Origin of the sequence: Pseudorhodoferax soli (assembly GCF_003337555.1) — a bacterium.
Classification (GTDB): domain Bacteria; phylum Pseudomonadota; class Gammaproteobacteria; order Burkholderiales; family Burkholderiaceae_C; genus Pseudorhodoferax; species Pseudorhodoferax soli.
On the sequence record NZ_QPJK01000010.1, the window covers coordinates 54060 to 108766 of the forward strand.

Annotated in this window: 57 protein-coding genes and 1 tRNA gene (2 of these 58 cut by a window edge); 21 read left to right on the top strand and 37 right to left on the bottom strand. The window is 68.2% G+C overall.

Translation table 11 applies throughout. The annotated features are described in order from the left end of the window. From DES41_RS29540 to DES41_RS29565, 6 genes are all read right to left on the bottom strand, one after another. Nucleotides 1-1305, bottom strand: partial view of a hybrid sensor histidine kinase/response regulator gene (locus DES41_RS29540; protein ID WP_114471213.1) — the 5' portion only. It extends 633 nt beyond the left edge of the window; only the first 1305 of its 1938 coding nucleotides appear in the window; its start codon is at nt 1303-1305; its stop codon lies off the left edge, out of view. A gap of 185 nt (nt 1306-1490) precedes the next feature. Then, a complete protein-coding gene (locus DES41_RS29545) occupies nt 1491-2435 on the bottom strand; it encodes a 2-hydroxyacid dehydrogenase (protein ID WP_114471214.1) in 945 nt (314 codons plus the stop codon). A 2-nt stretch (nt 2436-2437) separates the two neighbouring features. Next, nucleotides 2438-2911, bottom strand: coding sequence for a type II 3-dehydroquinate dehydratase (locus tag DES41_RS29550; protein WP_114471215.1), 474 nt, complete (start codon nt 2909-2911; stop codon nt 2438-2440). Between the two features lie 8 nt (nt 2912-2919). Beyond that, nucleotides 2920-3546 (bottom strand): glutathione S-transferase, encoded by a 627-nt coding sequence (locus tag DES41_RS29555; protein ID WP_114471216.1) that lies wholly within the window; start codon nt 3544-3546, stop codon nt 2920-2922. 2 nt (nt 3547-3548) lie between these two features. After that, the gene (locus DES41_RS29560; RefSeq protein WP_245965923.1) at nt 3549-4559 is read right to left on the bottom strand and encodes an NAD(P)H-quinone oxidoreductase; all 1011 of its coding nucleotides are present in this window, start codon (nt 4557-4559) and stop codon (nt 3549-3551) included. Nucleotides 4560-4573: 14 nt separating this feature from the next. Then, nucleotides 4574-5704, bottom strand: a complete 1131-nt coding sequence (locus tag DES41_RS29565) for an ABC transporter ATP-binding protein (RefSeq protein WP_114471217.1) — start codon at nt 5702-5704, stop codon at nt 4574-4576. A gap of 267 nt (nt 5705-5971) precedes the next feature. On the opposite strand from DES41_RS29565, the gene DES41_RS29570 reads away from it, so the two are divergent. Further along, nucleotides 5972-7222, top strand: coding sequence for a flavin-containing monooxygenase (locus tag DES41_RS29570; protein WP_114471218.1), 1251 nt, complete (start codon nt 5972-5974; stop codon nt 7220-7222). Between the two features lie 77 nt (nt 7223-7299). Further along, nucleotides 7300-8442 carry an alpha-hydroxy acid oxidase gene (locus tag DES41_RS29575; RefSeq protein ID WP_114471219.1) on the top strand — a complete coding sequence of 381 codons (1143 nt, stop codon included), beginning with the start codon at nt 7300-7302 and terminating at the stop codon, nt 8440-8442. Here the strand turns inward: DES41_RS29575 and argE are convergent, their stop codons facing one another. From argE to DES41_RS29595, 4 genes are all read right to left on the bottom strand, one after another. Beyond that, a complete protein-coding gene (gene argE / locus DES41_RS29580) occupies nt 8443-9615 on the bottom strand; it encodes an acetylornithine deacetylase (RefSeq protein ID WP_114471220.1) in 1173 nt (390 codons plus the stop codon). Then, nucleotides 9612-10595, bottom strand: a complete 984-nt coding sequence (locus DES41_RS29585; protein ID WP_114471221.1) for a LysR substrate-binding domain-containing protein — start codon at nt 10593-10595, stop codon at nt 9612-9614. Before DES41_RS29585 ends, argE begins: the two co-directional genes overlap by 4 nt. A 66-nt stretch (nt 10596-10661) precedes the next feature. Further along, complete coding sequence (locus tag DES41_RS29590) at nt 10662-11333, bottom strand: DUF1028 domain-containing protein (RefSeq protein ID WP_114471222.1); 672 nt, start codon at nt 11331-11333, stop codon at nt 10662-10664. Between the two features lie 5 nt (nt 11334-11338). Beyond that, the gene (locus DES41_RS29595) at nt 11339-11752 is read right to left on the bottom strand and encodes a RidA family protein (RefSeq protein WP_056665074.1); all 414 of its coding nucleotides are present in this window, start codon (nt 11750-11752) and stop codon (nt 11339-11341) included. Nucleotides 11753-12038: 286 nt separating this feature from the next. Between DES41_RS29595 and DES41_RS29600 the strand changes: the two genes are divergently transcribed. The 5 genes from DES41_RS29600 to DES41_RS29620 all read left to right on the top strand — a co-directional run bounded on the left by DES41_RS29600 (nt 12039) and on the right by DES41_RS29620 (nt 16549). Next, complete coding sequence (locus DES41_RS29600) at nt 12039-13067, top strand: ABC transporter substrate-binding protein (protein WP_114471223.1); 1029 nt, start codon at nt 12039-12041, stop codon at nt 13065-13067. 98 nt (nt 13068-13165) lie between these two features. Further along, a complete protein-coding gene (locus DES41_RS29605) occupies nt 13166-14014 on the top strand; it encodes an ABC transporter permease (protein WP_114471224.1) in 849 nt (282 codons plus the stop codon). A 4-nt stretch (nt 14015-14018) separates the two neighbouring features. Beyond that, nucleotides 14019-14840, top strand: coding sequence for an ABC transporter permease (locus DES41_RS29610; protein WP_114471225.1), 822 nt, complete (start codon nt 14019-14021; stop codon nt 14838-14840). 87 nt (nt 14841-14927) lie between these two features. Beyond that, nucleotides 14928-15722, top strand: a complete 795-nt coding sequence (locus DES41_RS29615; protein ID WP_114471226.1) for a maleate cis-trans isomerase family protein — start codon at nt 14928-14930, stop codon at nt 15720-15722. A gap of 41 nt (nt 15723-15763) precedes the next feature. Then, entirely contained in the window at nt 15764-16549 is a 786-nt protein-coding gene (locus DES41_RS29620) for a transporter substrate-binding domain-containing protein (RefSeq protein WP_114471227.1), read from the top strand. A 10-nt stretch (nt 16550-16559) separates the two neighbouring features. Here DES41_RS29620 and DES41_RS29625 read toward each other — a convergent pair whose 3' ends face one another. From DES41_RS29625 to DES41_RS29635, 3 genes are all read right to left on the bottom strand, one after another. Continuing rightward, complete coding sequence (locus DES41_RS29625; RefSeq protein WP_114471228.1) at nt 16560-16976, bottom strand: hypothetical protein; 417 nt, start codon at nt 16974-16976, stop codon at nt 16560-16562. Nucleotides 16977-16980: 4 nt separating this feature from the next. After that, nucleotides 16981-17997 (bottom strand): 1-aminocyclopropane-1-carboxylate deaminase, encoded by a 1017-nt coding sequence (locus tag DES41_RS29630; protein WP_114471229.1) that lies wholly within the window; start codon nt 17995-17997, stop codon nt 16981-16983. Nucleotides 17998-18239: 242 nt separating this feature from the next. Further along, complete coding sequence (locus DES41_RS29635; protein ID WP_114471230.1) at nt 18240-19133, bottom strand: LysR family transcriptional regulator; 894 nt, start codon at nt 19131-19133, stop codon at nt 18240-18242. Nucleotides 19134-19277: 144 nt separating this feature from the next. Between DES41_RS29635 and DES41_RS29640 the strand changes: the two genes are divergently transcribed. From DES41_RS29640 to DES41_RS29650, 3 genes are all read left to right on the top strand, one after another. Continuing rightward, nucleotides 19278-20702, top strand: a complete 1425-nt coding sequence (locus DES41_RS29640; protein ID WP_114471231.1) for a M20 family metallopeptidase — start codon at nt 19278-19280, stop codon at nt 20700-20702. After that, nucleotides 20699-21211 carry an Lrp/AsnC family transcriptional regulator gene (locus tag DES41_RS29645; protein ID WP_114471232.1) on the top strand — a complete coding sequence of 171 codons (513 nt, stop codon included), beginning with the start codon at nt 20699-20701 and terminating at the stop codon, nt 21209-21211. Before DES41_RS29640 ends, DES41_RS29645 begins: the two co-directional genes overlap by 4 nt. 173 nt (nt 21212-21384) lie before the next feature. After that, nucleotides 21385-22359, top strand: a complete 975-nt coding sequence (locus tag DES41_RS29650) for a Bug family tripartite tricarboxylate transporter substrate binding protein (RefSeq protein WP_114471233.1) — start codon at nt 21385-21387, stop codon at nt 22357-22359. A 41-nt stretch (nt 22360-22400) separates the two neighbouring features. Here DES41_RS29650 and DES41_RS29655 read toward each other — a convergent pair. Continuing rightward, nucleotides 22401-22476: transfer RNA gene (locus DES41_RS29655), tRNA-Ala, on the bottom strand. A gap of 61 nt (nt 22477-22537) precedes the next feature. Between DES41_RS29655 and DES41_RS29660 the strand changes: the two genes are divergently transcribed. Next, complete coding sequence (locus DES41_RS29660) at nt 22538-22756, top strand: SlyX family protein (protein ID WP_114471406.1); 219 nt, start codon at nt 22538-22540, stop codon at nt 22754-22756. Here DES41_RS29660 and DES41_RS29665 read toward each other — a convergent pair. Continuing rightward, complete coding sequence (locus tag DES41_RS29665; protein ID WP_114471234.1) at nt 22750-23682, bottom strand: LysR family transcriptional regulator; 933 nt, start codon at nt 23680-23682, stop codon at nt 22750-22752. The genes DES41_RS29660 and DES41_RS29665 overlap by 7 nt on opposite strands. A 90-nt stretch (nt 23683-23772) precedes the next feature. Here DES41_RS29665 and aptA point away from each other — a divergent pair, with 90 nt between their 5' ends. After that, complete coding sequence (gene aptA / locus DES41_RS29670) at nt 23773-25122, top strand: omega-aminotransferase AptA (RefSeq protein ID WP_114471407.1); 1350 nt, start codon at nt 23773-23775, stop codon at nt 25120-25122. A gap of 46 nt (nt 25123-25168) precedes the next feature. Here aptA and metW read toward each other — a convergent pair whose 3' ends face one another. The 3 genes from metW to DES41_RS29685 all read right to left on the bottom strand — a co-directional run bounded on the left by metW (nt 25169) and on the right by DES41_RS29685 (nt 27582). Continuing rightward, nucleotides 25169-25753 (bottom strand): methionine biosynthesis protein MetW, encoded by a 585-nt coding sequence (metW, locus tag DES41_RS29675; RefSeq protein WP_114471235.1) that lies wholly within the window; start codon nt 25751-25753, stop codon nt 25169-25171. Continuing rightward, nucleotides 25750-26883 carry a homoserine O-succinyltransferase MetX gene (gene metX, locus DES41_RS29680; RefSeq protein ID WP_114471236.1) on the bottom strand — a complete coding sequence of 378 codons (1134 nt, stop codon included), beginning with the start codon at nt 26881-26883 and terminating at the stop codon, nt 25750-25752. Before metX ends, metW begins: the two co-directional genes overlap by 4 nt. 135 nt (nt 26884-27018) lie before the next feature. After that, nucleotides 27019-27582 (bottom strand): TMEM165/GDT1 family protein, encoded by a 564-nt coding sequence (locus tag DES41_RS29685; RefSeq protein WP_114471237.1) that lies wholly within the window; start codon nt 27580-27582, stop codon nt 27019-27021. A gap of 445 nt (nt 27583-28027) precedes the next feature. Between DES41_RS29685 and DES41_RS29690 the strand changes: the two genes are divergently transcribed. Continuing rightward, nucleotides 28028-28327 carry an RNA recognition motif domain-containing protein gene (locus DES41_RS29690; RefSeq protein ID WP_114471238.1) on the top strand — a complete coding sequence of 100 codons (300 nt, stop codon included), beginning with the start codon at nt 28028-28030 and terminating at the stop codon, nt 28325-28327. A gap of 216 nt (nt 28328-28543) precedes the next feature. Further along, nucleotides 28544-29098 (top strand): RNA recognition motif domain-containing protein, encoded by a 555-nt coding sequence (locus DES41_RS29695; protein ID WP_114471239.1) that lies wholly within the window; start codon nt 28544-28546, stop codon nt 29096-29098. 66 nt (nt 29099-29164) lie between these two features. On the opposite strand, the gene DES41_RS29700 is transcribed toward DES41_RS29695, so the two are convergent. From DES41_RS29700 to DES41_RS29715, 4 genes are read right to left on the bottom strand one after another with little or no spacing between them, the layout of a single operon-like run. After that, complete coding sequence (locus tag DES41_RS29700) at nt 29165-29950, bottom strand: SDR family oxidoreductase (RefSeq protein ID WP_114471240.1); 786 nt, start codon at nt 29948-29950, stop codon at nt 29165-29167. 4 nt (nt 29951-29954) lie between these two features. Next, nucleotides 29955-30569, bottom strand: a complete 615-nt coding sequence (gene lptC / locus DES41_RS29705; RefSeq protein ID WP_114471241.1) for an LPS export ABC transporter periplasmic protein LptC — start codon at nt 30567-30569, stop codon at nt 29955-29957. A gap of 2 nt (nt 30570-30571) precedes the next feature. Further along, on the bottom strand, nt 30572-31147 hold the full coding sequence (locus DES41_RS29710; RefSeq protein WP_114471242.1) for a KdsC family phosphatase: 576 nt from the start codon (nt 31145-31147) through the stop codon (nt 30572-30574). After that, entirely contained in the window at nt 31147-32145 is a 999-nt protein-coding gene (locus DES41_RS29715) for a KpsF/GutQ family sugar-phosphate isomerase (RefSeq protein WP_114471243.1), read from the bottom strand. Before DES41_RS29715 ends, DES41_RS29710 begins: the two co-directional genes overlap by 1 nt. 95 nt (nt 32146-32240) lie before the next feature. Between DES41_RS29715 and DES41_RS29720 the strand changes: the two genes are divergently transcribed. Beyond that, nucleotides 32241-34226, top strand: coding sequence for a monovalent cation:proton antiporter family protein (locus DES41_RS29720; protein ID WP_114471244.1), 1986 nt, complete (start codon nt 32241-32243; stop codon nt 34224-34226). On the opposite strand, the gene DES41_RS29725 is transcribed toward DES41_RS29720, so the two are convergent. From DES41_RS29725 to rpmH, 7 genes are all read right to left on the bottom strand, one after another. Then, complete coding sequence (locus DES41_RS29725) at nt 34227-34583, bottom strand: hypothetical protein (protein ID WP_114471245.1); 357 nt, start codon at nt 34581-34583, stop codon at nt 34227-34229. A gap of 1 nt (nt 34584) precedes the next feature. After that, nucleotides 34585-35073 (bottom strand): Crp/Fnr family transcriptional regulator, encoded by a 489-nt coding sequence (locus DES41_RS29730; protein WP_056665185.1) that lies wholly within the window; start codon nt 35071-35073, stop codon nt 34585-34587. A 23-nt stretch (nt 35074-35096) separates the two neighbouring features. Next, on the bottom strand, nt 35097-36458 hold the full coding sequence (gene mnmE / locus DES41_RS29735) for a tRNA uridine-5-carboxymethylaminomethyl(34) synthesis GTPase MnmE (protein WP_114471246.1): 1362 nt from the start codon (nt 36456-36458) through the stop codon (nt 35097-35099). Between the two features lie 64 nt (nt 36459-36522). Beyond that, nucleotides 36523-38235 carry a membrane protein insertase YidC gene (gene yidC / locus DES41_RS29740; RefSeq protein ID WP_114471247.1) on the bottom strand — a complete coding sequence of 571 codons (1713 nt, stop codon included), beginning with the start codon at nt 38233-38235 and terminating at the stop codon, nt 36523-36525. A 6-nt stretch (nt 38236-38241) separates the two neighbouring features. After that, nucleotides 38242-38505, bottom strand: coding sequence for a membrane protein insertion efficiency factor YidD (gene yidD / locus DES41_RS29745; RefSeq protein ID WP_114471248.1), 264 nt, complete (start codon nt 38503-38505; stop codon nt 38242-38244). Next, nucleotides 38502-38894 carry a ribonuclease P protein component gene (locus DES41_RS29750; protein WP_114471249.1) on the bottom strand — a complete coding sequence of 131 codons (393 nt, stop codon included), beginning with the start codon at nt 38892-38894 and terminating at the stop codon, nt 38502-38504. Before DES41_RS29750 ends, yidD begins: the two co-directional genes overlap by 4 nt. A gap of 67 nt (nt 38895-38961) precedes the next feature. Then, entirely contained in the window at nt 38962-39096 is a 135-nt protein-coding gene (gene rpmH, locus DES41_RS29755) for a 50S ribosomal protein L34 (RefSeq protein ID WP_056665202.1), read from the bottom strand. A gap of 365 nt (nt 39097-39461) precedes the next feature. Here rpmH and dnaA point away from each other — a divergent pair, with 365 nt between their 5' ends. From dnaA to gyrB, 3 genes are all read left to right on the top strand, one after another. Continuing rightward, nucleotides 39462-40856 (top strand): chromosomal replication initiator protein DnaA, encoded by a 1395-nt coding sequence (gene dnaA / locus DES41_RS29760; protein WP_114471250.1) that lies wholly within the window; start codon nt 39462-39464, stop codon nt 40854-40856. 121 nt (nt 40857-40977) lie between these two features. Next, nucleotides 40978-42096, top strand: coding sequence for a DNA polymerase III subunit beta (dnaN, locus tag DES41_RS29765; RefSeq protein ID WP_114471251.1), 1119 nt, complete (start codon nt 40978-40980; stop codon nt 42094-42096). A gap of 78 nt (nt 42097-42174) precedes the next feature. Next, nucleotides 42175-44805 carry a DNA topoisomerase (ATP-hydrolyzing) subunit B gene (gene gyrB, locus DES41_RS29770; protein WP_425466405.1) on the top strand — a complete coding sequence of 877 codons (2631 nt, stop codon included), beginning with the start codon at nt 42175-42177 and terminating at the stop codon, nt 44803-44805. A gap of 289 nt (nt 44806-45094) precedes the next feature. On the opposite strand, the gene DES41_RS29775 is transcribed toward gyrB, so the two are convergent. The 3 genes from DES41_RS29775 to DES41_RS39370 all read right to left on the bottom strand — a co-directional run bounded on the left by DES41_RS29775 (nt 45095) and on the right by DES41_RS39370 (nt 48384). Then, nucleotides 45095-46036 (bottom strand): homocysteine S-methyltransferase family protein, encoded by a 942-nt coding sequence (locus DES41_RS29775; protein ID WP_114471252.1) that lies wholly within the window; start codon nt 46034-46036, stop codon nt 45095-45097. Nucleotides 46037-46203: 167 nt separating this feature from the next. After that, a complete protein-coding gene (locus DES41_RS29780; protein ID WP_114471253.1) occupies nt 46204-46920 on the bottom strand; it encodes a hypothetical protein in 717 nt (238 codons plus the stop codon). 306 nt (nt 46921-47226) lie between these two features. Further along, entirely contained in the window at nt 47227-48384 is a 1158-nt protein-coding gene (locus DES41_RS39370) for a GGDEF domain-containing protein (protein WP_281277242.1), read from the bottom strand. A 217-nt stretch (nt 48385-48601) separates the two neighbouring features. Here DES41_RS39370 and DES41_RS29790 point away from each other — a divergent pair, with 217 nt between their 5' ends. Then, nucleotides 48602-48892 carry a DUF1330 domain-containing protein gene (locus tag DES41_RS29790; RefSeq protein ID WP_114471254.1) on the top strand — a complete coding sequence of 97 codons (291 nt, stop codon included), beginning with the start codon at nt 48602-48604 and terminating at the stop codon, nt 48890-48892. A gap of 60 nt (nt 48893-48952) precedes the next feature. Here DES41_RS29790 and DES41_RS29795 read toward each other — a convergent pair whose 3' ends face one another. Together DES41_RS29795 and DES41_RS29800 are read right to left on the bottom strand one after the other, a co-directional pair. Further along, nucleotides 48953-49612 carry a peroxiredoxin gene (locus DES41_RS29795; protein WP_114471255.1) on the bottom strand — a complete coding sequence of 220 codons (660 nt, stop codon included), beginning with the start codon at nt 49610-49612 and terminating at the stop codon, nt 48953-48955. Nucleotides 49613-49692: 80 nt separating this feature from the next. Beyond that, on the bottom strand, nt 49693-50358 hold the full coding sequence (locus DES41_RS29800; protein ID WP_114471256.1) for a Crp/Fnr family transcriptional regulator: 666 nt from the start codon (nt 50356-50358) through the stop codon (nt 49693-49695). A gap of 181 nt (nt 50359-50539) precedes the next feature. Between DES41_RS29800 and DES41_RS29805 the strand changes: the two genes are divergently transcribed. Further along, nucleotides 50540-52006 carry a sensor domain-containing diguanylate cyclase gene (locus DES41_RS29805; RefSeq protein WP_245965924.1) on the top strand — a complete coding sequence of 489 codons (1467 nt, stop codon included), beginning with the start codon at nt 50540-50542 and terminating at the stop codon, nt 52004-52006. A gap of 26 nt (nt 52007-52032) precedes the next feature. On the opposite strand, the gene DES41_RS29810 is transcribed toward DES41_RS29805, so the two are convergent. Genes DES41_RS29810 through DES41_RS29820 form a run of 3 tightly spaced genes read right to left on the bottom strand, consistent with a single transcriptional unit; the run spans nt 52033 to nt 54493 of the window. Next, the gene (locus DES41_RS29810; RefSeq protein WP_114471257.1) at nt 52033-52581 is read right to left on the bottom strand and encodes a carboxymuconolactone decarboxylase family protein; all 549 of its coding nucleotides are present in this window, start codon (nt 52579-52581) and stop codon (nt 52033-52035) included. A 26-nt stretch (nt 52582-52607) separates the two neighbouring features. Next, nucleotides 52608-53606 (bottom strand): Bug family tripartite tricarboxylate transporter substrate binding protein, encoded by a 999-nt coding sequence (locus tag DES41_RS29815; RefSeq protein ID WP_114471258.1) that lies wholly within the window; start codon nt 53604-53606, stop codon nt 52608-52610. A gap of 23 nt (nt 53607-53629) precedes the next feature. After that, nucleotides 53630-54493: an SDR family NAD(P)-dependent oxidoreductase gene (locus tag DES41_RS29820; RefSeq protein WP_114471259.1), complete on the bottom strand. Its 864-nt coding sequence runs from the start codon at nt 54491-54493 to the stop codon at nt 53630-53632. 124 nt (nt 54494-54617) lie between these two features. On the opposite strand from DES41_RS29820, the gene DES41_RS29825 reads away from it, so the two are divergent. Next, nucleotides 54618-54707, top strand: partial view of a LacI family DNA-binding transcriptional regulator gene (locus DES41_RS29825; protein ID WP_114471260.1) — the 5' portion only. It continues 930 nt past the right edge of the window; 90 of the gene's 1020 nt are visible here — the first part of the coding sequence; its start codon is at nt 54618-54620; the stop codon falls past the right edge of the window.

Consider the following 54707-nt stretch of genomic DNA (forward strand, 5'->3'; position numbering starts at 1 on the left):
GCCAGGCGCGATGGCACCGGACTGCGCCAGCGTCTCTTCCTGTGCGCTCAACGTCAGCTGCCCGCCCTCGGGCATGGCGTCGCGCGCATTCACGGCCAGGTTCAGCAGCGCCAGCTCGAGCTGGTTGGCATCCACCAGCACCGGGGGCAGGGCCGGCGCAAAGGCCGTCTGCACCTGCACCGTGCTGCCCAGCGTGCGCGTGAGCAGCTCGGCCATGCCCTCGACCAGCGCCGGCAGGCGCACCACCGTGGGCTTGAGGTCCTGGCGCCGCGCGAAGGCCAGCATGCGCTGCGTCAGGGCCGCCCCGCGGCGCGCACCGTTGAGCGCGTTGTCGATGAGCTGGACCAGCTTGGGATCGTCCGGCAGCCGCCGCCGCACCAGGCTCAGGCTGGACATCACCACCATCAGCAGGTTGTTGAAATCGTGCGCCACGCCGCCGGTGAGCTGGCCGATGGCGTCCAGCTTCTGCGACTGGAACAAGGCCTCGCGGGCCCGCTCCAGCGCCTGTTGGGCAGCGCGCTGGGCGGTCACGTCCCGCGTGATCTTGGCGAAACCGACGATGCGGCCGTCGTCGTCGCGGATGGCGTCGATCACCACGTTGGCGCGGAATTCGCTGCCGTCCTTGCGCACACGCCAGCCCTCGGCCTCGAAGCGGCCCTCGCGCGCGGCGGTGGCCAGGGCGTGGCCGGGCTCGTCGCGGGCCCGGTCCTCGGCGCGGTAGAAGCGTGAGAAATGCGTGCCCACAACCTCCGCCGCGGCGTAGCCCTTGATGCGTTGCGCGCCGGCATTCCAGTTGGCGACCAGACCCTGCGGGTCGAGCATGTAGATGGCGTAGTCGGTCACGCCCTGCACCAGCACGCGGAACTGCTCCTCGCTGCGGCGCAGGCTTTCCTCGGCGGCGCGGCGCTCGGTCAGGTCGCGCGTGACCTTGGCATAGCCGACGATGCCACCGTCATCGCCGCGGATCGGCTCGATCACCACCAAGGCCCAGAAACGGCTGCCATCCTTGCGCACGCGCCACCCCTCGGCCTCGAATCGCCCCTGCGTGGCCGCCGTCACCAGCGCGCGCGCCGGCAGGCCGGCGAGCCGGTCGTCCTCGGTGTAGAAGCTGGAGAAGCTCTGCCCCAGGATCTGCGCAGGCGTGTAGCCCTTGAGCCGCTGTGCCCCAGGGTTCCAGCTGACCACCCGACCCTCCGGATCCAGCATGTAGATCGCGTAGTCGGTGACAGCGTCCACCAGCAAGCGGTAGCGCATGTCCTCGCCGAGTTCGGACAATTGCAGGGAAGGGGCAGCCAGGGAGTTCATGGGGAAAAAGCTGCAGCGGACTATAGCCACAGCAGTGCGGCAACCGCCCCCGACCGCTGCCAAACGCGGCGTTGTCCGACAGACGCAGTACACCGCCACAGGTGATGGAAGAACCCCCGCTCCACCATGGCGCCCGCGCTCTGGAACGCACAGGCGCACTGGACTGCGCGCAGACGCCGCCGGCCTCAGTACCCGCGTGCCGGATCGATGCGGTGGTCGGGCGGCTCGCCCGCCGCGACGCGCAGGATGTTGGCCGCGATCTGCCGGGCCGACGATGACGGGATGGCCACCGAGGCCAGGTGCGGCGTGATCAGCACGTTGGGCATGCCCCACAGCGCATCGTCGGCCGGCAGCGGTTCGCGCGCGAAGACGTCCAGCGTCGCACTGCCGATGTGGCCGCTTTGCAGCAGTGCCGTCAGCGCAGCCTGGTCGACCAGGGCGCCCCGGGCCACATTGACGAAGGCGGCGCCGGGCCGCATGCGCTGCAGCCGCGCGCGGTCGAACAGATTCTGCGTCTGCGGCGTGAGCGGCAGCATCAGCACCACGATGTCGGCCTGGCCGAGCACGGTGTCCAGCGTCTCCATGCCCGAGAAGCACGCCACGCCCTCGATCTGGCGCGGGCTGCGCGACCAGCCCAGTGTCCGAAAGCCCTGGCGCTGCACTTCATGGGCCGCCGTGGCACCGAGCTGGCCCAGGCCGAGCACCGCCACACTGATTTCACCGGGCGAGCGCGGGTGGCGGTAGGCCCATTCGCCGCGCCGCTGCGCCTGCTCGAAGTGCGGGATGTCGCGCGCATGCCGCAGCACGGCGAACAGCACATAGCCGGCCATCATGCGCGACATCTGTGGGTCGGTGATCCGCGTGATGGGGATGCCGGCCGGCAGGTCGCTGCGCCCGACCAGCGCGTCGACGCCAGCCCCCAGGTTGACGATCAGCCGCAGCTTGGGCATCTGCCGGAAGAAGCCCGCGGGCGGCTTCCAGGCCATCGCGTAGTGCACGTCCTCGGGCCGCTCGATGGCGCCGGCGTCGACCACCTGCAGCTGCGGCAGCTGCGCCTGCAGCGCCTGCTTCCAGGTGCCGAAATCGTCGAACGCGCTGTAGAACACCAGCGTGCCCAGGCTTGCCGCCATCGTCACGCGCCCTGCAGGCTCTTGCGCACCAGGCGCGCCACCGCCTCGATGGCGAACTCGTAGCCGTCGCCGCCCAGGCCCGCGATCACGCCATCGGCCGCCTTGGAGATGAAGGAGTGGTGGCGGAAGGGCTCGCGCTTCCAGATGTTGCTCATGTGGGCTTCGATGATCTTGCCCGGGAAGGCCAGTAGCGCGTCGAGGATGGCGATGGAGGTGTAGGTCAGGCCGGCGGCGTTGATGACGATGCCGTCGGCCACGCCGCGCGCCTCCTGCAGCCAGTCGATCAGCTGGCCTTCGTGGTTGGACTGCAGGAAGCGCAGCTGCACCCCCAACGCGGCGGCCTTCTGCTCGCAGCGCGACTGCAGCACCGGGAAGCTGTCGCTGCCATAGGTCTTGTTGGCATCCAGGCCGTAGAGGTTGGCGTTGGGCCCGTTCAGGAACCAGACCGTGATGGGGGGCGTGGCGGTGTCGCTCATGGGGGCTCTCATGCGTCGTGGGGAAGGGTGGCCTGCATGGCGGGCAGCTGCGCGAAGCCGGCGTACCAGCGTGCGGCGGCAGCGTGGCCGGCGCGCCAGTCCAGTTCGGGGAAGCGGAAGTCCAGGTAGCCCAGGCCGCAGCCGATGGCGATGTCGCCGATCGTCGGGGGGCTCCCTGGGGCGGCCGTGGCCAGCTCCGGCGCAATGGCGTCGATCGCCTGCAGGCAGGCCGCGACCTTGGTCAGCAGCGCCTCGCGCCAGACCGGCCACTGCACCTCGGCGGGCCGCGCCGTCAGCTCGTAGCGCGCCAGCAGCGCGGCGTCGAGCAGGCCGTCGCCCAGGGCCTGGCGCGTGAGGGCCGTCCAGCGCGCGGGGCCGGCGGCCGGGAAGATGCCGGCGCTGCCCAGGCTGTCGATGTACTCGCAGATCACGCGGCTGTCGTAGAGCGCCTGGCCGTCGTCCAGGACCAGCGTCGGCACCTTGGCCAGCGGGTTGTGCGCGGCGATGCGGCCGTCGCGGCGCACCGGGTGGGCAGAACTGTCCAGCCACTGGATGCGGCCGGCCTGGCCGCTCAGGTGGGCACAGACCATGACCTTGCGCACGAAGGGCGAGGTGGGGGCGTAGAGCAATTGCATCGTCAAGGCACCAGGACGAGTTTTCCGAACACCTGGCCGCTTTCCAGCAGCCGGTGGGCCTGCGCGGCCTGCGCCAGCGGCAGGCTGGCGTGCAGGCGCGGCGCGATCCGCCCACGCATGAGCAGCGGCAGCACATGGCGCGTGAGCGCCTCGGCCATGCGCGCCTTCTCGGCGTGCGTCTGCGGGCGCATGGTCGAGGCATGCAGGCTCAGCTGGCGCTGCATCAGCGTGAGCAGCTCCACCGTGACGGCCGAGCCCTGCATGAAGGACAGGCTCACATGCCGGCCGCCGAAGGCCATGGCCTGCAGGTTGCGGCGCACGTAGTCGCCGCCGACGATGTCCAGCACCACGTCCACGCCGCGGCCCCCGGTGAAGTCCAGGCAGGCCTGGACGAAGTCGGTGGTGGGCCAGCAGACCGCGAGGTCGGCGCCCAGGGCCTGCAACTCGGCGAAGCGGGCCGGGTCGCTGGCGGTGGCGATGACGGTGCAGCCGGCCGCGTGCGCCATCTGCACCGCCAGCGTGCCGATGCCGCCGGCCGCGCCATGGATCAGCACGGTCTCGCCCATGGCCAGGCGGCCCAGTTCGAACAGGTTGTGCCAGACCGTGAACAGCCCCTCGGGCAGGGCCGAGGCCTCGGCGTCCGAGAGCCGGGCCGGCACCGCGAACGCATGCGCGAGCGTGGCCACGCACCAGGGCGCGTAGCCGCCGCCGGGCACCAGCGCCATGCGGCGCTGGCCCAGCACCGCGCGGTCGACACCGGGGCCGCAGGCGACCACTTCGCCGCACACCTCCAGGCCCAGCACATCGGTGACGCCCGGGGCCGGCTTGGCGATGCCCTGGCGCTGCATGATGTCGGGCCGGTTGATGCCGGCGGCCAGCACGCGCAGCAGCACCTCGCCGGGGCCGGGGGCGGGCACCGGGCGCTCGGCCAGCACCAGCACGCTGGCATCGCCCGGTTCACGCGCGACGATGGCCTGCATGGAGGCGGGCAGTGCCTCGTTCGCGGCAGTCATGGCAGTCACGGCGCTCATGGCCGCGGGCTGAAAACGCTGACGCCTTCGCCGGCCAGTGCCAGGCCCGCGACGGAACCGACGGGCCAGTGCTGCATGGCACCCAGCCCGGCGCTGCGCACGGTGACGATCTGGCGCGCCGTCATCGGCAGGTTCACATCGACGAAGGTGTTGATGTGGTCGCCCTGGAACACATGGTTGACCACGGTGCCGCTCAGCACCGAGGCCGGGTGCAGGTTCTCCATGCGCAGGTGTTCGGGGCGCACGTAGACGTCCAGCCGCGCGCCCTCGTGCGATGCGTTCACGAGCCGGTCCTGCGACAGGCTGATCAGGCCCGCGCCCAGGCGCAGCTGCACATCGCCCGCGCTCTGGCCGTGGTAGTGCGCCGGCAGGATGTTCACGTCGCCCAGGAAGGACGCGACGAACGGGTCCTGCGGGTTCTGGTACAGCTCGGCCGGCGGCGCGATCTGGCGGATCACGCCGGCCGACATCACCGCGATGCGGTCGGACATGGCCAGCGCCTCGCCCTGGTCGTGCGTGACGAACACCGTGGTCAGGCCCAGGCGGCGCTGGATCTCGCGGATCTCCACCTGCATGGAGCCGCGCAGGCTCTTGTCCAGGGCCGAGAAGGGCTCGTCGAGCAGCAGCACCTTGGGCTGGATCACCAGCGCACGGGCCAGCGCCACGCGCTGCTGCTGGCCGCCCGAGAGTTCGCGCGGCTTGCGGTGGCCCAGGCCGTCGAGCTTGACCATGGCCATGGCATCCCCGATGCGCCGGGCCGCCTCGTCCCTGGGCACGCCCTGCATGCGCAGGCCATAGCCGATGTTGCGCTCCACCGTCATGTGCGGGAACAGCGCGTAGTTCTGGAACACCAGGCCGATCTGGCGGCGGTGCGGCGGCTCGCTGGTCACGGGCTGGCCGTCGATGAAGACCTCGCCGCGGTCGGCCTCGGCGAAGCCGGCGATCAGGTTCAGCAGCGTGGTCTTGCCGCAGCCCGACGGGCCCAGCAGGGTCAGGAATTCACCGCGCCGGATCTTCAGCGACACCTCGTGCAGCACGGTCTGGTCGCGGTACTTCTTGACCACGCCCTCGAGGCTGACGGCCGTGTCGGCCTGCGAAAAGCCGGGCTCGGAAGGAACTGGATGCATGGCTGGACCATAAGCCAAGCGGCCGCCGGCAGGCATTTGCAGAAATTGAGGCTGCCCCTCGGAAAAAACGAAACAGGCGCTTCTTTCCTGTGGCGCTGCACTTTGGCAGGCGCCGCACGAGCGCTTCGCTTTTTCCTAAGCCTTGCGTCTGAAAAACGTGATTCTCAAACGCTGCGCGCTTGACCAGACTCGGCCCCCATCGGTGTCTGGCAGCGCCGGCTTGCCCGGCCGAAACCACCAGCGGCGGTTATCTTGAGGAATATCAGAATGTCAGTGGAGAAAATCAACACCGTGGTGGTCGGCGCAGGCCAGGCCGGCATCGCGATGAGCGAGCATCTGGCCGCCATGGGTGTTCCGCACACCGTGCTGGAGCGCAAGCGCATCGCCGAACGCTGGCGCTCGGAGCGCTGGGATTCGCTGGTGGCCAACGGCCCGGCCTGGCACGACCGCTTTCCCGGCCTGGCGTTCGAGGGCGTCTCGCCCGAAGCCTTTCCGCCCAAGGAACGCATGGCCCAGTACTTCGAGGACTATGCGGCGATGCTGAAGGCGCCCGTGCGCACCGGCGTGGAGGTGTTCCAGGTCGAGCGCCATGTCGGCCGCCCGGGGTTCAAGGTGACGACGTCCGAAGGCGTCATCGAGGCCATGAACGTGGTCGTGGCCACCGGCCCGTTCCAGATTCCGGCCTATCCGGCGATCGTGCCGGCCAGCGCACCCGTGGCGCAGCTGCATTCCTCGGCCTACAAGAACCCGGGCCAGCTGGCCGACGGCGCGGTGCTGGTCGTGGGCGCCGGCGCCTCGGGTTCGCAGATCGCCGAAGAACTGCGCCAGGCCGGCCGCAAGGTGGTTTTGTCGGTGGGTGAGCACTACCGTCCGCCGCGTTCCTACCGCGGCCGCGACTACTGCTGGTGGCTGGGCGCGCTGGGCCTGTGGGACGAAGTCCGCACCAAGCCCAAGAAGAAGCACGTGGCCTTTGCCGTGAGCGGCTACGAGGGCGGCAGGACGGTGGATTTCCGGCGCCTGGCGCATGCCGGCATCGATCTGGTGGGCCTGACGCAATCCTATGAAGACGGCGTGATGCGCTTCGCCGAAGGCCTGGCGAAGAACGTGGCCGAGGGCGACCAGGCCTACTTCGACGTGCTGCGCGATGCCGATGCCTACATCGAGCAGAACGGCCTGCCCTTCCCGCCCGAGCCCGAGGCCTGGGACCTGCTGCCCGACCCGCCCTGCCTGAGCCAGCCCATCCTGAGCCTGGACCTGCGCGAGGCCGGCATCACCACGGTGCTGTGGGCCACGGGGTTCCAATTCGACTACAGCTGGCTCAAGGTCAATGCCTTTCACGAGAATGGCGAGCCTTACCACAAGCGCGGCATTTCGGCCGAAAGCGGGATTTACTTCCTGGGCCTGCCGAATCTCGTGAACCGGGCCTCCTCGTTCATCTACGGGGTATGGCACGACGCCAAATACATCGCCGACCATATTGTTCTGCAGCAGGGCTATATGTCCTACGAGAAAACCTGATTGCGCCGCGTGCGCGAATGACGGGCTGCCGGATTCTTGCGATCCGGCGGCCCTTTCATTTTCCCGAGAGAGTTTGCATGCCCGAGATCACCTGCATCGAGGACCTGCGGGTCCTGGCGAAAAAACGCGTGCCGCGCATGTTCTACGACTACGTGGACACCGGCTCGTGGACCGAATACACCTACCGCAAGAACGAGGCGGACCTGCGCGCCATCGAGTTCCGCCAGCGCGTGGCGGTCGACATCGCCGAACGCAGCACGGCCAGCACCATGGTGGGCCAGGCGGTGCGCATGCCGGTGGCCATCGCGCCGACCGGGCTCACAGGCATGCAGCACGCGGACGGCGAGATCCTGGCCGCGCGCGCCGCGCAGCGCTTCGGCATCCCGTTCACGCTCTCCACCATGAGCATCTGCCCGATCGAGGCCGTGGCCGAGGCCACCGGCCACCACCCGTTCTGGTTCCAGCTCTACGTGCTGCGCGACCGCGGCTTCGTCGAGGGGCTGATCGAGCGGGCCCGCGCCGCCCACTGCGCGGCGCTGGTCGTGACGATGGACCTGCAGGTCTTCGGCCAGCGGCACAAGGACCGCAAGAACGGCCTGTCGACACCGCCCAAGCCCACGCTGCGCAACCTGGCCAACCTGGCCAGCAAGCCACGCTGGTGCTGGAACATGCTGGGCACCCGCCACCGCCACTTCGGCAACATCGTCGGCCACGCCAAGGGCGTGGACAACATCGGCTCGCTGGTGGAGTGGACGCGCGAGCAGTTCGATCCACGCCTGTCGTGGCAGGACGTGGAATGGATCAAGAAGCGCTGGGGCGGCAAGCTCATCGTCAAGGGCATCCAGGAGCCCGAGGACGCGCGGCTGGCCGTGGCCGCCGGTGCCGACGCCATCGTGGTGTCCAACCACGGCGGGCGCCAGCTCGACGGCGCCTCGTCGTCCATCGCCATGCTGCCGCACATCGTCGAAGCCGTCGGCGCGCAGGTCGAGGTGCACATGGACGGCGGCATCCGCTCGGGCCAGGACGTGCTCAAGGCCATCGCGCTGGGCGCGCGCGGCACCTACATCGGCCGCGCCATGCTGTACGGCCTGGGCGCGCTCGGCGAGCCCGGCGTCGCCAAGGCGCTGGAGATCATCCACACCGAGCTCGACCTGTCGATGGCCTTCTGCGGCCGCACCGACATCCGCGCCGTGGACCGCAGCATCCTGCGGCTCGGTTGATCAGCGGCAGAGGTGGTCGACGAGGCCGGCCAGCATGCGGTCGCAGGCCTCCAGCTGCGACAGCTCCACGTACTCGTCGGCCTTGTGCGCCACGGTGATGCTGCCGGGGCCGCAGACCAGCACGGTCGTCTGCTGCCAGCTCTGCTGGAAGAGGCCGCCCTCGCTGCCGTAGTCGACGCGGGTCGTGGGTGTGCCGGCGGGCAACAGCGTGCGCAGCAGGCCGACGGCCGGCGCGTCCTCGGGCGTGGACAGGCTGGGGTAGCTGTTGCGCAGGGTCACCTCGGGCAGCGGCGCATCGGCGTGCTGGGCCTCGCGCTCCACGCGCGCAGCCAGGCGCTGCAGGATGCGCGCGAGGATCTGCGCCGGCTGGTCCTGCGCGACGTGGCGGATCTCGAAGCTGAGTTCGCACGCGCTGGGCACGATGTTCAGCGCGCTGCCGCCCTGGATGGTGCCCACGTGCACGGTGGAATAGGGCACGCCGTAGCCTTCCTCGCGCGGGCCGGTCTCGGCCAGTTCGCGTTGCACCTCGCGCGCCGAGGCCACGAGGTCGCTGGCCATGTGGATGGCGTTGACGAACTGCGGCGCCAGGCCCGAATGCCCGGCCTGGCCGCAGCAGACCGCGCGGTAGGCGGCCTTGCCCTTGTGGCCGGTGCCGATGCGCATCAGCGTGGGCTCGCCGACGATGCACAGCGTGGGCGCGGGCAGCTGGTTCTCGAGCCGGCGCAGCAGGTGCCGCACGCCGACGCAGCCGATCTCCTCGTCGAAGGACAACGCCAGCTGCAGCGGCTGCTTCAGCGGGCGGCCGGCCGCCGCCACCATGGCCACGACCGCGCAGGCGACGAAGCCCTTCATGTCTGCCGTGCCGCGGCCGTAGATGCGGCCATCCCTGTGCGTGGCCTCGAAGGGCGGAGAAGTCCAGGGCTGGCCTTCCACGGGCACCACGTCGGTGTGGCCGGACAGCAGCACGCCCGGCACGCCCTCGGGGCCGACCGAGGCGAACAGGTTGGTGCGGCGTGGGTCTTCGGGGTCGGGCGCGCGCGTCGAGGCGATGCCGGCCTGGGCCAGGATCTCCTGCACCTTGGCGATGAGCCCGTCGTTCGGCTGCAGCGACACCGAGGGAAAAGCGATGAGCGTCTGCAGCAGGGCGACGCTGGCGGAGGGCGCAGGGGTCATGGTGGTGTCGCGGGCGGCGCGGTGGGCGCCACCAGATGGGGGTCGAAGAAGCTGGCCGCGCTCATGCCCGGGATGTACTGGTCGGAGATGTAGGCGCGGCAGCGCTCCATGAAGACCTGGGTGAGCCGCGACTGCTTCATGGGCTTGTACGTGGCCAGCCCCAGCAGCATGGGGCGGTGCTTGCCGGCCAGGCGCACGCGCACCAGGCGCTTGCCGTCCAGCGCCAAGTTGGACTTGGGCCGCACGTTGAACAGCGCATAGCCGATGCCGTTGGCCGCCATGGAGCGCACCACCTCTTCCGAGCGCGAGCGCGCCACGATGTTGGGCGTCACGCCGGCGCTGGCGAACAGCGAGGTGAAGTACTCGCGGCTCATGGGCAGGTCCAGCAGCACGAAGGGCTGGGGCGCCAGTTCCTCGAAGGTGACGGCCTTTTGCTGCGCCAGCGGATGCAGTTCGCTCACGAGCACGTAGGGTGGCAGCGTGGCCAGGCTCTCGAACGCGATGTCGTCGTCCAGCCGCAGGTCGTAGGTCAGGGCCAGGTCGATCTCCAGCGCACGCAGCTTGTTCATGAGGACCTCCTGGTCGCCCTCCACCATCTGCATCTCGACCCGCTCGAACGCGCGCGAGAAGCCGAAGATGACCTCCGGCGCGATCATGGCCGTGAGCGACTGGAAGCTGCCCACGCGCAGCGCGCCCTGCATCACGTCGCCGGAGTCCGAAGCGATCTCGTACAGGCGCGACGAGCGTTCGAGCACGTCCTGGCACTGGTTCAGCACCAGGGTGCCGATGGCCGTCAGCCCGAGCCCCTTGGAAGGATGGCGCACGAACAGCTGCACGTTGAGTTCGCTCTCGATGTGGGCGATGGCCGCGGAGATGGAGGGCGAGGAGATGTGGATCTGCGCGGAGGCGGCAGCGATGCTGCCGTGCTTGGCCGTCGCGACGAAGTACTCCATCTGGCGCAGGGATACGCGGTTGAGCATGTCGGTACAGGAAGGCGCGCCGGAGCGGCGCGGAAAAGGCAACGGGCCAGTGTAGCGACGCGCTTTTCAGAGGTCTCCCGGCACGCCGAAGCTGGGTGCGGCGCGCGGGTCCAGCGCGCGTGTGACGTAGGCCTGCAGCTGCGGCTCGTAGATCTTCCAGGTGGCGTGGAGCGCCTGCACCGGATCGGCCTCGACCCAGTCCAGCCGCAGGTCGACGATGGGCCAGTCCTGCGCGCCGTAGACCAGCAGGCCGGCCGAATGCACGGGGCCTTCCTCGCCGCCGGCGGCCTGGCCGGCCAGCATGGCCTGCATCAGCCGCTCGGCCAGCGCGCCCTCGGCCTGCTCGAAGGCCGCCAGCATGGCCGCCGGCACCTGCCGGTCGCGCAGCATGTTGCCGGCGCAGGCCGCGTGCGTGCCGACCACGCTTGCCAGCGTGCCCAGCGCATTGGCGCCCGTGAACACCACCGGCGGGTGCTGCGCGTCGATGGCCATCAGCTGGCGGTAGTCGATGAAGGGGCGCTGCTGCAGTTCGGCCACGGCCTGTTCGGGCGTCCGGCCGGCGGCCATGAGGTCGAGCAGCAGCGGCCCCAGGTCGGGGTCGGTGATGTTCTGGCTGGCGGCGGCGCCCACGCCATTGCGGCCGCGCACGCAGCGTGCCGCCACGGCGGGCGAGGACGAGGCCACGGCGGCACCGAACTGGCCGGTGGCGGGGCAGCGCGCGACGATGGAGAAGGTCATGGCGCTCAGTCCGGGATGACGGCGGTGGCGTCGATCTCCACCAGCCATTCGGGGCGCGCCAGGGCCGAGACCACGATGCCGGTGGACACCGGGAACACGCCCTTGAGCCAGCGGCCGACCACGAGGTAGACGGCCTCGCGGTAGCGCGGATCGATGAGGTAGATGGTGATCTTGCAGATGTCCTGCAGCTCGCCGCCGGCCTCCTTGAGCAGCATGGCGATGTTGGCCATGGCCTGCTCGGCCTGCCCGGCCACATCGCCGATGCACACGCTCTCCGAGGTGTCCAGGTTCTGGCCGATCTGCCCGCGCAGGAACACCGTGCTGCCCCGCGCCACGACGGCCTGGCACAGGTCGTTGTCCAGCTTCTGTTCCGGGTAGGTGAGCTTGGTGTTGAAGGGGCGGATGCGGGTGTGCTTCATGGTCGGCTGCGCTCTGGTGGCGAAGGACGCCGGTGGCGTCGGGAACGGCATGGTCATGCCTGCCCGCCATCGGCGCCATTTGTTTTTTCCGGGCGACCGTTTAGGAATTTCCGAGCGGCATCCCGCGCCGGCCCCTCGGAAAATTTGAGGCACCTCTACGTAAAAGGCGACTTGGCCGCACGGGCCGGCGTTCCCATGATCCGGTCCGTGATGCGGGGTGCCGCCACCGGCGCCCGGGCATGTTCGATACCGGCAGATGTTCAACTTTCTCGATCGAGGTCAATCAATGATTCGCAAGCTTCTGACACTGTGCGCGCTCTCGGCCACGCTGGGCGGCACCACGGCCTGGGCACAGGACAACGCGCTCGTGGTGAGCACCTGGGGCGGCAGCTTCCGTGACCTCATCGACGAGAACATCGGCAAGGAGTTCACCAAGCAGACCGGCGTGCCCGTGAAGTACGTGACGGGCGGCACCATCGACCGCCTGAACAAGGCCAAGCTGGCCACCAAGCCCGAGAGCGACATCACCTTCACGACCTCGCACGTGGGCTGGCTCTATGTGAGCGGCAACCTGTTCGAGCAGCTCGACACGGCCAAGATCCCGAACTACACGCACCTGGTCGACCGCGCCAAGATCAGCCCGTTCCACATCGGCAGCTGGGCCTACGTCTACTCCATCGGCTACCGCCCGGACTTGGTGCCCGCGAGCATCAAGCTGGAAAGCTGGAACGACCTGTGGAACCCGGCCCTCAAGGGCAAGATCAGCGCGCCCGACTTCGACCCCAGCCACATCATCGCGGTGTCGGCCATGCTGTCGGGCGGCGATGCCGCGAGCTGGGAGAAGGGCCAGGACAAGCTCAAGGCGCTCAAGCCCAACTTCAAGGCGTTCTACACCAACGATGCCAACGCCCAGCAACTGATCGCCACCGGAGAGACGCCCGTCGAGGTGATCCTGTCGATGAACGCGTACCACATGGCCAGCCAGGGCGTGCCGATCAAGGTGGTGATGCCCAAGGAAGGCGCCGTGCTGGGCGTGGACACCATGGCCATCATGAAGGGCACGACCCGGGCCGACCTGGCCTACAAGTTCCTGAACATCGCGCTGTCGGCCGACGTGCAGTCGAAGATCGTCGCGTCGAAGAAGGCCAGCCCGGTCGTCGGCAATGCCAAGGTGTCGGCCGAGGACGCCAAGCTGCCCGGCGTCTTCACGACCAAGGAACAGTGGGACACGCAGGCCATCGTGATCGACAACAAGCTGCGCGCCGAGAAGACCGCCGAATGGCGCAAGTGGTTCACTGAAAACATCATGAACTGATCCCGCCACGGGACCGTGCGGCGGGGAGACGGGCGCGGGCGCAAGGCCGGGCCGTCTCCCGCGCCAATGGAGCTTCTGGAATCTTGAGAAGGGCAGGAATGCGTTCCGATCTACGGGCCTGGCTGGTGTCTCCGGCCGTCATTGTTGCGGCGGGCATTGCGGTGTCGCTGTTCGCCGTGCTGCAGTTCAGCTTCCGCGCCTTCGTGCCGGGCTCGCTGGACGTGGGCGGCTTCACGCTGGAGAACTTCAGCGGGCTGACCAAGTCGATCTACCTCAGCGCGTTCGCCAACACCTTGCTGCTGAGCGTGGAGACGACGGTGTTCTCGCTGCTGGTGGCCTACCCGCTGGCCTATGCGCTGGTGCGCGTGCGCCACCGCGCGCTCAAGTCCTTCATCCTGGTGGTGTCCATCACGCCGCTGTTCCTGGGCGAGATCGTGCGCACCTACTCCTGGATCGCGGTGCTGGGCAGCAACGGCTTCATCAACGGCCTGCTGCGCCGGCTCGGCGTGATCGAGTGGCCGCTGGAACTCATGTTCACGCACCTGGGCGTGCTGGTGGCGCTGGTGCACGTGACCATCCCGGTGGTGGTGCTGATGCTGGCCACGGCCATCTCGCACATCGACCGCGACTACGAGAAGGCCGCGCAAAGCCTGGGCGCCGGCCCGGTCAAGACCTTCGTCACCGTGACGCTGCCGCTGTCCATGCCCGGCATCCTGGCCAGCATCACCACCGCGTTCGCCTGGACCTTCAGCGCCTTCGCCACGCCCCAGATGATCGGCGGTGGCCGCGTGCCCACCGTGTCCACGCTGGTCTACCAGCTGGGTTTCTCGTCCATGAATTTCCCGCTGGCCGCCAGCCTGAGCGTGGTCGGCCTGCTGCTGACCGCGGCCGCGCGGCTGGCGCTGGCCCAGCTGACCAGGCGCCTGAAGGCCATCGGCGGGCACTGACACCATGAAGATCCAGAGCGCCCTGCCCTTGCCGCTGCGCATCGCCGGCCCCGTGCTGATCGCCATCCTGCTGGCCTTCGTGCTGCTGCCGGTGGTGGTGGTCACCATCGCGGCCTTCAACGAGAAGGCCATCCTCACGTTTCCGCCCGAGTCGTACTCGCTCAAGTGGTTCGCGCGGGTGTTCAGCTACCCGGATTTCCAGCACGGCTTCCGCGCCAGCCTGGTCATCACCGGCTGGTCGTCGTCGCTGGCTCTGGTGATCGGCACCTGCCTGTCGATTGCCGTGAAGCGGCTGGAGTTCAAGGGCAAGCAGACCCTGCTGGCCATCCTGCATTCGCCGCTGGTGGTGCCGCACTTCACACTGGGGCTGGGGCTGTTGATCCTGGTGTCGCAGGCCTCGGTGCAGCGCGGCTACGGCATCGCCATCCTGTGCCATGTGATGCTGGTGCTGCCCTTCGTGATGCGCAGCGTGTACGTGTCGATGGAGAACCTGGACGAGCGCCTGGAGCAGGCCGCGGCCAGCCTGGGCGCCTCGCCACGCAAGGTGCTGCTGACCGTGACGGTGCCGCTGCTGGCGCCCGGGCTGTTCGGCGGCTGGCTGTTCGCGGCCATCATGTCGTTCAGCGAGTTCACGGCCTCGCTGTTCGTTACCACGCAGGACACGCAGACGCTGCCAGTCGCCATGTACAACTACGTGCGCGAGTTCGCCGACCCGACGCTGGCCGCGCTCTCGGTGGTCTACATCGCGGTGACGGCCAGCGTGCTGGCCTTCGCCAACTACTTCCTGGGGCTGGGCAAGATCCTCAACATCGAGGGCGAGCACTGAGCCGCGAACACGGAGCCGCCCACGCTGCCGGCGCCGTCCATGCGCACCCGTCCAACCCATCCCACAGCCCCCGACCTTCCGCAACCCATGCACCCCGACGCCCTTCCCCCACCGGTCTTTCGCTACGACGGCTCAGGCCACCTCTGCAAGCTCGGCCTGATCTACATCGCCTCCAGCATCGTGATGGATGCCGAGTGGTCGGCGATGGCCGCGCCCGGCGTCTCCGTGCACACCACGCGCATCAAGCTGCCCAAGGTGACGGTGGAAGGCATCGAGGAGATGATGAATTCCCCCGAGCTGGCCCAGGCCGCCCGGCTGGTGGGCTCCGCACCGATCGACCTGATGTGCTTTGGCGGCACCAGCGCGTCGTTCCTGCATGGCACGGCCTACGACCACGCGCTCATCGCGAAGATGCAGCAGTGGGTGCCGGGCGTGCGCGTCAACACCGCCTCCACCGCGACGCTGGCGGCGCTCAAAGAGGTGCGGGCAGGCAAGGTGGCCCTGGCTTCGCCCTACGTGGATGCCGTGCATGCCAAGGCGATCCGCTTCCTGGAAGAGAACGGCCACCAGGTCGTGCAGCACGCCAACCTGCGCATCGACGAAGACCGCGCGCTGGCGGAGGTGCCGCTCGAGAAGGTCTACGACCTGGTCCGCTCGGTGGACCACCCCGAGGCCAGCGCGATCTTCATCAGCTGCACCAACTTCCGCTCGGTCGGCGCCATCGAGGCACTCGAGCAGGCGTTGGGCAAGCCGGTCATCTCGGCCGTGCAGGCCTCATTCTGGCACTGCCTGGAGACCTTGCAGGTTGCCGGCGCGCGCCCCGGCTATGGCCAGCTGTTCGCCAAGCGCCTGGCCCGGGCAGCTGACAGCACCGGCCGGTGAAGCCTGCACCCTTCGTTTTCCAACCCTACCGGAGTTCCGCCATGCCCTTTCTTCGCCGCACCATCGTCTGCGCCGCGTGCGTCCTGACCAGCATGGGCGCCATCGCCCAGAACGCACTGGACGACATCGTGAAGGCCGGGGTGATCCGCGTCGGGGTGCCGACCGACTACCCGCCCTATGGTTTCGTGGGCATCGACATGAAGCCCCAGGGCCTGGACGTGGACATGGCCAACCACGTCGCCGCCAAGCTGGGTGTGCGTGCGGAGCTGGTGCCGGTGACCAGCACCAACCGCGTGCCCTACCTGCAGACCCGCAAGGTCGACATCGTCGTGTCCACGCTGGCGCGCAATGCAGAGCGTGAGAAGGTCGTGGACTTCACCACAGCGGCGTACTCGCCATTCATCAGCGGCATCTACGCGCCCAAGTCCGTCACGATCAAGAGTTTTGCCGATCTCGACGGCAAGTCGGTGGGCGTGACGCGCGGCACGATCGAAGACCAGGAACTGACCAAGGTGGCGCCCAAGGGCACCAACCTGATGCGCTTCGAAGACCACGCGGCGACCATCGCGGCACTGGGTTCCGGCCAGGTGCCGGCCGTGGGCAGCAGCCAGCCCGCGGTGTCCAGGCTGATGCAGACGCAGCCGCAGCTCGGTCTCGAATACAAGCTCATGCTGAGCCAGAGCCCGAACTTCATCGGGATCCCGAAGGGCGAGGACAAGCTGCGGGTGAAGATCAACGACATCGTGACCGAGGCGCGCAAGTCCGGCGAAGCGGACCGCCTCTCCAACAAGTGGCTCGGCCGCCCGACGGGAGACATTCCGCTCTGAACGGGGCCGCTCAGTCCACCGCCAGGGTGAGCCAGCGCTCCGCACCGGCCTGCACCAGCTGCCACGCGGCCTGCGCGATGGCCTCGGGCTGGCGCGCCTCGTCGCCCCACAGACCCAGGTAGGCGTGCCCCGCGGGCACGAAGGCGCGCAGCGCCTCGGCCTGCGCGCGCTCGCCGTCGGTGATGCACAGCACGGGGCCGGGCGCGCTGGCGATCCAGCGCTCCAGCGGGCTGTCCACGCGCGGGCGCAGGCCGCGCCGCCATTGCGTCTCGCAGTCCACGCTGGCGTCCAGCAGCGCAGCCCCGTCGGCGAGGTGGCGCAGTTCCACGGCGAGGCCATGCTCGCGCGCGAAGGTCTGGGCGGCCGACTGCGCCGCGGCCAGCACCCCGCTTGCGCAGACCCACTGCATGGCAGGCGCGCGCCGCATGGCTTCAACCGTTGCGGAAGATGTAGCTGTAGGCGCTGAGGGCCGGCACGCCGCCCAGGTGGGCGTACAGCACGCGCGAGCCGGATGGGAACTCGCGCTGGCGCACCATCTCGATCATGCCGTGCATGGACTTGCCCTCGTACACAGGGTCGGTGAGCATGCCTTCCTGGCGCGCGCACAGGCGGATGGCCTCCAGCGTGCCCTCGCTGGGCAGGCCGTACTCGGGGCCACCGAAGCGGGTGTCGAGCACGATGTCCTTGTCGGTGATGTCGCGGCCCAGCTCGACGAGGTTGGCCGTGTTCTTGGCGATGCGCAGCACCTGGTCGAAGGTCTGCTGCGGCTTGGCCGAGGCGTCGATGCCGATCACGCGGTCGGCCCGGCCGTCGGCCGCGAAGCCCACCACCATGCCGGCCTGCGTGCTGCCCGTGACCGAGCAGACGACGATGTAGTCGAACTTGAAGCCGAGCTCGGCTTCCTGCTGGCGCACCTCTTCGGCGAAGCCGACGAAGCCCAGGCCGCCCTTGGGATGCTCGGAGCAGCCGGCCGGGATCGGGAAGGGCTTGCCGCCAGCACGGCGCACGCCGTCCATCGCCTCTTCCCAGCTCTTGCGGATGCCGATGTCGAAGCCCGAGGCGTCCAGCCGCACGTCGGCGCCCATGATGCGCGAGAGCTCGATGTTGCCGACGCGGTCGTACACGGCGTCGGCGTAGTTGACCCAGTTCTCCTGCACCAGCACGCACTTCATGCCCAGGTGCGCGGCCACGGCGGCGACCTGACGCGTCTGGTTGGACTGGATGCCGCCGATGGACACCAGCGTGTCGTAGCCGCCCTCGATGGCTTCGGGGATCAGGTACTCGAGCTTGCGCGTCTTGTTGCCGCCGAAGGCCAGGCCGCTGTTGCAGTCCTCGCGCTTGGCGTAGAGCTGCACCTCGCCGCCCAGGTGGGCGCTCAGGCGCTTGAGCGGCTGGATGGGCGTGGGGCCGAAGGTCAGCGAATGGCGGGCAAACTTTTGCAGGTTCATGCGGGCTCCTGGTGGGCGGGGTGGTCGATGGCCCAAAGCATAGGAGGCATGCCACGCAATAGGGTTGCAAAATCAGCGGCGGGTAGGTGGCTCTAACCTCGATTGCGCGTAACAATTCAATGCCTTCGTGCGTGTATCCGTCTCTGCACGCAAGAAAATTCCATTTCAAGAGTGTCAGCTCTTGGCGGTCCTGCTTTTGCCGGCCGGCCGGCTGGCGCCGCGTGGCGCGGCCAGCTGCGCGATCAGAAATCCCGGAACACGCGCACGAGTTCGGGGTGCGAACGCTCGGGCCGCATCTGCACCTCGATGTCACGCCCGCTGAACGTGCGGTCGCGGATGGGCACGGCGCTGAGGCCCTCTTCGGCCAGCAGGCCGTGCACCGAGATCTCGCTGGCCAGCGTGACGGCATCGCGCAGCCGGACGAAGCGCAGCAGCGCGCCGACGTAGTTGCTCGTGAACACCGTGTCCACCGACACGCGCTGCTTGATGCAGGCGATGTCGAACAGCTGGCGCAGCGTGGTGTCGGTGCCCGGCAGCGCCATCGGGTGGCCCTGCAGCTGCGCCAGCGTGACCTGCTTGAGCTGGGCCAGCGGGTGGCTGCTGCGCATCACGGCCATGCCGGGGGCGGGCTGGCGGTGCGCGACCTTCACGTCGGTGTAGCCCACGCGGCTGTAGCTGAAGACGACGCCGATGTCGCAGGCCGCCTGGCGCACGCGCTGCGTGACCTCGGCCGGCGCCGCCACGCCCAGGTGCACGGTGACGCCGCGGTGCCGGGCCAGGAACGCGTCGATCAGCGTGGGCAGGAACTGCAGCGCGAAGCCCTCCGAACTCGCGATGCGCACATGGCCGCTGCCCAGGCCCTGCAGCGCCTGCATGCTGGCGGCGATGCGCTCGGCGTCGGCGCCGGACTTGCGCGCGTGCTCGGCCAGCAGCTCACCGGCCGGGCTCAGCGTCATGCCGCGCGGGCGGCGCTCGAACAAGGCCAGGCCCAACGCTTCTTCGAGCCCCGCGATCTGCCGGCTCACGGCCGAACCGGCCACGTTGACGCGCAGGGCAGCCTCGCTGATCGAGCCGCAGCGCACCACCTCGAGGAAGTAGCGCAGGGCGGTGCTCTGGAGCCGGTGGGACGTGGCCATGGCGAGGGTCCGGGAACGTGTCGGTTTGCCATTCTGGCAAACCGTACATCTGAATTTTCTGCTTCTCGCAAACCGGCGCGGTGCCTACCATGCGCTCGTCCCAGCCTCCCGCCCCACCAGCCGACACCGCAAGGAGACACCCGAATGCGCAGAGAACAAGCCATCGCCGCCGCGGCGGCCTACTTCGACGAGGGTCACTTCTTCGACACGCTGGCGCGCCGCGTGGCGCAGCGCACCGAGAGCCAGAACCCCGCCGGTGCGCCGGTGCTGCGCGCCTACCTGGCCGAAGACATCACGCCCGAACTGCAGGCCATGGGCTTTGCCTGCCGCATCCTCGACAACCCGGTGGCCGGTGGCGGCCCCTTCCTGATCGCCGAGCGCACCGAGCCCGGCGCCAGCTTCGGCGTGCTGAGCTACGGCCATGCCGACGTGGTGCGCGGCCAGGACGCGCAGTGGCGCGCAGGCCTGGCGCCCTGGCGCGTGACGGTCGAAGGCGACCGCTGGTATGGCCGCGGCAGCGCCGACAACAAGGGCCAGCACACGATCAACCTGGCGGCTCTGGCGCTGGTGCTGCAGGCGCGCGGTGGCCGGCTGGGTTACGACCTGAAGCTGGTGATCGAGACGGGCGAGGAGATCGGTTCGCCCGGCCTGCGCGCCTTCTGCGCGCTGCACCGCGAGGCGCTGGCCGCCGACCTGTTCATCGCTTCGGACGGGCCGCGCGTGGCCGCGGCGCGGCCCACGCTGTTCCTCGGTTCACGCGGCTTCTTCAACTTCCGCCTGCGGGTGCGGCTGCGGCCGGGCGGCCACCATTCCGGCAACTGGGGTGGCCTGTTGCGCAACGCCGGTACCCGGCTGGCCCATGCGCTGGCCAGCCTGGTCGATGCCAAAGGCCGCGTGCTGGTGCGCAGCCTGCTGCCCGACCAGCTGCCGGCCAATGTGCGGCAGGCGCTGGCCACCATCGAGGTCGGTGGCGGGCCGGCGGACCCGGCCATCGATTCCGATTGGGGCGAGCCGGGCTTGACGCCAACCGAGCGCGTCTACGGCTGGAACACCCTCGAGGTGCTGGCCTTCAAGACCGGCAACCCCGACGCGCCCGTAGGCGCCATCCCGGGTGAGGCCTTCGCGCTGTGCCAGATCCGCTTCGTGGTGGGCACCGACAGCGCGCACTTCATCGAGCACCTGCGCGCGCATCTGGACCAGCTGGGCTTCGACGATGTGGCCGTCGAACCCGATGGCGAGGCCATGGCCGCCACCCGGCTCGACCCGGACGACCCCTGGGCGCACTGGGCGCTGGACTCCATGCGGCGCAGCAGCGGCAAGGCGCCGGCGCTGTTGCCCAACTTCGGCGGTTCGCTGCCGAACGACGTGTTCGCCGAACTGCTGGGCCTGCCCACGCTGTGGGTGCCGCACTCCTACCCGGCCTGCAGCCAGCATGCGCCCGACGAGCACCTGCTGGGCAGCGTGGCGCGCGAGGGGCTGCAGATCATGGCCGGCCTGTTCTGGGACCTGGCCGAGCAGGGCCCGGCCATCGCGCAACGGCGGCGCACGGCCGCGGGCGTGGCGCCATGAAGGCCGAGCGCCCGCGCAGCCGCAGCGCAGCCGAGGCCGACACCTTGCCGGCCGGGCTCGACCGCATCGACCGCGCCATCCTGCGTGCATTGCAGCGGGACGCCTCGGTCTCCAACGTGGCGCTGGCGGCCAAGGTCAACCTCAGCGCACCGGCCTGCCTGCGCCGCGTGGAACGGCTCAAGGCCGAGGGCTTCATCAAGGGCATCGTGGCCCTGCTGGACCCGCGGCCGCTGAACGCCGGCATGCTGGTCATCATCGGCGTGGTGCTGGACCGCTCCACGCCCGAGTCGTTCACCGACTTCGAGAAGGCCGTGCAGAAGGTCTCGGGCTGCCTGGAATGCCATGTGGTGACGGGCGAGTTCGACTACATGATGATGCTGCGCACCAAGGACAACGACAGCTTCAACCGCCTGCACGCCGAGCAGCTGCTGTACCTGCCGGGCGTGCGCCAGGTGCGCTCGTTCATGGTGCTCAAGCAGGTGCTGTCGACCACGCAGCTGCCGATCTGAAGGGCCGCGCCATGCACTGCAAGGCCCAGCCCCCGCCGCCGCCCTAGCCGCGCGCCCACCTGGGCCGCCCCCTCCCCTGCGCACCTGTTCGCCAGCCATGTGTGGCCGGCGCTGGATGCCTGCGCGCTGCGCATTCGTCACCGCCTTTTCACCCCCGCCCCCAAGGAGAAAGCATGAAGAACCCCGTTGCAAGCATCGCCGGCATCGCCCTGGCCACGGCCTTCGCAGCCCCCGCGCCCGTCTGGGCCCAGGCCTGGCCGGCCAGGCCGATCCAACTCGTGATCCCGTTCCCGCCCGGCGGGGCCGTGGATGTGGTGGGCCGGCTCGTGGCCAAGAGTCTGGGCGAGCGGCTCGGCCAGCCTGTGGTGGCGGACAACCGGGCCGGCGCGGGCACGGTGGTGGGGGCCGTGGTGGCGGCCAACGCCGCGCCCGACGGCTACACGCTGTTGATCAGCTCGGGTTCGACCTTCACGATCAACCCGGCGCTGAACCCGAAACTGCCCTACGACGCCATCAAGAGCTTCGAGCCCCTGGGCATGACCGCGCGCGTGCCGCTGATCCTGCTGGCCCACCCCTCGGTGCCGGCCAAGGACTTCGGCCAGCTGCTGGCCGCCGTGCGCGCCGCACCCGACACGTTCGTCTACGGCAGCTTCGGCAACGGCACGACCGGCCACTTCGCCGGCGAGATGCTGTGGGAGCGCGCCGGCGTCAAGCTCACGCACATTCCTTACAAGGGCAGCGCACCGGCCATGACCGACCTGATCGGCGGCCAGATCCCCCTGAGCGTGGACACCGTGGCCGCGGCGCTGCCGCAGCTCAAGGCCGGCAAGGTCAAGGCGATCGCGGTGCTCGGCGCGAGCCGCGCGCCGCAACTGCCCCAGGTGCCGACCATCGCGGAGAGCGGCTATGCCGGCTTCGCAGCGGACTCGTGGCTGGCCGTGGTGGCGCCGCGCGGGTTGCCAGCCGAGGTCCGCAGCGCGCTGCACAAGGCGATCGCGGAGACCGCGGCCGCGGCCGACCTGCACAAGGGCCTTCTGACCAACGGCCTGCAGCCGGCCTACGAGCCGGGCGAGGCGGTGGCGGCGCGCATCGAGGAGGAACTGCCGCGCATGCGCGCGACGGTGCAGCGGGCGGGCATGCAGAACTGAACCGGCGGCATGGCCGGCACACGAAAGACTCGCGGGTGATGTGGTGGAGAGGAGGAGGATCGAACTCCCGACCTCCGCATTGCGAACGCGGCGCTCTCCCAGCTGAGCTACCCCCCCACGGCGGCCGGATTCTAGTACCGCCGCGCAGCAGCGTGCAGGCATGGTGTCCAATCCCACCATGGATGCCCAAGACCCCCTTTCGCGCCGCCTCGAAGCGCTGGAAATCAAGGCCTGCGAAGCCGAGGACCTGCTGGACGAGTTGAACCTGACCGTGTACCGCCAGCAGCAGCAGATCGATGCGCTGGCACGCCAGCTCGAAGCGCTGCGGCTGCAACAGCCCGACCCGACCGCCGCAGGCGCCCGCAACCTGCGCGACGAGTTGCCGCCGCACTACTGATCGCGCGCATGGGCTGCGGTCAGGCACTCCTGGAACAGCAGTGCCGCCCGCGAGGGCTGGGGTGAACGCCGCAGCAGGCTCACGAATTGGCAGGCGTAGGAAAAGCGCTCGGGCGCCACGGCCTGCATCAGCCCCTTGTCGACGAAACCGGCCGCGTAGTGGTCGGGCAGAAAGCCCAGGAAACAACCCGACAGCACCAGCGTGGCGATGGCCTCCTGGTCGTAGCCGCTGGCCCGGCGCACCAGCCGCTCCTGGTGGCTCAGCTCCATGTTGGGCGAGTGGTAGCCGAGACCTGCGAATGGGTACTGGCGCAGCTTCGCCCAGCCCAGGCCGGCGTGCGAGCCGCCGAACAGCGGATGCTGGCGGCCGCAGTACAGCAGCATGGTCTCGCCGAAGAGTTCGGTGTAGCGCAGGCTGCGTGAAGCCCGGTGCGCAGGGATGATGCCCAGCGCGAAGCGGCCGTCGATCACGCCGCGCTCGATCTCGTTGATGGAGGCCACGTGCAGGCTGGGCTGCACCTCGGGCGCCTGGGCGCGGAACAGCGCGATGGCCTCGGCGATGCGGGCCTGCGGGTTGGTGGCGGTCTTGTCGAACACGGCCAGCTCGAGCGCGCCGCCCATGCGGCCGTGGATGTCGTCGATGCCGCTGCGGAAGACGTCGACCGAGGCCAGCAGCCGCTGTGTTTCGTCGTAGACGCGCTGGCCCTCCTCGGTCAGCGCGAAGCCGGCCCGGCCACGCCGGCACAGCACCAGGCCCAGCCGCGTCTCCAGGTCCTTGATGTGGCGGCTGATGGTCGAGGTGCCGATGTTGAGTTCCAGCTCCGCCGCGGTCATGCCGCCGCACTGCACGACGCTGCGAAAGACCTTGAGCAGGCGCAGGTCCATGTCGTCGAGCTGGCCCAGCACGGCACGGTTCTTTACTTGCATGGATCGACAACTGAAGTTTGATACATCAACATTGTCCAAGAGATGGCGGTGTCCAACAATGCGCGCTTTTCCACCATTCCCGGAGCCGCCATGACCGTGCTGTCCGCCCCGCAGACCCAAGCCACCCAACGCGACGCCGCCTGGCTGGACGCGCACTGGATGCCGTTCACCGGCAACCGCAACTTCAAGGCCGACCCGCGCATGATCGTCGGCGCCAAGGGCGCCTATTTCACGGATGGCGATGGCCGCAAGATCTTCGACGGCCTGTCGGGGCTGTGGTGCACCGGCCTGGGCCACGGCCGCGCCGAGATCAGCGAGGCCGTGGCCCGCCAGATCGCCACGCTGGACTACGCGCCAGCCTTCCAGTTCGGCCACCCCGGCTCGTTCGCACTGGCCAACAAGATCAAGGAACTGACGCCCGCGGGCCTGGACTATGTGTTCTTCACCGGCTCGGGTTCGGAGGCGGCAGACACCTCGCTCAAGATGGCACGGGCGTACTGGCGCACCAAGGGCCAGGCCGGCAAGACGCGCCTGATCGGCCGCGAGAAGGGCTACCACGGCGTGAACTTCGGCGGCATCTCGGTGGGCGGCATGGTGGGCAACCGCAAGGCCTTCGGCCAGACCATCGAGGCCGACCACCTGCCGCACACCCAATTGGCCGCCAACGCCTTCACGCGCGGCATGCCGGAGAACGGCGCCGAGCTGGCCGACCGGCTGCTGGACATGATCGCGCTGCACGACGCCTCGACCATCGCGGCGGTGATCGTCGAGCCGTTCTCGGGCTCGGCCGGTGTGGTGATCCCGCCCAAGGGCTACCTGCAGCGCCTGCGCGACATCTGCACGGCCAACAACATCCTGCTGATCTTCGACGAGGTCATCACCGGTTTCGGCCGCTGCGGCGCGATGACGGGTGCCGAGGCCTTCGGCGTCACGCCGGACATCATGAACATCGCCAAGCAGGTGACCAACGGCACGCAGCCGCTGGGCGCCGTGGTCGCCAGCCGTGAGATCTACGACACCTTCATGGCGGCCGGCGGACCCGAGTACATGGTGGAGTTCCCGCACGGCTACACCTACTCGGCGCACCCGGTGGCCTGCGCGGCCGGCCTGGCCGCGCTGGACCTGCTGCAGGCCGAGGACGGCGTGGGCCGCGTGAAGGCGCTGGCGCCGCACTTCGAGCAGGCCGTGCACAGCCTGAAGGGCGCCAAGCACGTGACCGACATCCGCAACTTCGGCCTGGCCGCTGGCATCACCATCGCGCCGGTGCCGGGCGAGCCGGCCAAGCGGCCCTACGAGATCGCCATGGCGTGCTGGAAGAAGGGCTTCTACGTGCGCTACGGCGGCGACACCATCCAGCTGGCGCCGCCCTTCATCAGCGAGAAGGCAGAGATCGACCGGCTGGTGAACGCGCTGTCGGACGCGCTGGGCGAAACCGCCTGAGCGGCGCGCTGCAGCAGCCAAGGGCCTTCGGGCCCTTTTTTGTTGCTCAGCCGCGCTCGAAGTGGAACAGCGCGGTAGATGCGCGCGCGTTCGGGAACGCGCGGATTTCCAGCCCGGCCTGCAGGCCGAACGCGTCCAGGATCTTCAGGCCGTTCTTGCGCGCCAGCGCCTCGAAGTCCTTGAAGGTGCCGACGCGGATGTTGGGCGTGTCGTACCACTGGTAGGGCAGGCGGCGCGTGACCGGCATGCGCCCGCGCAGCACCGACAGCCGGTTCGGCCAGTGCGCGAAGTTGGGGAAGGCCACGATGCCGCGGCGGCCCACGCGTGCGGTCTCGCGCAGCATGGTCTCGGCATTGCGCAGGTGCTGCAGCGTGTCGATCTGCAGCACCACGTCGAAGCTGGCGTCGTCGAACATCGCCAGGCCCTCTTCCAGGTTGAGCTGGATCACGTCGACACCGCGCTGCACGCAGGCCAGCACGTTGGCGTCGGCGATCTCGATGCCGTAGCCGGTACAGCCGCGCGTGGCCTGCAGGTGGGCCAGCAGCGCGCCGTCGCCACAGCCCAGGTCGAGCACGCGTGCTCCCTGCGGCACGAGCCGTGCGATCGTCTCCATGGTGGACTGGTCGCTCATGCCGCGGCTCCTTCGCTCGCGATGCGGGCGAAGTAGGCGCGCACCACATTCAGGTAGCGCGCATCGTCGAGCAGGAAGGCGTCGTGCCCGTGCGGAGCGTCGATCTCCGCGTAGCTGACGGCCCGCTTGTTGTCGAGCAGGGCCTGCACGATCTCGCGGCTGCGCGCCGGGGCGAAGCGCCAGTCGGTCGTGAAGCTGACCAGCAGGAATTTGGCCTGCGTCTGCGCCAGGGCCTGCTGCAGGTTGCCGCCATGGGCGCGCGCCGGGTCGAAGTAGTCGAGCGCGCGCGTGATCAGCAGGTAAGTGTTGGCGTCGAAGTACTCGCTGAACTTGTCGCCCTGGTAGCGCAGGTAGCTCTCGATCTGGAACTCGACGTCCTGCGTGCTGTATTTCAGGTCGATGCCTTCGCGCAGTTGGCGCCCGAACTTCTCGTTCATCACGTCGTCGCTGAGGTAGGTGATGTGGCCGATCATGCGGGCGATGCGCAGGCCGCGCTTGGGCACCACGCCCTGCGCGTAGAAGTGGCCGCCGTGGAAATCGGGGTCGGTCACGATGGCGCGGCGTGCCACCTCGTTGAAGGCGATGTTCTCGGCGTTGAGGTTGGGCGCGCTGGCCACCACCACGGCGTGGCGCACGCGCTCGGGGTAGCGCAGGCTCCAGCACAGGGCCTGCATGCCACCCAGGCTGCCGCCCATCACGGCGGCCAGCTGGCGGATACCCAAGGCGTCCAGCAGGCGGGCCTGGGCATCGACCCAATCCTCGACCGTCACGACCGGGAAGTCGGCACCGTAGACGCGGCCGGTGTCCGGGTTGATGTGCATGGGGCCGGTGGAGCCGAAGCACGAGCCCAGGTTGTTCACGCCAATCACGAAAAAGCGATCGGTGTCCACCGGCTTGCCGGGGCCGATCATGTTGTCCCACCAGCCCTCTGACTTCGGCTGGTCTTCGTAGACGCCGGCCACATGGTGCGAGGCGTTGAGCGCGTGGCAGATCAGCACGGCGTTGCTCTTGTCGGCGTTGAGCGTGCCGTAGGTCTCGTAGCTGAGTGCGTAGTCGCGGATGGCCGCGCCGCTCTGCAGCGGCAGCGGCTGGCTGAACGGCATGGACTGGGGATGCGCGATGAGTGGCATGGACGCAAAAACAAAAAACCCGGCTCGCTAACAACGAAGCCGGGTTGGGGGGCGTCCGTGTTTAGCAGTACTTCGGAACTCGGTGGTTCCGGCGCCCGCAATCTGGAACAAATCGGCGCAGGGTGGGCAGTATAGCTATGCGCTCACCAGCGCCGCGATGCCCAGCACGGTGAAGATCGCCGCCGAGACGAGGTGCACGGCACGCACCGGCACGCGTTTGGTGAGCTTCTCACCGAGCCACACCGCTGGCGCATTGGCCAGCATCATGCCCAGCGTGGTGCCGGAGACGACCCAGGCCAAGGCGGCTTCGTAGCGCGCGGCCAGCATCACGGTCGCGATCTGCGTTTTGTCGCCGATCTCGGCCAGGAAGAACAGAACCAGCGTGGTGCCGAACACGCCCAAGCGGGGCGCCTTGTCGCCCGCGTCGTCGTCGATCTTGTCGGGGATCAGCATCCAGACCGCCATGGCCAGGAAGGAGACGCCCAACACGATGCGCAGCGTCGACGGGCTGACCACGGTCTGGATCCAGGCGCCAACGGCACCGGCTGCGGCGTGGTTTGCCAGCGTGGCGACCAGGATGCCGGCGACGATGGGCCAGGGTTTGCGAAAACGGGCGGCCAGCAGCAGAGCCAGCAACTGCGTCTTGTCGCCCATTTCGGCGAGCGCGACGATTCCGGTGGAGACGAGAAAGGCTTCCAAGAAACAAACTCCGGCCGGGATGCGACATACCAATGACTGCAGACAGCCTTTCCCGGCACGAGAAGCTGCGCAGTCAAAGGTCTCGCTTGAACCCCGGCCAGGCCTTGCCCGTTGCAGGCTGCCGCCGGTGGTCCGTTTGCGCCATGTCGGCAGCATCCGAAGACACCACACGAACAAGTCTGTTGACGCAAACCCCTCTCGCACGAAGCGAAGGTTGGCTACTCCCCCAAGACGGGCGCGATTGTAGCCCGGGGGAACCCGCACTCTCGTTGCAGTATTCGCGTTTATCCCTACGTCGACTTGCTCGCAAATCGGACGGGTCCTCGCATAATAAAAAGTTCCTGCGCATTTTGCGGCGCACGAGCTTGCGGTGTTCGGTCGGTTCGGTTTGCGGGCGGCTCCCCCATCGCTTCTATTTCGAGAACTGATTTCCAAGGAGTCCTGCGTGGGCAACAGACTGTATGTGGGCAACCTGCCCTATTCTTTTCGCGACGACGACATGCACCAGGCGTTCAGCGCCTACGGCAGCATCGCCAGCGCCAAAGTGATGATGGAGCGCGACACCGGCCGCTCCAAGGGCTTCGGCTTTGTCGAGATGTCCAGCGACGCCGAGGCCCAGGCCGCGATCGAAGGCCTGCATGGCCAGAGCGTGGGTGGCCGGGCGCTGGTGGTCAACGAGGCCCGCCCGATGGAGCCGCGGCCGCCACGCACCGGCGGTTTTGGCGGCGAGCGCAGCCGCTACTGAGACGGTTTCGGGGTTCTCACCACGGATTGGCACTTTCCACGTTGAAAATTTTCACGTGATTTGTGTTTCTTTCCGAGCTGAACGCATATGATGGTAGAGCCTGGGCCTCGCGTCCATGCGGCTTGCGGTGTCGGCCAGTTCCGCGTCCTTGAGTTCTGCAGATTGCGTTTTCGGGACTCCATCGCTTTTTCTTTGTGTTTTTGAGGAGTCCCTTCAATGGGCAACAAACTGTACGTCGGCAACCTGCCGTATTCGGTTCGCGACAGCGATCTGGAGCAATCCTTCAGCCAATTCGGCACCGTGACCAGCGCCAAGGTCATGATGGAACGCGACACCGGCCGTTCCAAGGGTTTTGGCTTTGTCGAGATGGGTTCTGACGCAGAAGCGCAGGCAGCCATCAACGGCATGAATGGCCAATCGCTGGGCGGCCGCAGCTGCGTCGTCAACGAGGCGCGCCCGATGGAAGCCCGTCCCCCCCGTACCGGTGGCTACGGTGGTGGCGGCGGCGGCGGTTACGGCGGCGGCGGTGGTGGCGGCTACGGCGGCGGTGGTGGTGGCGGCGGTTACGGCGGCGGCGGCGGTGGTCGCAGCGGCGGTGGCGGCGGCTACGGTGGTGGTGGCGGCGGTGGCCGCGGTGGCGACAGCTACGGTGGCGGCGGCGGTGGTCGCAGCGGCGGCGGCGGTGGCGGTGGCGACGGCGGTTTCCGCAGTCCCTACGGCTCCGGTCCGCGCGGCGGCGGCGGTGGCCGCGGTGGCAACAACAGCTACTGATCGCTCACCAGCGCATCTTGAAAAAGGCTCCTTCGGGAGCCTTTTTGCCGTCCAGCGTCTGCCCGTTCAGCTGTCCGCGTTCTGGCGCGGCTTGCGGGCACGGCCGACCAACAGCCGGTCGAACCAGGCGTTCGGCAGGGCGCGCATGAGCTTGGCGACGACGCCCATCTGCCAAGGGATCACGCGGTAGCTAGCGCCGGCAGCGACGGCCGCGTGCGCCTTGTCGGCAAAGCGCTCGGCCGTCATCAGGAAGGGCATGCCGTAGCGGTTGCGGCGCGTCAGCGGCGTGTCGATGTAGCCGGGCGTGATCGTCACGACCTTCACGCCGAACGGGCGCAGTTCCCCGCGCAGGCTTTCGCAGTAGGAAATGACGCCGGCCTTGCTCGCGCAGTAGCCGCCATGGCCGGGCAGGCCACGGATGCCGGCGACGCTGGCGATGCCCACCAGGGTGCCGCTGCGGCGCGCACGCATGGGCAGGATGAAGGGATGGAAGGTGGCCGCCATGCCCAGGTTGTTGACAGCCAGGATGCGCGCGAAGACCGCCAGGTCGTCGCGCTCTGCCGTGTCCACGCCGATGCTGATGCCGGCGTTGGCAATCACCACATCGGGCAGGCCCTGGCGCTCCAGGCACTGCTGGGCAGCGGCGATGATGCTGTCGGGTTCGGCGACGTCGGCCCCGTAGACCACGACCCGCGCCGGATCCAGGCCTTGCTCGGCGCGCCAGCGTTCGATCTCGTCGGTGCGGCGCGCCACCAGCGCCAGCGCGTAGCCGGCCTGGTGGTAGCGCAGTGCCAATGCCTGCCCGATGCCGCTGGACGCGCCGGTGATGAAGGCCAGCGGTGCTGCGGTCATGGTGTCAGGGCGTGCGGCCCGTCACGGTGCCGCGCACGCGGCCGTCGAGCTGCAGGAGGCGGTCCAGGTTGTCGTAGTCCAGGCTGTTGGCGGTGAAGCGGTCGCCGCTGCGCAGCAGTTCCACCGGCAAATGCGAGCGCACGCGTTCCACGTTGGTGTAGGCGTGCAGGAACTCGCTGCGCAACTCCAGGCGCGGCAGCATGCGGCCGTCGGCGCCCTTGACGGGCTCGCGCACCACCACGGCATCGCCGAACAATTGCACCTCCGAGCCATCGGCATTGGACAAGGCCCGCTTGGCCGTGGACACCGTCACATGGCCTTGCTCGTTGAGCGAGCGGATGTGGGCCTTGTCGATTTCCAGCGTGTCGGTGTCCGGGTAATGCCAGGCCTGCTCACCGCGGATGTCGCTGCGCAGCCGGCCATTGGCATCGAAGGTCTTGACCGAGAAATTGCGCATGAAGTAGTCGGGCTCGTGGTTCACGGGGCGCACCGTGGCCGGCTGTGCCAGCGTGGGCGCATTGCGCACAAGCCAGTAGGTGCCCAGTGCCAGCAGAACCATGAGCACCAGCGGCAGGTAGATCGACAGACGCTCCCAGGCATCGCGCAGCAGGGCAAACATCTTCATGCCTGGTAGGGCGCCAGCAGCTCTGCGTAGCGCCCGCGGGCCATCAGCAGCAGGTCGCAGAACTCGCGGGCGGCGCCCTGGCCGCCGGCCATGCGCGTCACGTAGTGGGCCGCGGCCAGCACCTCGGGGTGGGCATGCGGCGGCGCGGCGGCCAGCGCGGCGCGGTTGAGCATGGGCAGATCGGGCCAGTCGTCGCCGATGGCGGCGGCAGCGCTCCAGTCCAGCCCCAGTTCCGCGAGGATGGCTTCGGCGGCAGGGCGCTTGTCCTCGGTGCCGAAGCGGGCATGGACCACGCCCAGCGCCTTGAGGCGCGCGCGCAGCGCCACGGAATCGCGCCCGGTCACCACGGCCGGGGTGATGCCGGCGGCCTGCAGCAGCTTGATGCCCATGCCGTCCAGCGTGTGGAAACGCTTGATGGTCTCGGCCGCGCCGCGCGCATCGCCGGGCGGCAGCTCGGTGAAGTACAGGCTGCCGTCGGTCAGCACGCCGTCGACGTCGAAGAAGGCCACGCGCACGTCCTGGCCGCGCAGCAGCAGCTCGGCCGGGTGGCTCAGCACAGGGGGCCGCGCCATCAGATCACCTTGGCCCGCATGAGGTCGCCGATGTGCACCACGCCGACCAGCGTGCCGGCCGCATCGACCACCAGCACGGCCGTGATGCGGTACTGCTCCATGAGTTCGACGGCTTCGGCCGCCAACGCATCGGCGCGGATGGTGTGTGGCCTGGCGTGCATCACGTCGCCAGCGCGCACGGCGCGCAGGTCGCTGCCCTTTTCAACCAGGCGGCGCAGGTCGCCGTCGGTGAAGACGCCCTGCACGCGCAGCGCGCCGTCGACGATGGCGGCCAGGCCGCCCTTGGCGCTCATCTCGCGCATCATCTCGGCCAGCGGCGTGTCCGCGGCCACGGTCGGCATCTCGGCGCCGCTGCGCATCACGTCGCTGACATGGGTCAGCAGCCGGCGGCCCAGGGCTCCGCCGGGATGCGAGCGCGCGAAGTCCTCGGCCTTGAAGCCGCGCAGCTCCAGCAGGGCGACGGCCAGGGCATCGCCCATCACCAGCTGGGCCGTGCTGCTGGCCGTGGGTGCCAGGTTGAGCGGGCAGGCCTCCTTCTCGACGCCGCTGTCCAGCACCTCGTCGGCGTGGCGCGCCAGCGTGGACTGCGCGCCACCGGTGATGGCCACGAGCGGGATGCCCTGGCGCTTGAGCACGGGCAGGATCAGGTTGAGCTCGGCGCTCTCGCCGCTGTTGGAGATCGCGATCACCAGATCGTGCGCGGTCACCATGCCGAGGTCGCCATGGCTGGCCTCGCCCGGGTGCACGAACAGCGCGGGCGTGCCCGTGGAGGCCAGCGTGGCGGCGATCTTGCGACCCACATGGCCGCTCTTGCCCATGCCCATCACGACCACGCGGCCGCTCAGGTGCAGGATGCGCTGCACGGCGCGCACGAAGCTCTCGCCCACGCGGGCCTTGAGCCCCTGCACGGCAGCGGCCTCGATGTCGAAGGTGGTTTGCGCCAGGCCGATGACCTGTGCCGTGTCCAGCGGCTGGACGCGTTCGCGCGGTGGTGTCATGGCGCGAATTCTATCGAGCGCCCCCTTGCGCGCCCTTGCGCCGCCGTCCAGAGCCCGCGGCCGGGCACGGTCAACACGCTAGCATGCGCGCACCTATGTCCTCGCTCGAACTGACGCTGGTCTACCTGTTGGCGGCTGTGCTGGGCGTGGTGCTGTTCCGCTCGCTCAAGCTGCCCCCCATGCTGGGCTACCTGACGGTGGGCGTGCTGATCGGCCCCAACGCGCTGGCCCTCGCGCAGAACTCGGAAAGCGTGAAGCACCTGGGCGAGTTCGGCGTGGTGTTCCTGATGTTCGTGATCGGGCTGGAGTTCAACCTGCCCAAGCTGCGCGCCATGCGCCGCCATGTGTTCGGGCTGGGCCTGTGGCAGGTGGTGCTGACCATCCTCGTGGGCACGGGCGCGTCGCTGGCGGTGGCGGCCATGGCGCCGCGCTGGTGGGGCATGCCCTGGCAGACGGCGGTGGCACTGTCCGGCGCGCTGGCCATGAGCAGCACGGCCATCGTGGTCAAGCTCATGGCCGACCGCATCGAGCTCGAGTCCGAGCACGGCAAGCGCGTGATGGGCGTGTTGCTGTTCCAGGATCTGGCCGTGGTGCCGCTGCTGGTGCTGATCCCTGCGCTGGGTGCCTCGGCCGAGCAGATGCTGGTTGCGCTGGGCCTGGCCATGGTCAAGGCGGTGCTGCTGATCACGCTGCTGCTGACGGGCGGGCAGCGCGTGATGCGCTGGTGGCTCACGCTGGTGGCACGGCGCAGGAGCGAAGACCTGTTCGTGCTGAACCTGCTGCTGATCACCTTGGGCCTGGCCTGGCTCACCGAGCTGGCGGGCCTGTCGCTGGCGCTGGGTGCCTTCATCGCGGGCATGCTGATCTCCGAGACCGAGTTCAAGCACCAGGTGGAGACCGACATCCGGCCCTTCCACGATGTGCTGCTGGGTTTGTTCTTCATCACCATCGGCATGATGCTGGACTGGCGCATCGTGCTGGAACGCTGGCCGCTGCTGCTGCTGCTGGTCACGCTGCCGGTGTTGTTCAAGCTGGCGCTGATCGCAGCGTTGGCGCGCGGCCTGGGCGCTTCGGCCGGCGTCTCGCTGCGCACGGGCCTGTACCTGGCGCAGGCCGGCGAATTCGGCTTCGTGCTGCTGACGCTGGCCAACAACCGCGGCCTGGTGCCGCCCGCGCTGCTGAACCCGATCCTGGCCAGCATGGTGCTGTCGATGCTGGCCACGCCTTTCATGGTGATGTACACCAACGCCATCGTCACGCGCTTCGTCAGCAGCGACTGGCTGCAGCAGTCGCTGCAGATGACCAGCATCGCGCGGCGCTCCATCAACGCCAACAAGCACGTGATCATCTGCGGCTACGGCCGCAGCGGCCAGAACCTTGCGCGCATGCTGGAGCGCGAGTCCATCCCTTACATGGCGCTGGACCTGGACCCGGACCGCGTCCGCCTCGCAGCCGCGGCCGGCGACTCGGTGGTGTTCGGCGATGCCGCGCGGCTGCAGGCGCTGATGGCCGCGGGCCTGGCGCGCGCCAGCGCGGTGGTGCTGACCTACCTGGACGTGCCCGGCGTGATGAAGGTGCTGGCCCATGTGCGCGCCCACGCCCCGCAGGTGCCCGTGATCGTGCGCACGCAGGACGACCGCGACCTCGAACGCCTGCAGCAGGCGGGCGCCACCGAGGTCGTGCCCGAAGCCATCGAGGGCTCCCTGATGCTGGCCAGCCATGCGCTGGCCCTGGTGGGCGTGCCGATGCGCCGCGTGCTGCGGCTGGTGCAGGACCAACGCGATGCGCGCTACAACTTGCTGCGCGGTTACTTCCACGGCGCCGACGACGATGGCCAGGACGAGCTGGACCACGAACGGCTGGCCACGGTGTCCCTGACCCTGGCCTCGCGCTCGCTCGGCAAGCCGCTGGGCCATCTTGCGCTGCATGCGCTGGGCGCCCGCGTCGTGCAGCTGCGCCGCATGGGCGGCGCTGCGGTGCCCGTCAACGACGAGGCGGTGCTGCAGGACGGCGATACGGTGGTGCTGTCGGGCCGGGCCGAGGCACTGGCCCTGGCCGAAGGCCGCCTGCTGCGCGGCTGATCAGTCGGCCGTGGCGGGCGCCGCAGCGCCGGGTTCGGCCGCGGCAGGCCGCCAGTAGACGCCTTCCACGACAAGGTCGGCCCGCATCTTAGCCGCCACCGCCACCATGCCCTGCACCGGGCCCGGATCGGCCTCGCTGTCCTCCAGGGCGGGCGCGAGGTCGACCAGCACCAGGTAGCGCCAGCCCTCGGCATCGAGCGCCACCACCTTGAAGCGGTAGCCCTCGGCCGGAAATCCGCATTGCGCCATGGCTTCGCGCACCACGGCGAACAGCTGCGCGCGGCGGTCCGCGCGTTCCACCTTGCGCACCGCGGCAGGGTCCAGCCCGGCCGGCGCGCTCTTGTCCAACACCGTCATCTCAAGTCACTGCGTCGCGGCGGCGGCGGTTCACCATGCGCTTGGACACCACGGCGCCGGCCGCCATGGCCACCGCCAACGCGAGTTCGGGCCGGCGGTTGGTCAGTTCCCCGAAGCGCAAGGGCGACAGGCTCCACAGCCGCGCCGGCATGCCGGCCTGCACCGTGGCGCTGCGCGGGGCCCGCGAGAAGAAGCTGCCTTCGCCCACGGCCGAACCGGCGCTGATGATGGCAAGCCGCACCTCGCCCTGTTCGTCCTCGTAGTGCACGCTCAGGTTGCCGCTCTCGACAAAGTACAGCGTGCGGTCGGCCGCGCCCTGCTTGAACAGCACCTGCCCGGCCGCCAGCGCCAGCGGCTGCAGATAAGGCGCAAGCACTTCCCACTGCGCCGGCGTCAGCTGCAGCAGCAGTTGGTCGTCGACCTTGGTGGCAGCGATGGCCTGGATCAGGTCCTGGATGTCGAAACGGGCGGGGGGCGGCATGGCGTTCATGGCGGGGGGTCGTGCTCCTGCGGCTATTTGCCGATGCAGAACCGGGAGAAGATGACGCCCAGCAGATCGTCCGATCCGAAGGCGCCGGTGATTTCGTTCAGGGCATTTTGCGCCAGCCGCAGTTCCTCGGCCATGAGGTCCAGCGTCCGCCCATCGGCCAGGTGCAGCCCCACGGCGTCGAGGTGTTCCTGCACGCGGCCGAGCGCCTGCACATGGCGCGCGCGGGCCAGGTACACGCCCTCGGGCAGGGCCTGCCAGCCCGCGATCTGCAGCAGCGCCGCACGCAGTTCGGCCAGGCCGGCCCCGGTCTTGGCCGACAGGTGCAGGCCCTCGGGCAGGGCGGCGTCGCCTGCGGCATCGCGCTTGTTCCAGACCTGCAGCACGGGCACGCCGGCCGGCAGGCGCTGCGCGATGGCGGCATCAGCCTGCTGCGCGGCCACATCGTCGCGGCGCAGCAGGTCGTGCAGGAACAGCACGGCGTCGGCCTTGGCGATGGCGCCCCATGCGCGTTCGATGCCGATGCGCTCGACCGGGTCGTCGCTGTCGCGCAGGCCGGCCGTATCGACCACATGCAGCGGCACGCCCTCGATCTGGATGGACTGCTCGACCTTGTCGCGCGTGGTGCCGGCGATCGGCGTGACGATGGCCAGTTCGGCCCCCGCCAGCGCGTTGAGCAAGGAAGACTTGCCGGCATTGGGCTGCCCTGCGATGACCACGGTGATGCCCTCGCGCAGCAGCGCGCCCTGGCGGGTGCGCGCGAGCACCGCCTTCAGCTGCTGCTGCAGGCCGTCGAGCTGGCCCTGGGCGTCGGCCTTGCGCAGGAAGTCGATGTCCTCCTCGGGGAAGTCCAGCGTGGCCTCGACCAGCATGCGCAAATGGATCAGCCGTTCGCGCAGCGCGTCGATGTGTTGCGAGAACTCGCCCGCCAGGGAGCGGCTGGCGCTGCGCGCGGCGGCCTCGGTGCTCGCGTCGATGAGGTCGGCCACGGCCTCTGCCTGGGCCAGGTCGAGCTTGTCGTTGAGGAAGGCGCGCTGCGTGAACTCGCCCGGCTCGGCCGCGCGCAGGCCGATGCCGGCGCCGGCCTGCAGGCAGCGCGCCAGCAGCAGCTGCATGACCACCGGGCCACCATGCGCCTGCAACTCCAGCACCTCCTCGCCGGTGTAGCTGTGCGGCGCCGGGAAGTGCAGGGCCAGGCCCTGGTCGATGGCGCTGCCGTCCGCGTCGCGGAACGGCAGGTAGGTGGCCTCGCGCGGCTTCAGCACACGGCCGCACAGCGCGGCCACCAGTGGCGCAAGGTCGCGGCCCGAGGCACGCACGATGCCCACTGCACCGCGGCCGGGTGCGCTGGCGATGGCAACGATGGGGTCGCGGGGCGAGGCGGTCATGGGGTCTGGACTGTACAAAAGACAAGGGCCGCTTGCGCGGCCCTTGCGGAGCGATCTGCCGGCTTTACCTGAACTTCGGCAGGTTGAACTGCGGCGGCACGCCCATGCGGGTGTTGATGACCCACTGCTGCACGATGGACAGGATGTTGTTCGTGATCCAGTACAGCACCAGGCCGGACGGGAAGAAGAAGAACATCACCGAGAACGCCAGCGGCATGAACCACATCAGCTTGGCCTGCATCGGGTCCGGCGGGGCCGGGTTCAGTGCGGTCTGCAGCATGGTGGTCATGGTCATGATCACGGGCAGCAGGTACCACGGGTCGGGTGCGGACAGATCCTTGATCCAGCCGATCCAGGGCGCGCCGCGCATTTCGACGCTAGACAGCAGCACCCAGTACAGCGCAATGAACACGGGGATCTGGATCATGATGGGCAGGCAGCCGCCCAAGGGGTTGATCTTCTCCTCCTTGTACATCTTCATCATGGCCTGCTGCATTTCCTGCGGCTTGTCCTTCAGGCGCTCGCGCATCTCCTGGATGCGCGGGTTCACCGCCTTCATCTTGGCCATGCTCGCGTAGGCCTTGGCGTTGAGCCAGTAGAACGCGAGCTTCAACAGCACCACCAGCGCGACGATGGACCAGCCCCAGTTCTGCAGCACGCTGTGCAGCTTGTCCAGCAGCCAGTACAGCGGCTTGGCCAGGATGGTCAGCCAGCCGTAGTCCTTCACCAGTTCGAGGCCGGGCGTCAGCGACTCCAGCATCTTCTCTTCCTGCGGGCCCACGAACAGGCGCGACTCGGCGACCTGGCTCGCGCCCGGCGCCACGGCCGGCAGCGTGCTGATCATGCCCACGGCGTACAGGTTGTTGGAGATCTTGCGCGCGAAGATGTCGCGCTCGATGCCATCGCCCAGCAGCCAGGCGCTCGCGAAGTAGTGCTGCACCATGGCCACGTAGCCGTTGGTGGCCTGCTTCTCGAACTTGGCGTCGTTCTTCTCGATGTCCTTGAACTCGACCTTCTGGTACTTCTTGGCTTCGGTGTAGATCGCCGGGCCCGTGAAGGTGGAGTAGAAGCTCGACTCGCCGGGCAGCTTGTTGCCGTCGCGCACCAGCTGCAGGTAGACCTGCGCCGTGACAGGCGCGCTGCCCGCATTGACGACCTCGTGCTTGACGCCGATGGCGTACGAGCCGCGCGTGAGCGTGTAGGTCTTGACCAGCTTCACGCCGCCGCTCTCGGGCGACTCGAAGCGCACTTCCAGCGTGTTGCTGCCATCGGCCAGTTGGCGCGGTCCGGGCGTGGCCGCCATCACCGTCGTGTGGTTGGGCAGGCCGGGCGCGCCGATCAGGCCGGTCTGTGCCAGGTAGACGCGCTCTGCGCTCTCGTCCAGCAGCACGAAGTGGCGGCTCGGGTCGTGCAGGTCGACGTTCTTGAGCAGTTCGGCGCGCACCAGCGAGCCGCCCGCCGTGTCGAAGCTGAGCTTGAGCACGTCGGTGCTGACTTCCACGCGCTCACGTGCCGGTGCCGGGGCGGTCGGCGTGCCGGGCACCTGGCCCGCGCCTGCGGGCGCCGCAGTGGCGACGGCCGTGGGCACGGTGCTGGCGGGCGCGGATGCGGCCGGGGCCGTGCCGCCGGGCGCCGAGGAAGCAGCCGCCGGTGCAGTGGCCGTGGGCGTCGGGAAGAAGGTGGCCTGGCGACCGTTGTGGATCTGCCACTTGTCCCACAGCATCACCAGGGAGAAACCAAGGATCACCCACAGGATGGTTCGGCGGATATCGTTCATGGAAGGCTAGTCGGAGGAAGTCGGGAACAGCCGCCGGCCGAAAAGGCGGGGCCGCTGCGCGGGCACCGGGTCGTGTCCGCCATCGCACCAGGGATGGCAACGCGCGAGCCGGCGCAGTGTAAGGTAGCTGCCCATCCCGGCACCGTGCTGCTCCAGCGCGCCGATGGCGTAGGTGGAGCAGGTGGGTTCGAACCGGCAGGCCGAACCCAGCCAGGGGCTCAGCAGCAGCTTGTAGCCGCGCACCAGCGCGATGAGGGCGCGCTGCATCAGGCCGCGGCCCTGCGCACGAGCTGCTCGAGCTCGCCGCGCACTGCCTGCTTGAGTTGCACGGAGGTGGCGCTGATGAACTGCTTGCGGTCGAAGCCGCTGCGCAGCCGCACCACATGCACCGCCGCCGGCAGGGCAGCTGCGTGCTCGCCGCAGACCGCATAGATCTGGCGGCGGATGGCATTGCGCGTGACGGCACGGCGCGCCCAGCGCTTGGGCAGCACGGCGCCGATCCAGCAGTCGTCGACGGGGAACAGCGGGCGTGCATCTGCCTGCTCTTCCGCAAGGGGAGCAGGCAGCGCGATGCGATGCAGGGCGAAGTGGGCTGTCCGCGAGACGGTGGTGCCGGCCATCACGGCCTGGAACTGCGCGCGCGTCTTGAGTCGCTGCACAGAGGCACCGAGAAGGGGGAGACAGCCATGCGGGGAGCCGACGCGAAGAAGGCCACCCGCAAGAGACTCAGACAGCCAGGCGCTTGCGGCCCTTGGCGCGGCGCGCGTTGATGACGGCGCGGCCGCCGCGGGTCTTCATGCGGGCCAGGAAACCGTGGACGCGGGCGCGGCGGATCTTGGAGGGTTGGTAGGTGCGTTTCATGTCACTTCCTTGGAAATCAGTTTCGGCGGGCAACGCCTTTGCATTGCCCGCATGCGGACCACAGGTTCGGTGCCGAAACCAGGCGGCCATCGACGCACACGCGGCGATGACCTGCCTATCCGCACCCGCGGCACCATGCAGTCGGCATCTCTCGCAAAGAAATACGCCGGGCAGGGCCAAACCTCGGGGAACCGGCGATTATCGCCAAAAAAATTCGAAGGACAAGCTTTTCTGCATTTGGCCTCTTCGACACCCGGTTCCGTATCCGCCACACGACATGCCCCTGCAGCTTGTGGACAACTACCCGCACACCTAGAATGCCGGGTGCTTCAAAAAAACATTTATCCACAGGAGCTGGGCGGCGCATGATCGAGGGGAACCACGCCAGCGGCGCCGCCGGTGACAGCCTGTGGCAGGCCTGCATCGAGCAGCTTGCCCAGGAACTTCCAGAACAGCAATTCAACACCTGGATCAAGCCCTTGGCGGCCCAGGTGACGGGCGATTTCAGCAAGGTCACGGTGTACGTGGCCAACCGCTTCAAGCTCGATTGGATCCGCGCGCAGTACAGCAACCGCATCATGCAGATGCTGGAGAACCTGTATGGCCAGCCGATCCAGCTCGAGTTAGCCATCACTCCGCGGGAAAACGTTGCCAGGCTTACGCCTTTGCAGCTGGCGCGCGAGATCAGCGCACAGTCCGAACCGGTCGATCTGGGTGAAGAAATCTCCCCCGGCCCGCCCAAGAACCGCCTCAACTCCGCCCTCACGTTCTCCACCCTGGTGGAGGGCACGGCCAACCGCATGGCACGCGCCGCAGCCATGCACGTGGCCGGCTCGCCGGGCCAGCTCTACAACCCCTTGTTCATCTACGGCGGCGTCGGCCTGGGCAAGACCCATTTGATGCACGCGGTGGGCAACCGGCTGCTCGAAGAAAAGCCTGGCGCCAAAGTTCTCTACATCCATGCGGAGCAGTTCGTTTCGGATGTGGTCAAGTCCTACCAGCGCAAGACCTTCGACGAGTTCAAGGAGCGCTACCACTCGCTCGATCTGCTGCTGATCGACGACGTGCAGTTCTTCGCCAACAAGGACCGCACGCAGGAAGAATTCTTCAACGCGTTCGAAGCTCTGCTCGCCAAGAAGAGCCACATCGTGATGACGTCCGACACCTACCCCAAGGGTCTGCCGGACATCCACGAGCGCCTGGTCTCGCGCTTCGACTCCGGCCTCACCGTGGCCATCGAGCCGCCCGAGCTCGAGATGCGCGTCGCCATCCTGATCAACAAGTCGATCTCCGAGGGCACCGAGATGCCCGAGGAAGTGGCCTTCTTCGTCGCCAAGAACGTGCGCTCCAACGTGCGCGAGCTCGAAGGCGCGCTGCGCAAGATCCTGGCGTACTCGCGCTTCAACCAGAAGGAAATCTCGATCCAGCTGGCGCGCGAAGCCCTACGCGACCTGTTGTCGATCCAGAACCGGCAGATCAGCGTCGAGAACATCCAGAAGACGGTGGCCGACTACTACAAGATCAAGGTCGCCGACATGTACAGCAAGAAGCGCCCGGCCAGCATCGCGCGGCCGCGCCAGATCGCGATGTACCTGGCCAAGGAGCTCACGCAGAAGAGCCTGCCCGAGATCGGCGAGCTGTTCGGCGGGCGCGACCACACCACCGTGCTGCACGCCGTGCGCAAGATCGGCGGCGAACGCCAGCAACTGGCCGAGCTGAACCAGCAACTGCACGTGCTGGAGCAGACCCTGAAGGGATGAGGAAGGCCTGCCCACCTGCGGCCGGCCTGTGTTGCGACCCCCGCGCAGATTGCACGGCGGATTCGGGCGAAAATGCGAAGCTTTTGCGCCAGCTCCACAAGAAATTCATCGAGAGGTTGACATGATCGTTCTGAAGACAGCCCAAAGCACCCTGCTTGCGGTGCTGCAATCGGTCTCCGGCATCGTGGAGCGGCGCCACACGCTGCCCATCCTGGCCAACGTGATGCTGCGCAAGAACGGCAACCAGGTCCAGCTGACCACCAGCGACCTGGAAATCCAGATCCGCACCACGGCCGAACTGGGCGGCGACGAAGGCGGCTTCACCACCACCGTGGGCGCCCGCAAGCTCATCGACATCCTGCGCACCATGCCGGCCGACCAGACCGTCTCGCTCGAATCGAGCCAGAACAAGCTGGTGCTCAAGGGTGGCAAGAGCCGCTTCACGCTGCAGACCCTGCCCGCCGAAGACTTCCCGCTGGTGCAGGAGTCGGCCGAGTTCGGCCCCGCCTTCAGCGTGCCGCAGAAAACGCTGAAAGAGCTGCTGGGCCAGGTCGCCTTCGCGATGGCCGTGCACGACATCCGCTATTACCTGAACGGCATCCTGTTCGTGGCCGAAGGCAAGCAGCTGAGCCTGGTGGCCACCGACGGCCACCGCCTGGCGTTCGCATCCGCCACGCTCGAGGTCGAAGTGCCCAAGCAGGAGGTGATCCTGCCGCGCAAGACCGTGCTGGAGCTGCAGCGCCTGCTGTCCGACGCGGGCGGCGATGAGGCACCGCAGATCGAGCTGCAGTTCGCCAACAACCAGGCGCGCTTCCGATTCGGCGGCATGGAGTTCGTCACCAAGCTGGTCGAGGGCAAGTTCCCCGACTACAACCGCGTGATTCCCAAGAACCACAAGAACAGCATCACGCTCGGCCGCCAGGCGCTGCTGTCGAGCCTGCAGCGCACCGCCATCCTGACCAGCGAGAAGTTCAAGGGCGTGCGCCTGAACCTCGACCCGGGCACGCTGCGCGTGGCCTCCAGCAACGCCGAGCAGGAAGAAGCCCAGGACGAACTGGACATCGACTACGGCGGCGACAGCATCGAGATCGGCTTCAACGTCACCTACCTGATCGACGCGCTGGCCAACATGCAGCAGGACATGGTCAAGATCGAACTGTCCGATGGCAACAGCTCCGCGCTGCTCACCATCCCCGAGAACACCAGCTTCAAGTACGTCGTGATGCCGATGCGTATCTGACGCCCGGCACCACCACTGCCTGCGACCCGCGTCACCAACGCGGGTTCGCTTTTTCAAGAGTGAGTCGAAAAGCACGCCATGACCGAAGACAGCAAGCCCGTTCCCCCCACCGCCAACGAAAACGCCATGGCGCCCACCGGTGAAGACGGCCTTCCATCGCTGTCGCAGCAGCCCAAGATCGACGCCCACCAGGTCGGCGCGAGCGAAGGCTATGGCGAAGGCGCCATCCAGATCCTCGAAGGGCTGGAAGCGGTGCGCAAGCGCCCTGGCATGTACATCGGCGACACCTCCGACGGCACCGGCCTGCACCACCTGGTGTTCGAGGTGGTCGACAACTCCATCGACGAAGCCCTGGCCGGCCACTGCGACGAGATCCTCGTCACCATCCACAGCGACAACTCGGTCAGCGTGGTCGACAACGGCCGCGGCATTCCCACCGGCGTGAAGATGGACGACAAGCACGAGCCCAAGCGCTCGGCTGCCGAAATCGCGCTGACCGAACTGCACGCGGGCGGCAAGTTCAACCAGAACAGCTACAAGGTCTCGGGCGGCCTGCACGGCGTGGGCGTCTCGTGTGTGAACGCGCTCAGCAAGATGCTGCGCCTTACCGTGCGCCGCGAGGGCAAGGTGCACGTGATGGAGTTCAGCAAGGGCTTCGTGCAGAACCGCATCATCGAGCAGGTGAACGGCGTCGACATTTCGCCCATGCACGTGCTGGGCGAGACCGAGAAGCGCGGCACCGAGGTGCACTTCCTGCCCGACACCGAGATCTTCAAGGAGAACAACGACTTCCACTACGAGATCCTCTCGAAGCGGCTGCGCGAACTCTCCTTCCTGAACAACGGCGTCAACATCAAGCTCAAGGACGAGCGCACCGGCAAGGAAGACGACTTCTCCGGCGCCGGCGGCGTGAAGGGCTTCGTCGACTTCATCAACAAGGGCAAGACCGTGTTGAACCCGAACGTGTTCCACGCGATCGGCGAGCGCCCGGCCGAAACCTACGGCGGCATCGCCGGCACGCACATCGGCGTGGAAGTGGCCATGCAGTGGAACAGCGGCTACAACGAGCAGGTGCTCTGCTTCACCAACAACATCCCGCAGCGGGATGGCGGCACCCACCTCACCGGCCTGCGCGCCGCGATGACCCGCGTCATCAACAAGTACATCGAAGAGACCGAGCTGGCCAAGAAGGCCAAGGTCGAGGTGACCGGCGACGACATGCGCGAAGGCCTGTGCTGCGTGCTGAGCGTGAAGGTGCCCGAGCCCAAGTTCAGCAGCCAGACCAAGGACAAGCTCGTCAGCAGCGAAGTGCGCGCGCCGGTGGAAGACATCGTCGGCCGCCTGCTGACCGACTACCTGCAGGAACGCCCCAACGACGCCAAGATCATCTGCGGCAAGATCGTCGAAGCAGCGCGCGCGCGCGAAGCCGCGCGCAAGGCCCGCGAGATGACGCGCCGCAAGGGCGTGCTGGACGGCATGGGCCTGCCCGGCAAGCTGGCCGACTGCCAGGAGAAGGACCCCGCGCTGTGCGAGATCTACATCGTCGAGGGTGACTCCGCCGGCGGCTCCGCCAAGCAGGGCCGCGACCGCAAGTTCCAGGCGATCCTGCCGCTGCGCGGCAAGATCCTGAACGTGGAGAAAGCGCGCTACGAAAAGCTGCTCACCAGCAACGAAATCCTCACGCTGATCACCGCCCTGGGCACCGGCATCGGCAAGGCCGGCGGTACCACCGGCAACGACGACTTCAACGTCGCCAAGCTGCGCTACCACCGCATCATCATCATGACCGACGCCGACGTCGACGGCGCCCACATCCGCACCCTGCTGCTGACCTTCTTCTACCGCCAGATGCCCGAGCTGGTGGAGCGCGGCCACATCTACATCGCGCAGCCGCCGCTGTACAAGGTGAAGGCCGGCAAGGAAGAGCTCTACCTCAAGGACGCCTCCGCGCTCGACACGTTCCTGCTGCGCATCGCGCTGGTCAATGCCTCCGTGTTCACCGGCGGCGAGGCCGGCACCACCATCAGCGGCGACACGCTGGCCGAGCTGGCGCGCAAGCACCAGGTGGCCGAATCGGTGATCCACCGCCTGACCAACTTCATGGACGCCGAGGCCCTGCGCTCCATCGCCGACGGCGTGACGCTGAACCTGGACACCGTGGCCGATGCCGAAGCCTCCGCCGTGGCGCTGCAGGCCAGCCTGCGCGCCTTGGGCAGCGGTGCCGAAGTGGCCGGCGAATTCGACGTGCGCACCGACAAGCCCGTGCTGCGCATCAGCCGCCGCCACCACGGCAACGTGCGCAGCAGCGTCATCACGCAGGACTTCGTGCACGGCGCCGACTACGCCGCGCTGAGCGAAGCCGCCAACACCTTCCGCGGCCTGCTGAGCGAAGGCGCCAAGGTCATGCGCGGCGAGGGCGAGCGGCAAAAAGAAGAAAAGGTCGGCGACTTCCGCCAGGCCATGCGCTGGCTGATCGGCGAAGCCGAACGCGCCACCAGCCGCCAGCGCTACAAGGGGCTGGGCGAGATGAACCCCGAGCAGCTGTGGGAGACCACGATGGACCCCGAAGTGCGGCGCCTGCTGCGCGTGCAGATCGACGATGCGATCGAGGCGGACCGGGTGTTCACGATGCTGATGGGGGATGAGGTGGAGCCGCGCAGGGATTTCATTGAGACGAATGCGCTGCGGGCTGGGAATATTGACGTTTGATGTTTTTCTGTAGATGAACCCATGACCTGAAAGCTGGGGACCATATTTGAAGAAGGCCATGAACAACCGTTCATGGCCTTTTTACTTCACTGGTCGCATTGAGTGGTTCAGCGCGGCTCTGAGCAGAATTTTGGAAGACGGGAATCGGCCAGAAGCGGTCTCAAGTCTTCGTCCTTCATTGCGTTCGGTCACCGTCGACCAATTGCCAGCAGCCACCGCACCCAAGTGCCGCTACAGCGGTCACGGGAAGTCGCTCCGGGTGCGGCCTCGCAGTCAGAGTCTCACGAAGCTACGCAGCCAAGACCCAAGCATCACGGATCGCGCGAAGGTGCCGTTGATCGGTGCCGCAGCACCCTCCCAGCACGTTCAGTGCAGGCAACGGAATGCGCAGCCGTCGGTAGCGGTCGCCAAGATCGACCGGGTCGCCGATATCCAGCTCGGTCGCTGCGTCCAACTCAGCGTGGCTGAGCGTCGACGCATTTGCACGGATTCCGCGAATGCGTGCCGTCCAATCACCACCATCTGCGAGGCAGGCCTCGAAGTGGCTCGGGTGAGCGCAGTTCACCGCAAAGTAAGCCGGTGGTGTATCTGCATCCACCTTCGCCATGGCTTCGCGTAAGGATTCTCCATTCGGCAAGCGGCCATCCGTCTCGACGGTGAAGGAAATTGCCACGGGCAAGCCGACCTTCTTGGCTGATCTCGCGATACCGACAGCTTCAGCGCTGTTGGTCATCGTCACCGCCGCCAGCATGTCGACGCCGCCGTCTCGGAGCGATGCGGCTTGAGGCCGGTGGTACGCCGCCGCGTCGTCGATACTGCTCGGCGCGTCGGCCACATAGCCGTCTCCGCGTGGACCGATGATGCCGCTCAGAACCACGGGCCCAGCCAATCTAGGGCGCCACGCCGCGCGAAGCTCGCTCACCAGCCGCACCGCCTCAATATTGGCTTGCGCCAGCGCCGCCGCGTCATACCCCAGCAAACTGCCCCAATCGGGGTTTGCACGCCATGTCGGTGTCTCCAGCACAAAACCCGCGCCAGGGGTGTCCGCGCACAACTCAAGATAGGGGCGGTAGTAGCGTCGCAGGCGCTCTCGTCCGGCATCGTCGTTCAGCAGGACAAAGGCAGCGAACTGCGGCAACTCCACCCCTTGCAGATACACGAGAGTCGTCTCGAGACCACCGTCGCTGAGGAAGAGGCCGCCACCGAGTTGAGGAAGCAACGCAGTCGTCATGTTTCACCCCCGCAGTCATTCTTGCGCGTTGTGGAAGCCGGTGCAATTGCCATCGAGGGCCGTATGTGCCTGTGAACCGCGAATGGCCGCTCCTGTAAAAAGCGAACGTCTGCGTGGGGCGCGCAGCAGTCGTTCCACATCGCACTTCCCGTCGCAATCCACTTCCGTCAATGTGATTTCAGCGGACGCGTAGAAACAATTTCAACGCCCTGTCTCGACATCGTGCGCCCCCGACCAGATTCGACGTCGTACAAGGCGATGTCGTTTGGAGAGCTATCCAGCAGATAGCCCTTGACTGATACGCCATCTGCGCGTCGCACCTCAATGCACCGACGGGTAGACAGTTCGCATCCCTTCGCGTGATCCCTCATCGCCACCTCCGCGGACCTGCCAGCGGCAGCCTCGGCAATGCCGGCCGGCAGCAGCATCGCCGCCACGACAACCACGACACACACTTGGACTATCGAAAACAAGGCCAGCCCTGCCACGATGACAGCGGCGGTCAGCCGGGCTTTTCTGGAGCTGCGGTCGATCCAAGCCGCAGTGACATCGACACCCCTATCGGTAATCCAGTCGATGAAGAAGCAAATGGCGATCAAGCCGCAAGCCCCCAACAGCATCCAAGGCCATTTTTCAGCAATGAACAGCCAAAGCATGACCCCACGCTCCAGAACCGCGTAATAGCCTGCCAAGAGCGTTTGGTCAGTGGAACGCGGGAAAAGATTGGCATCGATGTCCCAGTGCGCCAAGTAGTTGCGATGCCAGATCGTCCCGATGAAATGCAACGCGGCAGAGCCGGCCGCCAACACCGCCGCGAGACCGCTGAGGACTGCCGCAAGACTTAAACGAAGGCTCTTCTCCGAGGGGCGTGTGGCTTCTGTCATGCGTCCTTACTGGGATGGTTGATTCGTCCGTACTCGGAATGTCGTATGGGGCAATAGATCGACGGCGGAGCGTAACGACGACGGGGGGCGCTGGTCCATGACAACGAAATAACTGGCTACGCCCCCAGAAGCATCTGGGAATGCAACTGCGCGCGCATGGTGGGGAGCCAACACCAGGAATGACGTCCAGAGCTGGCCGCGGCGCAGGACAAGATCCTGGTCAACGCGCAGAAGTACCCCGTGGCCAGCGCGCGCGGCAACAGCCGCCAGCACGGCGCGCCCTGATCTGCAGGCCGCAGCGCGCCCTCACACGCGCGCCGTCTTGCTCCGCTTCTTCTCCGCGTAAGACATCGCATCCGCCTGCGCGGCCAGCTGCTCGAACTGCAAGCTGCCATCCGAACACGCGAACCCCACCGAGGCCCCGACCTTCAGCGCCACGCCGTTGAATTCGATGGACTCGCCCACGGTGCTGCGCACGCGGGCGGCGATGCCCTCGAGCACCTTCGCATCGGCCAAGCCGGGCAGCAGGATCACGAACTCGTCACCGCCCGTGCGCGCCACCACGTCGCCGTGGCGCGACTGCTGCAGCAGCCTGGTGCCCACGCTTCGCAGCACGGCGTCGCCGGCCGCATGGCCGTGGCGGTCGTTCACGGGCTTGAAGTCGTCAAGGTCGAAGCTGATCACAGCCATGGGCCGGCCCGCCTGGGCCTGGGCTGCGCGGTCGATGGACCGGCGGTTGGCCAGGCCCGTGAGCGGGTCGTTCTCGGCGTCGGCATGCAGGGTCTTGAGGTTGGATTCGCCCAGGCCCACGAGCCGGCCGGCATGCACGATGGCGCCGGCGGTGAACAGCACGAACACCAGGCCGACCACCGCGCTCCAGCGCTTGACGGACTGGAAGCCCAGCTCCCTGGCTTCGCGCCGCAGTTCGAGCAGGGCGCGCTCCTCGGCGTCCATCACGTCGAGCAGCTTGCGCAGGCGAAAGCTCGCGTCGATGTTGACGCGCGCGGCCAGCGATGCCTGCAGCGCGGGCGCCCCGTCGCGCTGCGCGATCACGCTGGAGCTGCGGTACCAGCCCAGGATCTCGCGCGTTTCGGCGTGCACCTCGTGCGCGCGGGCAGCCTGGCCAGGGTTGTCTTCGACCAGGTCGCGCAGGCGCTCGGCAGCGTCCTGCGATTCGAACGAGGCGCGCTCCAGGCTCTCGAGGAACTCGGGCCTGGGCGAGATGGCGTAGTTGCGCAGCGCCAGCCCGCCCAGCATCACGGTGGCGCGCACGCGGTCGATCTCGCCCTGCACATCGTGCGTGTGGTCGACGAGGGCATCTGCCTTGCGGAAGTCGGCGATGTTGTGCCACAGCAGCGCACCCAGGCCGAGCAGCAGGGCCAAGGCCGCGACCTGCGAGATCTGCATCACCCGCGCGATGCGGCGCAGCGTGCCGAAATGGGGAATGCCGGTGCCGGTGGTCATTGTTGTGCCTGTCTCTCAGGTGCACGTTTGTTCTGTGTCGGCCGATGCTAAGCCACGGCGGCGGGCCGCCTCGGCCAGGGCGCGCACGCCCGCCAGCGCATGCGGTTAGAGTAGCCGCGCCGCCGCACGCCCACCCCATGGGCGCCGGCGGCGGATGGCCGCTGCGGCAGCCATGCGCCGCCAGCCAGCGGCCCCCGCATCAACCCAGGAAACCGACATGCCCAAAGCCTATTGGATCTCGACCTACCGCTCGGTCAACAACCCCGACAAGCTGGCCGCCTATGCCCAGCTGGCCGGCCCCGCCATCACCGCCGGCGGCGGCCGCTTCCTGGCCCGTGGCCTGCCCGCCAAGGTGTACGAGGCCGGCCTGGAGCAGCGCACGGTGCTGATCGAGTTCGACAGCGTGGCGCAGGCTGTCGCCACGCACGACAGCGCGGCCTATGGCGCGGCGCTGGATGCGCTGGGCGATGGCGCCGAGCGCGAGATCCGCATCGTCGAAGCCGCCTGAGGCACGGCGGCACGCGGCCGCGCCGCGCTCCAACGGTGAGCCGCCCAGGTCTGCGTACGCTCAGCCCGGCTGCTTGACGATGCGCAGGTAGGGCTTGGGCGCCTTCCAGCCGCCCGGGAACATGGTCTTGGCGTCCTCGTCCGACACCGAGCCCGCGATGATCACGTCGTCGCCCGGCTGCCAGTTCACGGGCGTGGCCACCTTGTGCCTGGCCGTCATCTGCATGGAGTCGAGCACGCGCAGGATCTCGTCGAAGTTGCGGCCCGTGGTCATGGGGTAGGTCAGCGTGAGCTTGATCTTCTTGTCCGGGCCGACGATGAACACCGAGCGCACGGTGGCGTTGTTGGCGGCCGTGCGGCCGTCGGACGTACCGGCTTCCTCGGCCGGCAGCATGTTGTAGAGCTTGGCCACGGCCAGGTCGGTGTCGCCGATCATGGGGTACTTGACGGCGGCGCCCTGCGTCTCCTCGATGTCGGCGGCCCACTTGGCGTGGTTTTCCACCGGGTCGACCGACAGGCCGATCAGCTTGGCATTGCGCCGGGTGAACTCGGGCTCGATGCGGGCCATGTAGCCCAGCTCGGTGGTGCACACCGGCGTGAAGTCCTTGGGGTGCGAGAACAGGATGGCCCAGCTGTCGCCGATCCACTGGTGGAAGTCGATCGGGCCGTGCGTGGTCTGCGCGGTGAAGTTGGGCGCAGTGTCGTTGATGCGAAGAGACATGGAAGGGCTCCGGGGGGTTGAAGGTGCAGCCAGTCTCGCGTCGGCAGGCCGCGCGGTCGGTGAGGAAAGTTACACAGGCTTCAGAGCGTGGCGAGGCGGCGCAGCGCGCCGGGATCGACCACCTCGATGCGCTCGCGGCCCAGCCGCACCCAGCCCTGGTCGGCAAAGTTCTTGAGCAGGCGGCTGACGATCTCGCGCAGGCTGCCGAGCTCGTCGGCCAGCGCCTGGTGCGTGGTCTGGATCGGGCTGGCCTTGGCGGCCAGCGCGGCGGCCAGGCGCTGGTCCAGCTTCTGGAAGGTGACGGCGGCCACCAGCTGCAGCAGGTCGGCCATGCGCTCGGAGAAGCGGCCCAGCACGTGCACGCGGAAGCTGTCCAGCGTGGAGAACAGCAGCCGGAAGGTGGCGGGCGGCAGCACCACGAGGTCGAGTGCGTCCTGCACCATGCAGCGCGCCTGGTAGTTGGAGCGGCCCAGCAGGCAGCTGCTGGTGAGGATGCAGGCCTCGCCGGGCTCCACGTAGTACAGGTGCAGCTCGCGCCCGTTGGGCGAGGCCTTGACCACGCGCGCGCTGCCCGCCAGCAGCAAGGGGTAGCCCATGCAGGGCTGGCTCTCGTCGAACATCATGGCGTTGGGCGGCACCTTCATGTGGGTGGCGCTGGCCACCATCTCGGCCAACACGGGCGCTGGCAGCTCGCGCAGCATCGGGTAGACGGCAAGCACCCGGTCTGCCGTGGCGGGGTCGATCATGCAAGCTCCTTCGAAAGCTGTTGCGGGACGCATCTGGGCGGGAAATGTAACGACTTTGGGCTAAATTTGTGCACAATTTGGCGGGAATCGTGCAGTCGCCACGTGGCACTCGCCAGACCCGGCGCCCTGGCCACCCCCGGTCAGGGGCTGCAAAACACACAAGTCCTGGAGAATCCAGGCCATGACACAAGCCGCCTCCGCCGATTTCGAGCAGATGTTCGAGTGGGCCCCGATCTCGCTCTGGCTCGAAGACTTCAGCGCCCTCAAAGACCTGTTCGACAGCTGGCGCGCCGAGGGCGTGACCGACCTGGAGGCCCACCTGCGCGCCGATCCCACGCGCATGCAGCAGTGCGCAGCCTGCCTGCGCATCCTGCAGGTGAACGGGCAGACGCTGGCGCTGTTCGGCGCCGCCAGCCTGCAGGAGCTGCAGCAGCGCCTGCCCGACGTGTTCCGCGGCGACATGTTCACGACCATGCTGCCCGAGATGCTGTCGCTGTGGCAGGGCCGGCTGGACTACGCCAACCAGACCGTCAACTACGCGCTGGACGGACGGCGCATCGACGTGGCCATCCGCGTGCGCGTGCTGCAGGGCCATGAAGACCGCTGGGACCGCGTGCTGGTCTCGCTGCAGGACACCACCGACGCCGTGCAGACGCGCCAGCAGCTGACCGCCAGCGAAAGCCATGCGCGCGACCTGTTCCACTACTCGCCGGTGTCGCTGTGGGTGGAAGACTTCAGCGGCGTGAAGCGGCTTCTGGACGAGGTGCGCGAGCAGGGCATCCAGGACTTCCGCGTGTTCCTCTCGGTGCACCCGGAATTCGTGGCCCGCTGCATGGAGGAGATCCGCGTGCTGGAGGTCAACCGCCAGACGCTGACGATGTTCGGCGCGACGAACCAGGCGGAACTGCTGGGCAACCTGGGCGCCGTGTTCCGCGACGAGATGCACGACACCTTTGCCGAGCAGCTCATCGACCTGTGGAACGGCAAGACCGAGCAGGTGCGCGAGGTGGTGAACTACGGGCTGGGCGGGGGGCTGATCAACATCCACATGCAGTTCGCGGTGCTGCCCGGGCATCTGGCGCACTGGGACCTGGTGCTGGTCTCGCTGGTGGACATCACGGCGCGCAAGAAGGCCGAGGCCTACCTGGAGTACCTGGGCAAGCACGACTCGCTCACGCGGCTGCGCAACCGCGCCTTCTACGTGGACGAGCTCAACCGCATCTCGCGCAAGGGGCCCTGGCCGCTGGGCATCCTGGCGATGGACCTGAACGGGTTGAAGAGCGTCAACGACGGCGAAGGCCATGTGGCCGGCGACGCGCTGCTGCGCCGCGCCGGCGAGGTGCTGGCCAGCGCCAGCGCGGGCCAGCCCTGGTGCATGGCCCGCATCGGCGGCGACGAGTTCGTGGCCCTGATGCCAGGCGCGGACGAGCGCGTGGCGCAGGAGCTCAAGAGCCGCATCGAATCCATGGTCGAGTTGAACAACCAGTTCTACCCCGGCCACGCGCTGAGCCTGTCGATCGGCGTGGCCAGCGCGCAGCGGGCCGTCGAGGTCGAGCAGGCACTGCATGCGGCAGACCAGGCCATGTTCGATGCCAAGGCGCGCTTCTACCAGGAAGGCCGCCACGAGCGGCGCCGCACCACGGGCTGAGCCAGGCAGCGGCCGCCTCGCGCCGTTCAGGCCGGGCGGGTAGGCCCGGCTTCGTGCCCCTCCAGGTCGACCTCGAAGTTCTCGAGCAGGCGGCTCACCAGCATGTAGAAGCCGATGGCCATGGTCAGCTCGACGAGCTGGCGCGGGGGCAGCTGGGCCGACACCGCGTCGAACAATGCAGCCGGTGCCTTCACCGAACGGACCACCGCATCCGTGTAGCGCAGCACCAGGTGCTCCAGGGCGGAGAAGTCCCCGGCAGCGGGCGGCTCCTCGGGGCGCGCCAGCACGGCCTCGATCTTGGCGGGCGGCACACCTGCCTGGGCGGCCACCCGGCGGTGCTGGAACACCTCGTAGTGCGAGCCGCACAGGGCACCCACGCGCAGGATGACGAGCTCGCGCAGCACCGGGTCGAGCTCCGAGCGCCGCAGGATGGCGTTGCCCAGGGCCAGGAAGCCCTCGGCGCTCGGGCCGCCATGCGCCACCATCCGGTAGACATTGAGCGGCGGGCGCGAGGCCACCATCTCGCGGATGGTGGGAGAGGCCTGGTCGAGATCGAAATAGGGAATGCGTGCCATGGGCTGGGTCCTGGTTGCGAAGCGGTTCAGTCGAGACGGATGTTGGCGTTGCGGATCACCTCGCGCCACTTGGCGGTTTCCTCGCGCGCGTAGCTGGCCAGCTGTTCCGGCGTGCCGCCCTGCGGCTCGGATGCGGTCTCGAACATCACCTCCACGATGCGCGGCTCCTTGAGCGCCAGGTTGATCTCGCGGTTGAGCCGCTCCACGATGGGCCGGGGCGTGCCGGCCGGCGCCCAGATCGCGCCCCATCCGGCCACCTCGTAGCCGCGCAGGCCCAGCTCGTCGAAGGTCGGCACCTCGGGCAGCTGCGGCAGGCGCTTGCGGGCGGTCACGGCCAGCGGCCGCAGCTTGCCCGCCTTGATGTGCGGCAGCGAGGCCGGCAGGTTGTCCATGATGGCCGGCACCGTGCCGCCCAGCACGTCGTTGAGCGCCGGCACGCTGCCCTTGTAGGGCACATGGACGAAGGAGATGCCCGCCATGCCCTTGAGCAATTCCAGCGCCATGTGCGTGCTGGTCGAGTTGCCATTGGAGGCCACGTTGATGGCGCCGGGCCTGGCCTTCGCCTGGTCGATGAAGGCCTGCAGCGTGGTGGCACCGAACGAGGGGTGCACGCTGAACACGTTGGACACCTTGCCCTGCAGCACGACCGGCTCGAAGTCCTTGACCGGGTCGAACTCCAGCCTGGGGTACAGGCTCACGTTCATGGCGTGCGTGGTGTTGGTGCCGTACAGCAGCGTGTAGCCGTCGGGCGCACTCTTGGCCACATAGGCCGCGCCGATGTTGCCGGACGCGCCGGGCCGGTTCTCCACGATGACCGGCTGGCCCATCTGCCGCGCCAGTTGGTCGGCCACGCGGCGCGCCGAGGTGTCGGTGGAGCCGCCCGGCGGAAAGCCCAGCACGATCTTGATCGGCCGCTTCGGGTAGTCCTCCTGCTGCCCATGGGTCGGCCTGGCCCATGCCAGCCACGCGGTGGGGAGGACGAGCAGGGCGGCTGCGCGCCGCCTGCCATGCGAAACCTGGGGCATGGTGGAGTCTCCGGAACAGGGTTTCAGGACACGGGCAGGGCGATGCCCGCCGACAGGCCGCCATCGACGAGCAGCGCATGGGCGTTCACGTACGACGACTCGTGCGAGACCAGGAACAGCGCCGCATGGGCCACCTCCCAGCCCGTGCCCTGGCGGCCGAAGGGCAGGGGCATGGCCAGCCGGTCTGGCCGCCTGCGCGTGGCGGCGCGACCCATGGGCGTGTCCATCAGGCCCGGCAGCAGGCTGTTGCAGCGGATGCCCTTGGGCTGCCCCGCCATGGCGATGGCCCGCGCCAGCGCCACCTGGGCGGCCTTGGTGGTCTCGTAGGCCGGGTTGCCCGAGCTGTTGCGCAGCGCCGCCAGCGAGGAGACGAGCACGATGGAGCCACCCGGCGCCATGTGGTGCAGCGCCTGCTGCGCGAACAGCATGTTGCTGCGCACGTTGACGGCGTGTTCATGGTCCCAGTCCTGCGCGGTCTGCCGCGCCAGCGGCAGGCCGCTGGCCACGCCGACGACGAGCACCAGGCCGTCCAGTCCGCCCATGTGCGTGCTGGCCCGCTGCACGAGCGGGGCGATCTGCTCGGCATCGGCCACGTCGGCCACCTCGGCATGCACGCGGCCACCCTCCTGCGCCACCTGCTCGCAGGTCGCGCGCAGTGCCGGCTCGGACACATCCACGCAGGTCAGCGCGGCGCCGTGGCGGGCGAACAGCAGGCTGATGGCGCGGCCGTTGCCAACCGGTGGGTCCGGATCGTCGATGTGGCGCTGGCCGGCGCCGACCACCAGCACCTTGCGGCCATGCAGCCGCTGTGCCGGATGGTCGGCCGGGCGACCCGCGGCCGGCGCAAAGCACTGCCGCTGCGGATCGATCGCAAGTCCCTGCTGCATGGCGTCTCCTGTTGCTGGAGTGCATCCTAGATTCGCCGATGAAACGTTTCAACATGGGGCAAATACCTAGACCACATGCGGCTTGGCTATCATGCTGGCGGGGCGTTCGAAGAAAGTAATTTTTATGGCCAAAGGCAAGGTGGATATTCGCGATGTCGCTGCCTTGGCCGGGGTCTCGGTCGGCAGTGCATCGCGCGTGATCAACGACGCTGAA

Excerpts from the sequence above, each read along its gene's own strand:
- lptC (WP_114471241.1), bottom strand. The coding sequence starts at position 30,569 with ATGTTTGCCCTGCTGCGCGATGCCTGGGAGCGTCTGTCGATCTACCTG.
- DES41_RS29590 (WP_114471222.1), bottom strand. The coding sequence starts at position 11,333 with ATGACCTTCTCCATCGTCGCGCGCTGCCCCGCCACCGGCCAGTTCGGT.
- DES41_RS29600 (WP_114471223.1), top strand. The coding sequence starts at position 12,039 with ATGATTCGCAAGCTTCTGACACTGTGCGCGCTCTCGGCCACGCTGGGC.
- argE (WP_114471220.1), bottom strand. The coding sequence starts at position 9,615 with ATGACCCCTGCGCCCTCCGCCAGCGTCGCCCTGCTGCAGACGCTCATC.
- DES41_RS29695 (WP_114471239.1), top strand. The coding sequence starts at position 28,544 with ATGGGCAACAAACTGTACGTCGGCAACCTGCCGTATTCGGTTCGCGAC.
- DES41_RS29565 (WP_114471217.1), bottom strand. The coding sequence starts at position 5,704 with ATGCATCCAGTTCCTTCCGAGCCCGGCTTTTCGCAGGCCGACACGGCC.
- DES41_RS29730 (WP_056665185.1), bottom strand. The coding sequence starts at position 35,073 with ATGAACGCCATGCCGCCCCCCGCCCGTTTCGACATCCAGGACCTGATC.
- metX (WP_114471236.1), bottom strand. The coding sequence starts at position 26,883 with ATGCCACTCATCGCGCATCCCCAGTCCATGCCGTTCAGCCAGCCGCTG.
- metW (WP_114471235.1), bottom strand. The coding sequence starts at position 25,753 with ATGAGCGACCAGTCCACCATGGAGACGATCGCACGGCTCGTGCCGCAG.
- DES41_RS29610 (WP_114471225.1), top strand. The coding sequence starts at position 14,019 with ATGAAGATCCAGAGCGCCCTGCCCTTGCCGCTGCGCATCGCCGGCCCC.
- DES41_RS29630 (WP_114471229.1), bottom strand. The coding sequence starts at position 17,997 with ATGAACCTGCAAAAGTTTGCCCGCCATTCGCTGACCTTCGGCCCCACG.
- DES41_RS29795 (WP_114471255.1), bottom strand. The coding sequence starts at position 49,612 with ATGTCTCTTCGCATCAACGACACTGCGCCCAACTTCACCGCGCAGACC.
- DES41_RS29620 (WP_114471227.1), top strand. The coding sequence starts at position 15,764 with ATGCCCTTTCTTCGCCGCACCATCGTCTGCGCCGCGTGCGTCCTGACC.
- dnaA (WP_114471250.1), top strand. The coding sequence starts at position 39,462 with ATGATCGAGGGGAACCACGCCAGCGGCGCCGCCGGTGACAGCCTGTGG.
- DES41_RS39370 (WP_281277242.1), bottom strand. The coding sequence starts at position 48,384 with ATGACCACCGGCACCGGCATTCCCCATTTCGGCACGCTGCGCCGCATC.
- DES41_RS29820 (WP_114471259.1), bottom strand. The coding sequence starts at position 54,493 with ATGCAGCAGGGACTTGCGATCGATCCGCAGCGGCAGTGCTTTGCGCCG.
- DES41_RS29555 (WP_114471216.1), bottom strand. The coding sequence starts at position 3,546 with ATGCAATTGCTCTACGCCCCCACCTCGCCCTTCGTGCGCAAGGTCATG.
- DES41_RS29595 (WP_056665074.1), bottom strand. The coding sequence starts at position 11,752 with ATGAAGCACACCCGCATCCGCCCCTTCAACACCAAGCTCACCTACCCG.
- DES41_RS29550 (WP_114471215.1), bottom strand. The coding sequence starts at position 2,911 with ATGAGCGACACCGCCACGCCCCCCATCACGGTCTGGTTCCTGAACGGG.
- DES41_RS29650 (WP_114471233.1), top strand. The coding sequence starts at position 21,385 with ATGAAGAACCCCGTTGCAAGCATCGCCGGCATCGCCCTGGCCACGGCC.
- DES41_RS29725 (WP_114471245.1), bottom strand. The coding sequence starts at position 34,583 with ATGACGGTGTTGGACAAGAGCGCGCCGGCCGGGCTGGACCCTGCCGCG.
- DES41_RS29575 (WP_114471219.1), top strand. The coding sequence starts at position 7,300 with ATGCCCGAGATCACCTGCATCGAGGACCTGCGGGTCCTGGCGAAAAAA.
- gyrB (WP_425466405.1), top strand. The coding sequence starts at position 42,175 with ATGACCGAAGACAGCAAGCCCGTTCCCCCCACCGCCAACGAAAACGCC.
- DES41_RS29800 (WP_114471256.1), bottom strand. The coding sequence starts at position 50,358 with ATGATCGACCCCGCCACGGCAGACCGGGTGCTTGCCGTCTACCCGATG.
- DES41_RS29625 (WP_114471228.1), bottom strand. The coding sequence starts at position 16,976 with ATGCGGCGCGCGCCTGCCATGCAGTGGGTCTGCGCAAGCGGGGTGCTG.
- rpmH (WP_056665202.1), bottom strand. The coding sequence starts at position 39,096 with ATGAAACGCACCTACCAACCCTCCAAGATCCGCCGCGCCCGCGTCCAC.
- DES41_RS29665 (WP_114471234.1), bottom strand. The coding sequence starts at position 23,682 with ATGCAAGTAAAGAACCGTGCCGTGCTGGGCCAGCTCGACGACATGGAC.
- DES41_RS29640 (WP_114471231.1), top strand. The coding sequence starts at position 19,278 with ATGCGCAGAGAACAAGCCATCGCCGCCGCGGCGGCCTACTTCGACGAG.
- DES41_RS29570 (WP_114471218.1), top strand. The coding sequence starts at position 5,972 with ATGTCAGTGGAGAAAATCAACACCGTGGTGGTCGGCGCAGGCCAGGCC.
- DES41_RS29645 (WP_114471232.1), top strand. The coding sequence starts at position 20,699 with ATGAAGGCCGAGCGCCCGCGCAGCCGCAGCGCAGCCGAGGCCGACACC.
- DES41_RS29775 (WP_114471252.1), bottom strand. The coding sequence starts at position 46,036 with ATGACGACTGCGTTGCTTCCTCAACTCGGTGGCGGCCTCTTCCTCAGC.
- DES41_RS29815 (WP_114471258.1), bottom strand. The coding sequence starts at position 53,606 with ATGCCCCAGGTTTCGCATGGCAGGCGGCGCGCAGCCGCCCTGCTCGTC.
- DES41_RS29790 (WP_114471254.1), top strand. The coding sequence starts at position 48,602 with ATGCCCAAAGCCTATTGGATCTCGACCTACCGCTCGGTCAACAACCCC.
- DES41_RS29605 (WP_114471224.1), top strand. The coding sequence starts at position 13,166 with ATGCGTTCCGATCTACGGGCCTGGCTGGTGTCTCCGGCCGTCATTGTT.
- DES41_RS29615 (WP_114471226.1), top strand. The coding sequence starts at position 14,928 with ATGCACCCCGACGCCCTTCCCCCACCGGTCTTTCGCTACGACGGCTCA.
- DES41_RS29715 (WP_114471243.1), bottom strand. The coding sequence starts at position 32,145 with ATGACACCACCGCGCGAACGCGTCCAGCCGCTGGACACGGCACAGGTC.
- DES41_RS29585 (WP_114471221.1), bottom strand. The coding sequence starts at position 10,595 with ATGCTCAACCGCGTATCCCTGCGCCAGATGGAGTACTTCGTCGCGACG.
- DES41_RS29810 (WP_114471257.1), bottom strand. The coding sequence starts at position 52,581 with ATGGCACGCATTCCCTATTTCGATCTCGACCAGGCCTCTCCCACCATC.
- DES41_RS29805 (WP_245965924.1), top strand. The coding sequence starts at position 50,540 with ATGACACAAGCCGCCTCCGCCGATTTCGAGCAGATGTTCGAGTGGGCC.
- DES41_RS29560 (WP_245965923.1), bottom strand. The coding sequence starts at position 4,559 with ATGACTGCCGCGAACGAGGCACTGCCCGCCTCCATGCAGGCCATCGTC.
- DES41_RS29780 (WP_114471253.1), bottom strand. The coding sequence starts at position 46,920 with ATGACAGAAGCCACACGCCCCTCGGAGAAGAGCCTTCGTTTAAGTCTT.
- DES41_RS29720 (WP_114471244.1), top strand. The coding sequence starts at position 32,241 with ATGTCCTCGCTCGAACTGACGCTGGTCTACCTGTTGGCGGCTGTGCTG.
- yidC (WP_114471247.1), bottom strand. The coding sequence starts at position 38,235 with ATGAACGATATCCGCCGAACCATCCTGTGGGTGATCCTTGGTTTCTCC.
- dnaN (WP_114471251.1), top strand. The coding sequence starts at position 40,978 with ATGATCGTTCTGAAGACAGCCCAAAGCACCCTGCTTGCGGTGCTGCAA.
- aptA (WP_114471407.1), top strand. The coding sequence starts at position 23,773 with ATGACCGTGCTGTCCGCCCCGCAGACCCAAGCCACCCAACGCGACGCC.
- DES41_RS29700 (WP_114471240.1), bottom strand. The coding sequence starts at position 29,950 with ATGACCGCAGCACCGCTGGCCTTCATCACCGGCGCGTCCAGCGGCATC.
- DES41_RS29710 (WP_114471242.1), bottom strand. The coding sequence starts at position 31,147 with ATGGCGCGGCCCCCTGTGCTGAGCCACCCGGCCGAGCTGCTGCTGCGC.
- DES41_RS29635 (WP_114471230.1), bottom strand. The coding sequence starts at position 19,133 with ATGGCCACGTCCCACCGGCTCCAGAGCACCGCCCTGCGCTACTTCCTC.
- mnmE (WP_114471246.1), bottom strand. The coding sequence starts at position 36,458 with ATGACCGCCTCGCCCCGCGACCCCATCGTTGCCATCGCCAGCGCACCC.
- DES41_RS29545 (WP_114471214.1), bottom strand. The coding sequence starts at position 2,435 with ATGGCGGCAAGCCTGGGCACGCTGGTGTTCTACAGCGCGTTCGACGAT.
- DES41_RS29660 (WP_114471406.1), top strand. The coding sequence starts at position 22,538 with ATGGATGCCCAAGACCCCCTTTCGCGCCGCCTCGAAGCGCTGGAAATC.